Below are 57,671 nucleotides of genomic sequence, written 5' to 3'. Positions count from 1 at the left end.
AGCACACCGCTATTTAAAGACCAAATAACCGTTTCGATCACCATTAAAAATGAAGGTAAAATAGCTGGTAAAGAAGTAGTTGAATTATACCTTTCGGCTCCCGAAAAATCTATTGATAAGCCGTCAGAAGAATTAAAAGCTTTTGCCAAAACAAAATTACTACAGCCTGGAGAAAGTCAACTACTTACAATGAAGATCAATAAGAAAGATTTAGCCTCGTTTGTTCCTGCTAAAAATGCGTGGATAGCTGATGCGGGTTCTTATACGGTTAAAGTTGGTTCCTCATCACTAGCGATTAAAAAGGAAGCCATCTTTTCAGTGCAAAACGAGATAGTTGTGGAAAAAACGCATCCCTCCTTTGAACCTAAAGTACTCTTTACGGATCTAAAGCATTAATTAGTGAAAGTAATTAAGCACTTTTTAAATGGGTTTGACGAAAGTCAAATCCATTTTTTAGGTTCATCCAAATTTGTTTTACTACTTTTACAGCTACAAAAGCTACAATTATGTCTACTGCGAAAAAAGATTACAAAAGAATTACGACCAAGTCCTTAATAGAGATGAAGGCTAATGGCGAAAAAATAGCGATGCTAACAGCATATGATTATACCATGGCCAAAATCGTAGATACCGCTGGTATTGATGTAATATTAGTGGGCGACTCCGCCAGTAATGTTATGGCAGGACATGAAACGACTTTACCTATTACGTTAGACCAGATGATCTACCATGCATCATCAGTAGTAAGAGCTATAGAACGCGCTTTAGTAGTAGTGGATTTACCTTTTGGTAGCTACCAGTCAGATCCTAAGGAAGCATTGCGATCAGCGATCCGAATCATGAAAGAAAGCGGTGGACATGCTGTCAAACTCGAAGGCGGAAAAGAAATCAAAGAATCAATAAAAAAAATACTAAATGCAGGTATTCCAGTAATGGGACATTTGGGTTTAACCCCACAATCCATCTATAAATTTGGCACGTATACAGTTCGTGCTAAAGAAGAGGAAGAAGCCGACAAACTGATCGAAGACGCTCAACTGTTAGAAAGATTAGGCTGTTTTGCACTTGTTTTGGAAAAAATACCAGCGCATTTAGCCGAAAAAGTTGCTAAAAGCATCTCAATACCTGTAATCGGAATTGGTGCTGGTGGTGGTGTAGACGGTCAAGTTTTAGTGATTCATGATATGTTAGGAATGAATAATGAATTTAGTCCTCGCTTTTTGAGAAGATATATGGACCTTTATCAAGGTATGACCACGGCCATTGGTGCATATGTTACTGATGTAAAATCGCGTGATTTCCCTAATGAAAAAGAACAATATTAACCTTTATTTAATCCTCTGTTAGATTGGAAGACCGTACATTTGTTTAAAACAAATTCCTATGACAACCACATTTTCGACTTGTATTGTTATTCCTTGTTATAACGAGGTTAAAGGAATTAGTATTGCGGAGTACAGCAACTTCTTAAACAACTACCCTACTGCCATGATTTGCTTTGTAAATGATGGCTCGACTGATAAGACTTTAGCTGTTTTAAACGAAATTAAGAATGATTTTTCAAGCCAAATTCATATTGTTTCCTTATTAAAAAACTCAGGTAAAGCAGAGGCAGTACGCCAAGGAATACATTATTGTAATCAAAATTTCTCCCATCAATTTATAGGGTATTTAGATGCTGACCTAGCGACTACCTTGGAAGAATTCATAGCCGTTAGCGACAATCTGACAAATGATGTTGTTTTTTGTTTTGGGTCCAGAATTACAAAGATAGGCTCTACGATTGAACGAGAAAACAGTAGGTTCTTGATCGGTCGAATCATAGCAACTTTCATCTCTCACATCTTGGACTTAAAAGTGTACGATACCCAATGTGGTTGTAAAGTCTTTACTAAAGAAATTGCAATTGCTATTTTTAAAAAAGAATTTATATCGAAATGGCTTTTTGATGTGGAACTTTTTTTTAGAATGAAGCTGCTTTATGGTAAACAAAAGGCGCTAAGTAAAATGAATGAAGTACCACTTAAATCTTGGATCGAAAAAGGAAACTCAAAAGTAAAACCAACGTATTTTTTCAAATTGTGGTTGGATTTGTACAACATAAGTAAGCAGTACAATAAGCAAAAAAACAGCCAATTTGTTTAATAAAAAATCGTCTTTCATGATTCCTGAAAAATTAAAAAACAATTCCTACGTACTTTACATTGCCGTTATAACGCTTGTTCTTTTTAGATTGCTGCTAATCGCAAAAATTCCTCTGTTAGATAAAACAGAAGCTCGTTATGCTGAAATAGCCCGAATCATGTGGGAAACTAATAAATGGATTGTCCCTCAGATAGATTACGGGATTCCATTTTGGGCTAAACCTCCATTATCCACTTGGCTATCCGCGGGGAGTTATATTGCTTTTGGAGTCAACGAATTTGCATCGAGACTACCTTCCTTCCTTCTAAATATTGCCTTAATTGTTTTAGCGGGAAAAATGGTTAAAAAAAGTGGAGTGTCTTTTTACTTACCAGGATTTATTTTGCTTACAATGCCTGAGTTTTTAATTCATACCGGCGTTGTTTCCACAGATACTGCCTTGCTCTTTTGTGTAACCATCATGATGCTTTCATTTTGGAAAACGATGTATGATGATAAAAAAACCTACTGGAATTATTTGTTTTTTGTCGCGTTAGGACTCGGTTTACTTGCTAAAGGTCCATTGATTATGGTCCTTACTTTTCCACCGCTATTTATTTGGTGCTGTCTTGAACCCGGACGATTTAAAGCGCTTTTTTCTAAATTTTCAATCATATTTGGTTTCCTTATTACTGTTGTAATTGCTATTCCGTGGTACTATTTAGCTGAAAAAGAGACGCCTGGTTTTCTAGACTATTTTATAATTGGCGAGCATTACAAGCGATTTGTAGTTTCAGGTTGGAATGGTGATTTATATGGCAAACCAAAGACACAACCGCTGGGAATGATCTGGGCTTTTATGTTTGCTTTTGGTTTTCCATGGGTCCAAATTGTTTTTTATAAAATTTGGAAAAACAGAAAGCTTATTTTGAAAGATAGCTGGATTTCCTTCTTAGTTTTATGGCTACTTTGGACACCGGTATTTTTTACCATTTCTAAAAACATTTTACATACCTACATGCTTCCTGTGACTATTCCTATCATGTTTTTAATGGTACATTGGTGGGAAGATTTCGCAACTAAAAAAACACTTATACGTATCGCCTTATTTTTTCCCGCCGTTGTTTTTATCGCTTATTTTGCTGTTTTTGCAACCGGAAAAATAGATTTTTATATGAATTCCGATAAATATATTTTGGAACAGACTATGGAAAAGAAAGAGAATACAACTCTACCAATTTACTATTGGAAAGAAAAAAATTATTCGGGACAATTTTATACTAATGGTAAGGCACAATTAATCAAAGAAGCATCGCAACTTGACTCGGTTTTTAAACTAAATAAAAAGTTGATTTTAATCACTTTGACACAGCGGGACGAAGCAGTTCCTAAGCAGTATCTTGACCAAATGATTTTAACCGAAAGCAATTACAAAACGGCTATTTATATTCGTAAATAAGAGCTGAAAATACACAAATGAAAGAAATATCAAATAAGACAAATCTCCAAGTACTTCACGAAGACAATCATCTGATTATTGTCAATAAACGTGTTGGCGATATTGTGCAAGGGGACAAAACGGGAGACAAGCCCTTAAGTGAAGTTGTAAAAGAATACATCAAGGATAAATACAACAAACCCGGCGAAGTATTTTTAGGAGTCGTGCATCGATTAGATAGACCGACTACCGGCATCGTCGTATTCGCAAGAACTTCTAAAGCGCTGACCCGATTAAATGAGTTATTTAAAAATAGAGAAACACAAAAGACCTATTGGGCGATCGTAAAGAACAAACCAGAACTTGCGCAGTCTAAATTAGTACATTACATTAAACGCAACGAAAAAAACAACAGCTCGAAAGCACACACCAAAGAAGTGCCTGATAGTAAATTAGCTAGTTTAGAGTATACCGTTTTTAAAGAATTGACCAATTATTTTGCTTTGGAAATTAACCTTCATACGGGAAGACATCACCAAATTAGAGCACAACTTGCTGCAATAAATTCTCCCATTAAAGGGGATTTAAAGTATGGTTTTGACCGCTCTAATCCTGATGGAGGTATTCATTTACATGCTCGAAAACTTGTTTTTATACATCCGGTGAGTAAAGAATTGGTAACAATCGTAGCGCCAGTACCCAATGAAGTACTTTGGAAAGCACTATAAATAATGAAAATAAAAATATATAATTGAATTTTTAAATTAACTTGCGGTAGAAACAAGTAAGCTACTTTTAAAATGAATTATAAAACAAATATTAGCTACCGCAAAGAAACCTTAGTAAAACTGCTCCACAATCTGATTACACATGAAGATGAAATAGTAGCCGCACTGCATAAAGATTTCAAAAAACCGGCTTTTGAGTCGGTTATTACGGAAACGAATTATGTTATTACCGAACTAAAACACACTATAAAGAACATAAAATCGTGGTCAAAACCAATTAAAGTTTTGCCTTCAATTATAAACTTTCCCTCACGAGATTATATATACAAAGAACCCTACGGCAAAGTTTTAATTATTGCGCCATGGAATTACCCCTTTCAATTGGCCTTATGTCCACTTGTATCAGCAGTTGCTGCGGGTAATCAGGTGGTCATCAAACCGTCGGAATTAACGCCATATACATCAGCAATTATTGCTAAAGTGATCAGCAAAACTTTCGATAAAGAGCATGTGACTGTTGTTGAAGGTGGTGTTGAAGTCGCTCAAGACTTACTATCTGCCCGTTGGGATTATATCTTTTTTACTGGTAGTATACCTGTTGGAAAAATAGTTGCCAAAGCAGCAGCCCAGCACCTTACTCCTACTACTTTGGAGTTAGGCGGTAAAAGCCCTTGCATTGTTGACGAGACAGCCAACTTAAAATTGGCCGCCAAAAGGATTGTTTGGGGTAAATTTATAAATGCAGGACAAACCTGTGTAGCTCCCGACTATATTTTAGTGCACGCGACAGTAAAAGCCAAATTAATCGATTACCTGAAAGAAGAGATCACTTTAGCTTACAGCGCTAATCCAGAGACTTCTCCAGATTTTGCCCGAATTGTTAATCATAAAAATTGGGAACGCGTAAAAGCTTTAATCGAGCCTAGCAAAGTTGTTTTTGGTGGAAAAACAGCTGCTGAAACATTTTATATTGCTCCTACTCTAATAGAAGAGTTTGACATCGATTCTGCCATCATGCAAGAAGAAATCTTTGGTCCACTTTTACCAATTGTAACGTACACCAATGAAGCGGATATTAAGATTTTGTTTTCAAAATATGAAAAACCACTAGCGCTTTATGTTTTTACTGAAAACAGTAATTTTGCTGATGAAATTATCCAAAAATATTCGTTTGGAGGTGGTTGTGTAAATGATACAGTAGTGCACCTTTCTAACAGTAGATTACCTTTTGGAGGTGTGGGACATAGTGGATCAGGCGCCTACCATGGTAAATTTAGTTTTGATACTTTTTCGCATAAAAAAAGCATTGTGAAAAAAGCAACTTGGCTCGACTTACCGTTACGCTACGCTCCTTATAAAGACAAACTAGAATTAGTTAAAAAATTATTGAAATGGACCTAAGAGTCCTTTTATACTTTACATTAAAATAAACCTATCATTGCATACCTATGGACAACAAAAAATCTAAAATTGAAGCTTTAAAAGCAAATGGATATCAGCTAGAATTTGAAAACGTTTTCAATCTAGCTTTCGAGAATTACAAAAAAATTGCTCTTTATGCTGGGCTAATGATTTTTGTTTTTTCAATTTTAATAAGTATCCTCTTAGTCACAGGATTAATATCCTATTTTGGAGTTACAGGCTTTGTTGAAGCAATGAAACCAGAGAATTTAAATGGTTCGACTATATCCGAAAGTAATAATATAGTTATAATGATTGGAACAGTCATTGCTGTTTGTTTACTTAGTCCATTTCCTGCAGGTCTTATTAAAATGGCACACGCAGCACAAAGAGACGAAGAATTTCATGTTTCAACAGTATTTACTTATTATGCAGCACCCTACTTTAAGGAGCTGGTACTTTCCTCGTTACTAATCGGAATTTTCAATACTGCTTTGAGTACAGCAATAACCTATTTAGATCTTCCCTACCTGGAAATCCTAACCTCTACTGCAGTCACTTTTATAACGATGCTAACGATACCTTTAATTATTTTTAGCGACTTAAAAGCTACTGATGCTATTACATCAAGCATTGTTTTGATTCTCAAACAACCGTTAACATTAGTTGGTTTATTTGTAGTTTCCTACATTACTTCACTAATTGGGATTTTTGGTTGTTGCATTGGTATATTTTTCACCATACCTTTTATGTATTCCCTCTATTTTGCCGTGTACAGTCAAATCGTAGGTTTTGACACCGCTGAAGATGAAATACTATAAGTACAAAATGAAACTAATAGTGGTTAAAGGCAAAGAACTTTAACCAATATTGTTTTTTTTAACGATTTTTTTTTACATTTAGCTAGTATTGAAAATTAGTAACTACTTAGTCAAATCCTAATCAATGGAATTATATTTTATTATTTTTAATAATTATATAGCTATCAGCTTAGGATTTGACAATGAATATTTGCCAACAATAGTAAATTCAGACCAACTGATCAATACCCTTTCTCTTAGCAAAAATGTTTTTAGAGCGGTACTGCCACTAATATATGTCTTTATCTTTTTATTGCTATTTAAGTTTCATAAGATTAATAAAGATCTAAAAAACAATTTTAGTGTTAACTATTCCAAAGAGAAATCTATCTCGAAAGAGTTCCAACTTTATTTTTTATTTATTGGTCTCATTGTTTTAACACTTGAAATCACATTCGAGGTTTTTAAACTACGACCTAAAAGCCTTTTTATATACAATGCTTCGATAGCAGCATTTTTATTGCTCATTTATTTTGTTAGTTTAAAATCAAAGCTAGTTTTTGCCAATATTCAAATTATTTTTAAAACGATCTTTTTACTAGCCTTTGTTTATGTTTGCAGCAATTTAATCTTTTTGACTACAGATGGGATTCCTGTAATTACCTTTTTGATTTTTATTTTCTTTTCTTACAATGTCCTAAAACCTGCAAAATACTATAAACTATTTATTGCTTGTATTGTTTTATTTTTAATCGCTTTACTTTCCTTCACAACAATACCCATAGAGACAAGTATTATACTGCTTAACTATACTCTAATTGTTATTTGCATCAATTATATCAGACATATTTCAATTTCAGGAATTAACGATAAGTTCCTTTTTAATAATCAAATTATAAATAAAGGAAACTCGCTGATTATTGCCAAGAATAGTAAAAACGAAATTGTCTTTTGCAGTGAAACTATAAAACCTATTCTTGGCTATACTGTCGAAGAAGTTTTAGGTCAAGGTTATTGGCAATTAGTTGAAAATATAGAAACACATAGCGCCACTGATATCACAGACAAAAAGGGAGATGCACTAAAGATCAAAAAACTAACTTGTAAAAACGGTACTTTTAAATTTATTCAATGGAACGACAAAAGATTTTCAGATGATTTGACTATTAGTATCGGTCAGGAAGTTACGGATCATATTCAAACTCAAAAACGATATGAAAATTTAGTAGAAAGTGCCTATGATATGATCTACGAGCTAAGCATTGAGGGTAATTTCACTTTTATTAATAAAAATTCAGAAATCATAACAGGATTTACTTTGTCTGAATTATATTCGATGAAATACTATCAACTAATTCCCGATCTTTACTTACCTACTTTTGATGAATTTTACAACCAAATTAAAAAGGGTATAGACAACTTGCCTTTATTGGAATTCCCTATTAAAAAGAAAGATGGAGACGAAATTTGGCTATCTCAAAAAGTCAACATTCTTAGGGGAGAAAATCAAGAAATAATAGGGTATTCAATCATAGCAAGAGATATAACATTCTTAAAAAACATAGAAAGTGAGAAAGCTCAAAGGCAGCTTAAAAATTTAAAATTCAGTGAAGCTTTAAAAAGTTTTACAGAGAAAAGCTATTCGAACTCGGAAAGTATTGAAGATAAACTAAAAGTAATACTAGAAATAACCACTAAAACAATTGGCGTTTGTAGGGCCAGCTACTGGGAATACCACCCTGATTACATTGAGTGCACTTACCTATATGAGCGTACCCACGAAAGATTTAGTTTCTCTAGAGGGTATCAGCTGAGTAAAGCAGCTTATCCAAATTATTTTAATGCAATCGAAGATAAGGTCCAAGTAGTAGCTTCTAATGTATATAATAATGTGATTTGTTCAGAATTGTGCAAAGACTATATCCCAGATAATCATATTACTTCCCTGATAGACACGCCGGTATTTATAAACGGAATCCTTAAAGGTATTGTATGTTTTGAAGCTATTGAGGACTTGAAACATTGGGATAATGAAGACGTGAATTTTGCTAGATCAGTATCTGATATTATTGCGATTGGATTTGAATCTAAAATGAGACTTGAAATTCAAGAAAAGCTAACGTATAAAAGCGAATTATTAGCTGCCATGACTAAATGCACTGAAAAATTCTTGAACAATAAAGATATCGGAGATATGTTTGCTGATGTATTGATTATAATGGGAAATGCCACAAAGTCGCACCGAGCTTACTACTACGAAAATAATGCAAAGGAACAAACAATTAGCCAAAAATACCGCTGGATAAAGGATGAAATAAGTTTATCTCAAAATAATCCAGAGCTGCAAAACATGCCATATCCTTTCTTTGAGGACCTTTTACTTCCATTACAAGAGAATAAAATTTTTAGTGCTTACGTTCCTAATTTGGAAAACAAATCTTTGAAGAATAAACTTAAACATGTTGGCGTTAAGTCTTTGATATTGTTTCCCATATTTGTAAAAGAAAAATTTCATGGCTTTCTGGGGTTTGATGACACTAATGAAGAAAGAATTTGGAATGACGATGAATTAAACATATTACAAACATTAGCACGAAACATAGCTTCTGCAATTGAACAGATTGATACTGAAACCGCTATTTATGAAAGTGAGGAGAAATTTAAATTATTAGCCAACAATATTCCTGGTACCGTTTACCTAGCTGAAAATGATACCGCTTACACCAAAATTTATCTTAATGACGAAATAGAAAAACTAACGGGCTATGATCGAACTAAATTCTTAAATAAAGAAATCCTCTTCACTGACTTGATTCATCCTGATGATGCAGATCAAACCATGCAGAAAATAAAAGCAAAATTAGCCAAAAACCAAGGCTTTCATTTAGTTTTTAGAATCATCAGGGCAGATCAAAAAATTGTATGGGTAGAGGAATTTGCAGATGTCATCCTAAAAAACGGAAAAATAGCCTATATCGAAGGAATCATGATCGATATCACACAGCGAAAGGAAGCAGATGAAGCTATAAAAGGTCGGGAATATGCCGAAGCTGCCAATCGAGCCAAATCAGAGTTTTTAGCGAATATGAGTCATGAAATCAGAACGCCACTAAACGGAATAATTGGATTTACTGACTTGCTGATGAAAACCCAACTGGAGGAAATTCAGCAAAAGCACATGAATACCGTCAACCAGTCGGCTCATACCTTGCTAGAGATTGTAAATGACATATTAGACTTTTCGAAAATAGAAGCAGGAAAACTTGACTTGTTTATCGAAAAAGACAATATCAGAGAATTATTAAAAGAAATTGTAGATTTAATTTTATTCGAATCCAATCAGAAAAACCTAAAGCTAGAGCTTACTATCGATCCTGAAGTCCCAACGTATTTCTATGCAGATACAGTTCGCTTAAAGCAGATCTTGATCAATTTATTAGCCAATGCGGTAAAGTTTACTGAAAAAGGAACGATCAAACTTAATGTTTCAGTGCTAAAAAACATCAGTGCAAGTAAAACGAGAATACGCTTTGCTGTAATTGACTCCGGTATTGGAATTCACGAGAAAAATAAAAGTAAAATTTTCAAAGCCTTTTCACAGGAAGACAATTCAACAACTAAAAAGTTTGGTGGTACTGGATTAGGTCTCACCATCTCAAACAAATTACTAGGGTTGATGAAAAGCAGATTGCAATTAGAAAGTGAACTTAATGTAGGTAGTACCTTCTATTTTGATCTAGATTTAAAAACGACAAATGAGACTGATCTGAATTTAAATCTTCTCGAAGTCAATAATGAAGCCGACAGTATTGCTATTTTCCAAACTAACGAGCAACTTCATAATCTTAGAGTGATGTTAGTAGAGGACAATAAAATTAATATGTTATTACTGAAAACAATTATAAAAAACATCTTAGTTGATCCAATTATTTATGAAATCTCTGATGGGTCAAAGGCAATCGATCAATTTGAAGAAATTAATCCAGCAATTATATTTATGGATATTCAAATGCCAATAATGAACGGATATGAAGCTACGACAGCAATCAGAAAAACTACTTTAGGGGAACAAATTCCAATAATTGCAATTACCGCAGGAACTGAAAAAGAAGAAAAAAATAAATGTTTGAAAGTAGGAATGAATGATTACATATCCAAACCAATTATAAAAGGCGCTATCGAACAAACACTTTTAAAATGGTTAATAAAATAAAACTGAAACGAATAAAAACAATAAATAGTACAATATGAAATGGCAAGGCAGACGTAAAAGCGGTAATTTAGAAGACAGACGAGGAATGTCATCCGGTGGTAAAACCATCGTGGGTGGTGGACTTATTGGAATAGTGATTTTACTTTTAAATGCTTTTGGTGGTGAGAACGGACAAATGGTCGGTAACATACTAGAACAAACACAGGGCAAGCAAAGCGCTCCAACAGAGCAAAGAGATTTAACAGCAAAAGAACTCGAGGAACAAGCCTTTATCAATGCTATTCTAGTAGATAATGAAGACGTTTGGACTAAAATTTTCCAAGAAAACAACATGACGTACAAAGAGCCTAATTTGGTTTTGTTTTCAGGCGCTGTAAACACGAAATGTGGAAATGCAACCTCAGCATCAGGACCGTTTTATTGTCCAGCGGATCAAAAGGTTTATATGGACTTAACTTTTTTTGAAGAGCTAAAAACACGTTTTGGTGCAAAAGGAGGGGATTTTGCTACTGCTTATGTGATTGCTCATGAGATCGGACATCATGTACAAACGTTACTAGGTACCTCATCAAAAATGCGACAAATGCAACAAGGTAAATCCAAAGCTGAGGCTAATAAATTGTCCGTAGCCCTAGAACTACAAGCTGACTTCTATGCTGGAGTTTGGACACATTACAACCAACAAATGAATAACTTCCTTGAAGATGGAGATATTGATGAAGCTTTGAGCGCAGCCCACGCAGTAGGCGATGATGCCATTCAATCTAAAATGCAAGGTCATATCGTTCCAGAATCTTTTACCCACGGTACTTCTGAACAGCGTAAATATTGGTTTATGAAAGGATACAAAACGGGAGATATCAAGCAAGGAAATACTTTCGCTGAAATCCGATAAAAATATAAGTAATAGAAAATGGGACAATGTCCCATTTTTTTTGCTCTTTAAAATTAGCTCTTTCATTCATATTAGAGCTCCAATACAAAACAATAAGTCGGCAAGATTCAATTACTCTATTTGTACAATTCTACTATAATTAGCATTTTCAAAAACAAAACTAGAATCAAAACCACATCAAAAAAATTAGCAGTACCTTTGCAGCTACTTAAAGAAGCATATTAAAAAATACAAAATGCTTCATAAACACCATTTATGTCATTCAACTCATTAGGTTTATCTGATGCGCTACTAAAAGCCATCAGCAAAAAAGGATACACAAATCCTTCTCCAATACAACAAAAAGCAATACCACCCATTTTAGAAGGTAAAGATGTATTAGCATCAGCACAGACAGGAACAGGAAAAACAGCTGGTTTTACACTACCTATTTTGCAAATATTATCACAAGGAAAACACTTAAGCAACAGACCCGTTCGTGCTTTAATCCTTACTCCTACTAGAGAATTAGCAGCGCAAATTCTAGCCAATATCAAAGAATACAGTGAATTTCTAGATTTAAGAACTACCGTATTATTTGGTGGTGTAAACCAGAAACCACAAGTAGCACAATTGCGTCAAGGAATCGACATCTTGGTTGCAACACCCGGTCGTTTACTAGATTTACACAATCAAGGCCTATTATCACTTGCCAAAGTCGAAATATTAGTACTAGATGAGGCTGATCGTATGTTAGACATGGGATTTGTTAGAGATATCGAGAAAGTTATAAAACTAGTTCCTGTCAAAAGGCAAAACTTGATGTTCTCAGCCACTTTCTCAAAAGACATTAAAAAACTAGCTACAGGAATCTTAAACAATCCCGTGCACGTTGAGGCTACCCCTGAGAACACAACCGTGGATGCGATTACTCAAAAAGTATATCCAACGGCAAAGGAGAAGAAAACCGAACTAATTATAAAATTAATCACCGACGGAAACTGGAAACAAATTTTGGTTTTTACCCGCACCAAACAAGGCGCTAACAAACTAACCGAAAGTATGCTTGCCGCAGGTATCAAAGCTGCAGCTATTCATGGAAACAAAGGACAAGGCGCGCGTACAAAGGCCTTAGCTGGTTTTAAAGACGGTTCACTTACCGCTTTGGTAGCTACTGACATTGCCGCTCGTGGACTGGATATTCCTTTATTGCCGCATGTTGTCAATTTTGAATTGCCTAACATCCCTGAGGATTATGTGCACCGCATTGGTCGTACCGGTAGAGCTGGTGCAAATGGAGAGGCTATCTCTTTATTCAGCCCTGACGAAACCGTGTTTTTGCGTGACATCGAAAAGTTAATCGGAATGAAGTTACCAACCGAAAATATCGCTGGTTTCGAGCCTGACCCTAACGCATCTACCGCGCCTATAAAACAAGGACAAGGCAGACAACAACGTAATTCTGCTCCAAGGAAACCAAAAGCGGACACTACTACCAGAAGTTCAAATAATAGCTTTGGACCAAGACGTCCCAACGCTAACAATGACCGAAGATCTAGATAATTTTTTTTCAAGGAGCAGAAAACTTCTTTTTCAAAAGTCGATCTCTCCCGCTATACATTACAATCCCCGTATAGGCTAAACACTAGCCCATACGGGGATTTTCATTGCTATCGGGGCTATACCAGACGATTTATTTTCAGAAGAATAATAGATACCCTTTCTCTTAAAGGTTAAAAACAACTTGCAGCTTTTTACAAAAATCTGGAACGGAAGCTGTTCTGAAATCGAAATAACCTAACCACGTTAACAAACAATACCTATGATTCTTTAGAAAATAAAACGTGATTTCTAGCCCCGATTGCAGTGGCATCCTCTTGTATTGCGGTAGCAAATACAAGAGATAAAACGAAAAGCGGGAGATGCAGTTGTTATGAAAACCTATAGTCGTGCTCCTAAAAACAGTTAACGCAATAAAGAGATTCCAAATTATCCTAAAGTGCATTGATTTAAACAAAATAGTCTAACCACGTTAACAAACAATACCTAGGGTTGTTTCGAAAACAAAAGGTCATTATTAGCCCCGATTGCAGTGGCATCCTCTTGTATTGCGGTAGCAAATACAAGAGATAAAACGTAAAGCGGGAAATCAAGTTGTTATGGAAACCAATTGTTGTGCTCCTAAAAACAGTTATCGCAATAAAGAGATTCCTCATTCTTCGGAATGACAAAATAGTAAGTACTCAAAGTTAACTCCAAATTACCCCAACCAACCATCTCTGTCCAAACTGCGATACTGAATTGCCTCAGCGATGTGCGAAGAAACAACTGTAGGCGCTGCTTCAAGATCAGCAATCGTTCTGGCTACTTTCAAAATCCGATCGTAAGCACGAGCGGATAAATTCAAGCGTTCCATCGCGGTTTTCAGTAATTGTTTGGAGGTATCGTCAAGCGAGCAGTATTCCCTGATGTGTTTCGTATTCATTTGTGCGTTGTAATGAATGTTGTTCATCTCCTCAAACCGTGCCGACTGGATTTCGCGAGCCGCTGTGACTCTCTTGCGGATGTCAACACTACTTTCGGCTTTGCGATCATCGGACAATTTATCAAAAGGTACAGGGGTTACTTCGATGTGAATATCGATTCGGTCCAACAATGGACCCGATATTTTACTTAAATACCGCTGCATTTCATGTGGTGAGGATGTTTGTGGCGCATCAGGATCGTTAAAAAACCCACTCGGACTCGGGTTCATACTCGCCACCAACATAAACGACGACGGATAGGTGACCGTAAACTTGGCTCTTGAAATCGTGACTTCGCGATCCTCAAGCGGCTGACGCATGACTTCAAGCACGTCGCGCTTGAATTCAGGTAGCTCATCCAGAAACAAAACCCCATTATGTGCCATCGAAATTTCGCCTGGCTGCGGGTAGCTCCCTCCTCCTACTAGCGCCACGTTAGAAATCGTATGATGCGGACTCCTAAAAGGTCTTTGATTCATCAATCCAACTTCCTTTAGTTTACCAGCTACACTGTGAATTTTAGTCGTTTCGAGCGCTTCACGTAACGTCATAGGAGGTAAAATACTAGGCAATCGTTTAGCAAGCATGGTTTTTCCGGCTCCGGGTGGTCCAATCAAAATAATATTATGACCGCCGGCAGCCGCTATTTCCATACATCGCTTAATAGACTCCTGCCCTTTGACATCGCTAAAATCAAATTCTGGAAAGTCTAAATCTTTGTAAAATTCGGCTCTCGTGTCTATTGTCGTTGGTTCTAGATTGCCTTTTCCCTCTAGAAAATCAATTACTTCTTGCACATTTTCCACGCCGTACACATCCAGTCCAGCAACGATTGCGGCTTCTTTTACATTTTGCTTTGGCAGAAAAAATCCTTTAAAACCCTCTTCCTTCGCTTTAATGGCAATAGGCAAGGCACCACGAATGGGTTGTAAACTTCCGTCGAGAGATAGCTCGCCCATGATAATGTATTTGTCAACATCTACGGCAGTAATTTGCTGTGAAGCAACCAAGATGCCAATGGTTAAAGTAAGGTCATATGCTGATCCTTCTTTGCGCAAATCAGCCGGAGCCATATTGATGGTAATCTTTTTGCCCGGCATCGCGTACCCATTATTCTTGAGAGCAGCGGCAATTCGATAGCTACTTTCTTTAATGGCATTGTCAGGTAAGCCAACTAAATGATAACCAATTCCTTTATCAATATTTACTTCTACAGTAATTGTTGTGGCTTCCACTCCAAAAACAGCGCTTCCAAAAACTTTAACGAGCATGTGAGATAATTTTTATTAAAAATAATAAATTTTAATATACCAAAAACACACGAACACAAATTTATTACTATTCTAAAAATAAGACGTTTAGCAGCATTTCAAAAATTAAAGTCAGCTTGAAGATCAACACCTCTCAAATAGTGTAAAATCAGCTTAAAGGCCTTTTTACTGATTTTTTGATAATTTTTAGCTACATTTGCACTCAATTACAGGATTTTTATATCAAAAATGATTTTTTCAATCGTTTCATATAAACCTGACTTGGATTACAAAATCTTGCAATCCTACTAACAGTTACCGTATTTGTAGTTCGCTGCATCTTTGCCTTTTGGAAAAATTCCACATACAGGCTACTAATATTCAATAATGAAATAAAAATGCACTGGATAGATTATCTAATCTTTGTTGTTTATATGCTTGCTATGCTTGGCGTAGGGCTATATTTCTTTAATAAAAACAAAACTGCCGAGGACTTTTATGTAAGCGGTCGGAACATGAGCAGCTGGCACATCGGGCTATCGGTAGTAGCTACTGACGTTGGTGGTGGTTTTTCTATCGGTCTCGGTGGCCTTGGTTTTACGATGGGCCTATCGGGTTCATGGATGCTATTTACAGGGCTTTTGGGTGCTTGGTTGAGTGCCGTTTTTTTAATTCCTAAAGTAAGTCACTTAGGACACAAGTATAAGTTTTTTACATTTCCGCAAATATTCAATCATTTTTACAATCCTAAAGTGGCATTGCTTGCCGGAATTATTTCTGCGATCGGATATGTAGGATTCACTAGCTCGCAAGTTTTGGCTGGAGCCAAATTAGCGTCGGCTACTATCGACGGCTTGAATTTACAGACTGCATTAATTGTTATGGGACTTATTGCGGTGGTTTATACCGCTATTGGTGGATTAAAAGCCGTTATTTACACCGATACTATACAATGGCTCATCCTTATAGGCGGTTTAGTATTTATAGGAATTCCTATGGCCTATCATGCTGTAGGTGGTTATGAGGCAATCAAAGCAACGCTGGACCCAAAATACCTTTCCTTAACTAATGTGCATTGGTATCAAATCTTTAATTGGTCAGTGACTATAATTCCAATTTGGTTTGTTGGAATGACATTATATCAAAGAATCTACGCTAGTAAAGGAGAAAAAGAAGCTAAAAAAGCCTGGCTAATCGCAGGTGTTTTTGAATGGCCCATCATGGCATTTATGGGAGTAATTTTAGGAATGCTAGCTAAAGTTGCAGCCTCTCAAGGTATGTTTACGGGTATAACAGACGCCAATACGATGGACAGCGAAATGGGTTTACCAGTACTTTTAGCAACCATACTTCCTGTTGGGCTATTGGGTTTAATGCTATCTTCTTACTTCTCAGCAATTTTATCCACTGCTGATAGCTGCTTGATGGCTGCCTCTGGAAATATTGTTACGGATATCATCTCTAAGTTTTCTAAAAAAGAATTTACACACAAAAAAGAATTACAACTATCACAAATAGTAACACTAGCTGTAGGTTTATTTGCCATCTTGTTAGCCTCGCAAATGCAAAATGTATTAGAGTTAATGCTCTACTCTTATGCTTTTATGGTTTCAGGACTTTTTGTCCCCGTAATAGGTGCTCTCTTTTGGAAAAAAAGCCATCCAATTGCCGCTTTTTGGAGCATGCTAATTGGAGGAAGTACTACAATTTTTTTAATACTTACTAAAAATAAATTACCTTTAGGAATAAAATTGCCCGAACATTTAGACGCTAATATTTACGGCCTAAGTGTTTCTTTAATTTTATTCTTGACAATTTCGATCTATCATCATAACAAAAAAGTAAAACAAAATGGAATTCAAAATAATTAATCAAACAACAGGTGCTGATCCAATATACACAAGCGGAGTTATTGCTCAATTTTTATTCACACACCTAGAGGAATACGGCGATAAAATTGCAGATATTTTAAAATGTATCGATTATGTAATGCATCCTGACAAAGGAGGAAATATTGTCGTAGGAATAGATGAAAATGAAATTGTTGGTATCGTGATCCTGAATAATACAGGGATGAAAGATTTTATTCCCGAGAACATTTTAGTATACATTGCTGTAGACAATAGCCATCGTGGTAAAGGTTATGGTAAACAATTAATGCAAAAAGCCATTTCGATTGCGGAAGGAAATATTGCATTGCACGTTGAACCAGATAATCCTGCGAAGAAACTATACGAAAAACTAGGCTTTACTAACAAATACCTAGAAATGCGTCTTATCAAATAATCCAAAATGGAAAATTTAAACCAACGCATAGCCACTCTGACGCTCTTACGAAAGGAATTACATCAATATCCAGAAGTTTCAGGAAAAGAAATCGAAACTGCAAAAAGAATTATTTCTTTTCTTGAAAACTATCGTCCTGACGAGCTAATAACAAACATTGGAACAACAGGAATTGTAGCAATTTATAACGGAAAGGAAGCAGGTAAAACTATTCTATTTCGGTGCGAGCTCGACGCCTTACCTATTGACGAAGTCAATACATTTGAATACAAATCTGTAAACCAAGGCGTGTCTCATAAATGTGGTCACGACGGACACATGGCAATACTATGTGGTTTAGCGATGGAACTGCATGAAAACAGACCCGATACAGGAACAGTAATTTTGCTTTTTCAACCAGCAGAAGAAGACGGTAGTGGAGCGCAAAAAGTCCTTTCTGACCCTAAATTTAGTTACAAACCGGATTTTGCCTTTGCCTTGCACAATATTCCCGGTTATCCAAAAAATCAAATTGTAGCTAAAGAAAAAACCTTTAGCTGCGCCGTCAACAGTTTCATCATAAAACTAGATGGAATTACGTCACATGCAGCTGAGCCTCATATGGGAATTAATCCTGCTTTGGCTTTAGCCGAAATAACCACTAAATTAAACAGCCTAATTCAAGCGGATCTTACTAAAGAAAATTACTGCTTGATCACTCCTATTTATTCCAAAATGGGCAAAAAAGCATACGGCGTATCTGCGGGTGCTGCCGAAATTCATTTTACCGTGCGGAGTGATAGCAATGAACGAATGAAAATAATCGAACAAGATCTAGAAAAAGAGGCGAAAAAGATAGCCGCGCAATTTGAGTTGAAATGCCGGACTTCATGGACCCAAAAGTTCTATGCAAACGAAAACAATGCTAAGGCAGTAGATCATATAAAAAAGGCGGCTGCAACACATCAATTTAATTATATAGAAAAAGAGACTCCCTTTACTTGGGGAGAAGATTTTGGATTATTTACCCACCAATTTTCAGGCGCTATGTTTGGTTTAGGATCAGGAACGGACTCCCCTGCCCTGCACAATCCTGATTATGATTTCCCAGACGAGATTATTCCCACCGGCGTTGCCTTATTTCATCAAATTAGTAAACAAATTTTAAATGCACACTAATTCAACAATAGAACTTAACAAAACAGCTTACCGTAATAACATCCAATTTTTGAGAAAGACTTTTGGCAAAAAAGTCACTCTTTCTTCGGTTGTAAAAGGAAATGCCTATGGACACGGACTGCATGAATTTGTTACTATGGCAAATGATTGTGGTGTCAACCATTTTTCTGCTTTTGACGTAGAGGAGGCTAAAATAATAAGGGAAGCATTGTCTGACAAAGTGACTATTATGATTATGGGTTTCGTTCCTGATGAAGATATGGAATGGGTAATTACTAATGGTGTAGAGTTTTATATTTTTGATAAAAGTAGGCTTTCCACAGCTGTAAAGACAGCTAAAAAATTAAGTACAAAGGCCATTGTCCATATCGAAGTAGAAACGGGAATGAACCGTACAGGTTTTGATAAACAAGAACTAACGCAGGTTATTGCTACTTTAAAAAAAGAAACAGAGCATTTAGTTTTCAAAGGCTTGTGCACGCACTATGCAGGTGCCGAAAGCATTACCAATTACTATCGAGTAGAAAAGCAAATAAAAAAATATCAGGAAATCTATGACTATATTTGTAGTACGGGCATCCAACCTGAAATAAAACATACCGCTTGCTCTGCGGCATCAATGATGTATCCAGAAACAAGAATGGACCTTGTCCGCATTGGAATTATGCAATACGGTCTGTGGTCAAGTCCGGAGGTATTTGTGAAATTTTTAAATTCGTACAAAAACAAAATTGATCCTTTGCAACGCATCATCGCTTGGAAAAGCAAAATTATGTCGACTAAGAAAGTAAACAGTGGTGAATTTATTGGTTATGGAACCAGCTTTTTAGCCGAGAGAAAAATGAAAATTGCGGTAGTACCCATAGGTTATGCTCATGGTTATAGCCGTTCCTTAAGCAATCAAGGGCGCGTCCTTATACAAGGACATCGATGTGCCGTTATCGGATCTGTAAATATGAACATGATGACCGTTGATGTAACAGATATCGATGCTGTAAAAAAAGAAGATGAAGTAGTATTAATTGGATCACAAAAAGACCTAACGGTATCCGTTGCCTCCTTTAGTGATTTAAGCAATCAACTTAATTATGAATTATTAACTAGAATAGCAAAAACGATCCCTCGTAAAATTATCTAATAATGGCTTTTATAAAACTATACAGAAAAAAATTAGAAGAAAACTACACCTTTCTGAACGAGATTTTTACCAGTCGAAACATAGAATGGGGCGTGGTAACCAAACTCCTTTGCGGAAATGAGCTGTACTTAAAAGAAATCATGTCTTTAGGAGTTCGAGAAATGCATGATTCCCGAATTAGTAATTTACGTAAAATAAAAAAGCTGGATCCTACTATCCAAACGGTTTACATCAAGCCTCCTGCAAAAAGAAGCATTGATAAAATCGTTCGCTATGCCGATGTTAGTTTCAATACCGAAATTTATACCATTCAGGAATTATCTAAAGAAGCACAAAAGCAGAACAAAATTCATAAAATCATTATCATGATTGAAATGGGTGATTTGCGTGAAGGTGTTATGGGTGAAGAGTTAATTGAATTTTATGGCAAAATTCTGAGTTTGCCTAATATCGAAATCAGAGGAATTGGAACAAACTTAAACTGCCTAAGCGGTATTATGCCAACACAAGACAAGCTAATTCAATTGAGCTTGTATAAACAGCTAATTGAAGCCAAGTTCAATATCGAAATTCCATGGGTTTCTGGTGGCACCTCCGTTGCGATTCCGCTTATATTGAAAAATGCACGTCCTATGGCAGTTAATCATTTTAGGATTGGCGAAGCTTTATTCTTTGGTAAAGATCTTTTTACGGGTGAAACTATAAAAGGAATGCATAATGATGTCTTTAAATTGTACAGTGAAATAATTGAAATCACCGAAAAACCAGACACTCCAATTGGGGAATTGGGAGAAAGTGGTGTTGGAAATACCTTCATAAAAGACGATAATGCTGATTTAAGTCATACCTCATTGCGAGCAATTCTTGATATTGGACTTTTAGACATGCAACCACAATATTTAGAAGCTGAGGACGACGCTATTACCATAGTAGATGCTAGTTCAGATATGCTAGTTATAGATATTAGTAGGTCTGAAAAAAAATATAACATTGGCGACTTGATTTCATTTAAAATCAAATACATGGGAGCCCTTTATCTTTTGAATTCAGATTATATTGAAAAGAAAATAGGATAGTTACTATTTAGCAACAAATACATTATATAAAGGAAAATGCTTCAAAGGTATTTTCCTTTTTTTAGATATAATTCAATTTTACACATTAATTTTTAAATTAAAATTATACACCGAATTAAAAAAATAAATTAACTATTGCATAAGTGTTAATTTGTATTCTTAACCATTTTTAAATAAAGAGTTTTAGTATTTTTATGAAAAATTAACTAAAACCATATGAAAAAAACTATTTACCTCCTCTTTTTATTAGTTTTTATACCAAAAATTAATGCGCAGGAGTACTTTCCAAATAATGAAAGTATCCAAAACAAAAATAACAACTATACGGCCTTCACTAATGCTAAAATATTTGTTACTCCCACACAAGTAATTGAAAAAGGGACATTACTAATCCAAAACGGAAAAGTAGTAAGCGCCGGAAAAACAGTTACACTTCCAAAAAACACGATCGTTGTAAATCTTGAAGGAAAATCTATTTATCCTTCTTTTATCGATATGTACACCACTTTTGGAATAGAAAAAACAAAAAGAGCCGAAGGCGGAGGACGTCAGAATCCTTTATATGACACCAAAAAAGAAGGCTACTATTGGAACGAGCACATCAAGCCAGAAACAGAAGCTTTTGCTAACTTTAAATATGACAATTCAAAAGCTGAAGAGCTTTTAAAAGCAGGTTTTGGTGTTATTGGAACGCATGTTGCTGACGGAATTGCACAAGGAAGTGGTTCATTAATTGCACTAAATAATGAAGACAATAGCAAACGTTTATTAGCTAATAAAATCACCAATCATTTCAGTTTTACTAAAAGTGCAGGTTCGATTCAGTCATACCCAAGCTCACTTATGGGAATGATGGCATTATTGCGTCAGATGTATTTAGACCTTGACTGGTATAAAAACGGAAATTCATCTACCACTGATTTGTCTTTGGAAGCAATGAATAACAACCAAAAACTAGTTCAAATATTTGCTTCTGAAGACAAATTAAATAGTTTAAGAGCAGCTAAATTGGCCAAAGAATTTGGATTAAACTATATCCTGAAAGGTAGCGGTAATGAATTCGAAAGAATTGAAGAAATTAAAAAGACAAATGCATCCTTCATCATTCCAATTAATTTTCCGGAAGCGTATGATGTTACCAATCCGTACCTAGCGAGTCAATTGGACTTTAATGACCTAAGATTGTGGAACCAAGCTCCAACCAACTTGAAAGTTTTAGCTGATAACGGAGTTGTTTTTGCACTTACAACTGACAAACTTAAAAAAATGGAAGACTTTAGAACAAATCTTCTAAAGGCGATACAATATGGTTTTGATAAAACGAAAGCATTAGAAGCTTTGACAACTGTACCAGCATCTTTACTTGGAAGAAGTAACCAAATAGGAACACTTAAAGACGGTAATCTTGCTAACTTTTTGATCACGTCGGGTGAAGTATTTGACAAAAAAACTACTATTTATGAAAACTGGGTTGAAGGAACTAAATATGTAATTAAAGACATGACAGCGAAAGATATTCGCGGTAGTTACGACTTAACTGTTGATAATACAACCTTCAAATTACTGATTAAAGGCGAAATTGCTTCTCCTGAAGCCGAAATTAAAAATATTGATTCGACTAAGGTAAATTCTAAACTCACCATTGCTAATAATTGGATGTCTTTGATTATGAAATCCAAAGATTCTGTGAAAACTAATTTTAACAGATTAACGGCCTACATCGAGAACACGCCTAATCTTAGTGGAAAGGTAATTACCTATGACGGAAGAGAATCAACTTGGTCTGCTTTAAAAACTGCTCCTTTCGAAAAAGAAAAAGACAAGAAAAACGAGACTAAATTAAATACGATCGTTCCTGTTAGCTATCCAAATATCGCTTTTGGAAATAGTACTAAATTAAGCCAAGAGACCTTACTTTTCAAAAATGCAACCGTTTGGACCAATGAAAAAGACGGAATTTTGAAAGAAACGGATGTGTTAGTTAAAAATGGTAAAATTGCTGCTATTGGTAATAACTTAAGTGACGCATCAGCGACTGTAATAGACGCAAAAGGAAAGCACCTTACTAGTGGAATTATTGACGAACACTCTCATATTGCCATTTCTAGTGGTGTGAATGAAGGTGGACACAACTCAAGCGCCGAAGTAACGATACAAGATGTTGTGAACTCTGATGATGTGAACATCTACAGAGAATTGGCGGGTGGTGTAACTACTTCACAATTACTTCATGGATCTGCAAACCCTATAGGTGGTAGATCAGCCATTGTAAAATGGAAATGGGGAGCTGCTCCTGACGAAATGCTATACAAAAATGCACCCGGTTTCATCAAATTTGCTTTAGGAGAAAATGTAAAACAATCGAACTGGGGAACTAATAACCCTACTCGTTTTCCACAAACCAGAATGGGAGTTGAACAAGTTTTTACAGACTACTTTCAGCGTGCTAGAGAATACGAAGCAACTTGGAAATTATACAATGCTTCCTCTAAGAAAAACAAAGGGAAAGCACCAAGAGTGGATGTAGAAATGCAAACCCTTTTGGAAATACTGAACAAAGAACGTTTTATTTCTTGCCACTCTTATGTTGCATCAGAAATTTTGATGTTGATGAATGTAGCTGATAAATTCAATTTTAAAGTAAACACTTTTACACATATTTTAGAAGGTTACAAAGTAGCCGATAAAATGAAAGAACATGGTGTAGGAGCATCTACATTTGCCGATTGGTGGGCTTACAAATTTGAAGTAAACGATGCGATTCCTTATAATGGTCCAATCATGCACAATGCTGGACTTGTAGTAGCATACAACTCAGATGATGCTGAAATGTCAAGACGTTTGAATCAAGAAGCAGCAAAAGCTGTAAAATATGGTAATATTTCAGAAGAAGAAGCTTGGAAATTTGTTACTCTAAATCCAGCTAAATTATTACGCATTGATGATAAAGTAGGAAGTATCAAAGTAGGAAAAGATGCTGATATCGTTTTATGGAGCACTAACCCTTTATCAATCTATGCGCAAGCAGAGAAAACAATTATTGAAGGAACGGTTTATTATGATGCGAAAAAAGACGAAGCTAAAAGAGTTGCTGTAAGTCAAGAAAGAAACTTAATCATAGGTCAAATGCTTGATGAAAAGAACAAAGGTATGAATACACAAGAACCTAAGAAGAAAACTAAAGTAGAGTACCACTGTGATACTATGGAACAATAAGCCGACTCAATAATTGAAAAAACATATAATATGATACTTAAAAAACGATATATATTACTTTTAGCAATGAGTTTGTCTATGACCGCTCAGCATGCTCCTGCAGATAAGCAAACAAAATCTATTTTGATTATGAATGCTACGGCACACCTTGGAAATGGACAAGTAATCCAAAATAGTGCTATTGGCTTTAAAGATGGAAAACTAACTCTAGTCGCTGATGCTACCCAAATACGATTAGCGCAGGGTGCCTACGATACAACAATCGATGCTACAGGAAAACATGTTTATCCGGGATTTATTGCTCCTAATTCGACTTTAGGATTAGTCGAAATTGACGCTGTTAAATCCTCAGACGATGAGAGCGAAATAGGCGATTTTAATCCTAATGTAAGAAGTATTATTGCTTACAATGCGGAATCAAAGGTAATTGAAACAGTGCGTCCAAACGGAATATTAATTGCACAAATAACACCTCGCGGCGGGAGAATTTCTGGAGCTTCTTCAATTGTACAATTGGATTCTTGGAATTGGCAAGATGCAATTATGAAAGAGAACGATGGAATTCATATGAATTTTCCTTCCTCTTTTAATAGAAACGGTTGGTGGGCTGAACCTGCAGCTTCAAACCTTAATAAAAACTACAGTAAACAAGTAGATGAAACCAGAGCATTTCTTGTCAATGCTAAATCTTATATCGCAGAACCAGGTAAAGAAAGGAATCTAATTTTTGAATCAACCAAAGGCTTATTTGATGGAACACAAACTTTATTCATCCATGCTACAAATGAACTTCAAATAGTAGATGCCATAAATTTAGCGAAAGAAAGCGGAATCAAAAAAATAGTTATCGTTGGCGGTTTTGAAGCTTACAAAGTTGCAGACATGCTAAAAAAGAATGATGTTGGAGTTTTATTACAGCGCGTTCACGAGATGCCTGAAAACGATGATGACGATGTTAATTTACCGTATAAAATGGCAAAAATCTTAGTCGATAAAGGAATTGTTGTTGGATTAGAAAACAGTGGTGAAATGGAAAGAATGAACACTAGAAATCTACCTTTTCTTGCCGGTACTTGCGCCGCTTACGGTTTAGATAAAGAACAAGCATTGCAGTTAATCACTTCTAACACAGCCAAATTATTGAGTATTGACAGCGTTTGCGGAACGCTAGAAGAAGGCAAAGACGCTACTTTATTTGTATCAGAAGGCGATGCACTTGACATGAGAACCAATAAGTTAACACAAGCTTTTATTCAAGGCAAATTGCTAAACTTAGATAATCACCAATCCAAGTTAAATGAAATTTACAAGAAAAAATACAACCAATAATCATGGGAATATTTAATGCCATTTTAGGAAATGCGTCAGAAGTTACTATTGAAAAAGTAACTAAAGAATTTGAACCGATTCTAATCGATGGGGAACAAATCGAAAAAGCGTATAAGGTAATTCGTGATATGTTTATCTTTACAAATAAGCGATTAATTCTTGTCGAAAAACAGGGCGTTACTGGTTCTAAGGTAGATTATCAATCGATACCCTACACTAGTATCAAGAAATTCTCCAAAGAAAGTGGTGGAATAGTTGACCTTGATGCCGAATTAAAAATATGGATTACAGGGGAAACAGTTCCTATTAAAAAGCAATTTGGAAAAGACAATAACATAAACGAGGTGTACAAAATTTTAAGTACACATATTTTAAGTTAACCAAATTTCATAGGTACTTAGTACTTTTTAAAAATCAGACCCATAACTACTAGTTAACGGTCTGATTTTTTTTTTAGAATGGCTTTAAAAAACTTCAAAAAAACTTTAAATACGCTCAAAAACACGAATCGCAATTACAAAAATTTATTTTTATCCTATACAAAATATCAATACCCTCAAAATTTAGGGGTGCAAAATACGTAATTGATAAAAATAAGCAACATACCCATACTTTTTCAAGGGATAAATAATGATTTAATATATTTGTTTAAACTTAAACCAAAACAAAATGAGAAAAATTATTTTAAGTGTGACCTTAATCTCACTGTTACTCCTAACCCTGTTTTCCAGTTTTATCTTAAACATCAACCCTGCACCTAAGGTAGCAGCGGTCTTTGATACCGGTGATACCGCTTGGATGATTGTTGCAACAGCCTTAGTTTTAATTATGACTCCAGGACTAGGTTTCTTTTACGGTGGCATGGTAGGTAAAAAAAATGTTATCAGTACGATGCTTCAAAGTTTTATGGCAATGATCATTGTCACCTTACTATGGGTGGTAGTAGGATTTAGTCTTTCTTTTGGAACATCAATAGGAGGTTTCATAGGTGACCCAACCGAATATTTCATGTTTCAAAATGTAAATATCAATACCGCTTGGGGAACAATACCTTTTATGCTTTTTGCCTTATTTCAAGCCAAATTTGCAATTATCACACCCGCATTAATTACAGGTGCTTTTGCTGAAAGAATTCGTTTTTGGGCCTATATGCTATTCATGTTACTTTTTATCCTTTTTGTCTATACTCCACTTTGTCATATGACATGGCACGCAGATGGATTTTTCTTTAAAATGGGCGTTCTTGATTTTGCAGGAGGAACTGTAGTTCACATGAGCGCAGGTTGGGCTGCTTTGGCTGGAGCTATGTTTTTAGGAAAACGTAAAACACAAAAATCAAACCCAGCTCGTATTACTTATGTTTTACTTGGAACTGGACTATTATGGTTTGGATGGTTTGGATTTAATGCAGGATCGGCTTTAGCCGCAAATGGTTTAGCTGTACAAGCATTAGGAACAACTACTGTTGCAGCTGCCGCAGCTGGAATGGCATGGATTTTTTATGATAAAATCCTCGGACATAAAGTCTCTGCTATGGGAGCTTGTATTGGAGCAGTTGTCGGGTTAGTAGCTATTACACCAGCTGCAGGATTTGTAACAATTCCTCATGCTATTTTCATTGGTGCTTTCGCTGCAATTGTTAGTAATGTTGTGGTTAGTAAATTCCCTAAAGGTAAAATCGATGATGCGTTAGATGTGTTTGCTTGTCATGGTGTTGGTGGTATGGTAGGAATGTTGCTAACTGGTGTTTTTGCTTCTTCTGCAGTAAACCCAGGTGTAACTGATCAAGGATTAATCTTTGGAGAAACTACCTTATTTACACACCAATTAATTGCATTAGTGATTGTATCTGTTTTTGCATTTGCAGTTTCTTACTTCTTGTTCTTTATCGTAAACAAAATAACACCGCTACGTGTTACAGAAGATAAGGAAGAAATGGGATTAGATATATCTCAACACGGAGAATTCTTGTAGTTCAACACAATCCACATAAAAAAGTCCTTGAAGTAAATTTCAAGGACTTTTTTGTTTTAGAATTGGTGACAAATGCACTTTCAAAAGTAATGCAGTTCTCTAATTGAAAATCACGGTACTATTTATTTCTTGAAATTAGCGATACCTGTTTTAAGCCAGTTTTCATACTCAGCTACTCCAACGTAGCTAATAGTAGGTTTAGCAGTATTTAAACTGTTCCCTTCTAAATCTGTTAAAACATACAAAGGTTGGGTATTCGTTTTATAAGTCGAAATCATAAAGTCGGTCCACTTGTCCCCTACTGTTTCAATTTCAGCTCCTGTTGTTTTTGACACAAACTGCTCTTCTTTAGGTAAAGCGCGTTTATCATCGACATACAAAGAAATCAAAACGATTTGATTCGAAAGAATAGGTAAAACGTTCCCATCAGACCATACATTGTTTTCCATTTTCCGACAATTCACGCAAGCATAGCCTGTAAAATCAATCATAATGGGTTTATTGACCGTTTTGGCGTAAGCCAATCCTTTGTCATAATCTTCAAAAACCATGATACCATGCGGACCCAACTTGGCACCCTCAGGTAAAACTTCGGTCGAAGCCACTGATGCTCCACCTAGTCCTCTTGGGCTTTCGCTGTATTCTATGGTTGGAGGAAAAGCACTTATTAATTTTAAGGGTGCACCCCACAATCCTGGAATCATATAAACAGTAAAGGTTAATACTAATAATCCCATCATTAATCGTCCTACTGAAATATGCGTTAACGGACTATCATGAGGTAAAGTGATTTTTCCGAATAGGTAGAAGGCTAATGTTCCAAAAATCGCTATCCAAATCGCTAAAAACACTTCTCGTTCTAGCAAATGTAATTGTAATACCAAGTCGGCATTGGATAAGAATTTAAAAGCTAATGCCAATTCTAAAAATCCTAGAACAACCTTAACCGTATTCAACCAACCGCCTGATTTAGGTAAGGAATTTAACCATCCTGGAAACATAGCAAAAAGCATAAAGGGCAAGGCTAATGCCAATGAAAAACCTAACATTCCGATTATTGGAGCAATTCCGCCTTTAGATGCAGCTTCCACAAGCAACGTACCGACGATAGGTCCTGTACAAGAGAAAGATACAATTGCCAGGGCTAATGCCATAAATAAAATACCTACAATACCACCTCTATCCGCCTGGCTATCGACTTTGTTTGCCCATGAATTAGGCAACATAATCTCGAATGCTCCCAGAAATGAAGAAGCAAAAACAACCAATAGCACAAAGAAAATAATATTAAACCAAACATTAGTAGACAACGCATTCAATGCTCCCGCACCAAAAATCCAAGTTACTAAGAAGCCCAATATAACATAAATAACAATTATGGAAACCCCATAAATAATAGCATTTCTGATTCCGGCAGCTCTCGTTTTACTTTGTTTGGTAAAAAAACTAACCGTCATTGGGATCATAGGGAAAACGCAAGGCGTTAAAAGAGCGGCGAATCCAGAAAGAAAGGCTATAAAAAATATAGACCATAATCCACGGGTTGTAGTAGTATCTTCTGGAGCAATAGCAACTACTTCTTTAGTACGATCACTGGCGTCGTAGACATTGCTTTCGCCTAAACTTGGCGTTAAGGAATCAACGGCAACCGAATCCGAAGCTACTGCTGCAGTTGGGATTTCAGTACTTGCAGTCGTTGGCGCAGCAGCCACCGAAGCCATTGCTGGAATAGCAAATGTGAATTTTTTCTCTTGATTGATACAAACTTCCTTACACACTTGGTAATTTAAAGTCGCATCAATTTTAGTCAGCTTTGGATTAGTAATTGTTACCTCTTGCCTTATTTGAGCTTTTCCTTCAAAGAAAGTCTCATTAACCTCAAAGATATCGTTGTAGGCTGTTCTCGTTTTACTTTCTTTGGCCTTACCAACTAAAGTAAAATTCCCTTTTTGATTTTTAAAAGCAACTTCTAATTGTAGCGGTCCACCATCAGGCGTAAACTGAGAATACATATGCCAATCTTTCTCCAGTACAGCATCAAAAACAAGAACAAAGGTATTCTCTGATTTCTTCTCTATTTTGGTTGTCCATTTTACAGGGTCTAACATTTGGGAATTTGCATTGGCAAAAGCCAAGAAAGAGATGAGTATAAATAGTATTTTCTTCATTATTATATTTCTAATTTCAGGATATTTTCTGTGTTATTTTCTATTTTAAATCGTTCATCTTGGCGCAAGCCTACAACCCATACAATGGCATTTGCAGACCATAAAATCCAAATATTTTCTTTAGCAACGACGGATAATTTTTCGTCCTTGAAAAACTTACTGAGTTTTTTCGTTTTTCCATTCATCCCAAAAGGTTGAAAAGAATCTCCTTCATTCCACTTTTGTAAAACCAATGGATAGACCAATTTACTCTCGTCAACAAAGATAGTAGTATTCGATGAAGTGGATAAATCCTCTACCTTGGTAATGGATAACTTTAAGGGAATCTTAACGTCTTGCTCTCCTTTCTCGATGTAATACACTTCCCCATTCGAATTGGATTGCAACGGAACAAGTAGTAAATGGTCGCGATCTTTGATCAATCTATACTCCACACTGTGGACTTGTTTTCCGGATTGACTTTCGACTAAATCATAGATATCATCCCAAGCGGTGAAACCAAATTCTTTAAGCCAATGGTACAAATACGATTTGTAATTCGCTAAGCGCTTGAGTTGTGCAAGATCAAACTGAATCGTATCGCCGTTTTGCTCCGCAACTTGTTGATAGACCATAATAGCGGCATCCTCAACCATGGCTTGTGCTTGCTGCAAATACGTTTGTGTATTTTGAAAACTATCAATAAAATGCGGATTCATTGCCTTAAACAAAGGAACAAGATCGTGTCTAATTTTATTTCGTAAGTATTTATTGGAAGCATTACTGCTGTCTTCGCGCCATTGCAAATGTGTTTCAGTTGCATAATTTTCGATTTCCTCCCGAGAAAAAAGTAAAAGTGGTCTAATGATTTTGTCGTTCTGAGCTGGAATTCCCACTAAACCATCTAAGCCGGTTCCTCTGCTTAAATTAATCAAAAATGTTTCGATGTTGTCGTCGGCATGGTGCGCTGTCAAGACATAATCAAATTGCTCCTCCTCCAATAATTCATAAAACCAATTGTATCGCAGTTCACGCGCCGCTACTTGTGTAGAAAGCTTATAATCTTTGGCGAAAGCCGTCGTATCAAACTGCGTTGCAAAAAGTGGGATATTATTTTTCTCCGCATAATCCTCTACAAATTTTTGATCCTCAAAACTCTCGACGCCTCTCAACTGAAAATTGCAATGTGCCAGTGCTATTTGATAGGGTAATTGACAAAATAATTGAGCCATCACCATGCTATCTAAACCACCGCTAGTGGCAAGAAGCAGTTTTTTATTTTGTAAAAACGGAAAGTTTTGGGTGATATGAGCTTGTAGTTTTTCTAGCATTCTTCAAAATTAAAGATTATTAATCTATCTACAAATTATAGTCTGCTTATTCTAACACCTCGCGCATGGCTTTTGCTTTTAAAAGGCATTCTTCGTATTCGTTTTCGGGCACAGACAAAGACGTAATAGCACTTCCAACTGAAAAAGAAACATATTGATTTTCTTGATTATACAAGATGCTACGAATAACCACATTGAAGTCAAAATCGCCATCGGGTGTAAAATAACCAACGGAACCGCTGTACAATCCGCGTTTGGTCTCTTCTAATTCCTCGATAATTTTCATAGCCGAAATTTTGGGTGCTCCAGTCATACTTCCCATCGGAAATGATTTTTTGATGGCTTCAATTGCCGAATATTGTGGATCTAATTTTGAGGTGACCGTCGAAATCATTTGGTGTACCTGCAGGAAAGAATACACTTTACACAACTCAGGTACTTGTACGGAACCACGCTGGGCTGTGTGTGATAAATCGTTTCGCACTAAATCTGTAATCATGATGTTTTCCGATCGCTCCTTAGGGTCTTGTGCTAATGATTTTTTAATAGACTCATCTTCTTCAGTAACCAAAGATCGTTTTGCTGTCCCTTTTATAGGTTGCGAAATCAAGTCTTGTCCTTGTTTTTTCAGGTAGCGTTCAGGCGATGCCGAAAGCAGAAACTGTTTATTATTCTTAAAAAAGACAGCAAAAGGCGGCTGTGAAATTTTGTTTAGTTTAAAAAATTTATCAAGAGGATTCAGTATGGCATTTTGAGCATAGAACTCCATGCAAAAATTAGCTTCGTAAATGTCACCACGCTGAATTCGTTCCAACAAATTGCCGACTTTTTCAATGTACTTATTTGGGGTGATTCGCTGCTTGATTTCAAATGTTTTCTCTTGAATATCCTCATGTAAAATTTGGGATACTATCTCCTCAAAATCAAGTTCTAACTCATCATCACACATGCCTAAATATTGAATTTCGACCGCATCTCCATTAATTAAAAATAGTTTTTTAGGTTGAAAAAAGAATAAATCAGGAAAATGTAAGCCGTCAAAATTAGCAGATTGTAATGGTTCTAAATCATTTTTAAGATCGTAGGATAGGTAACCAAAAAGCCAATCTCTAGTAGTTTGCTGGTATTGTGCTAAATCGTCAAATGCATTATAAAAATCAGTTTTTAAGGAGGTAAATGCATCTACGGCTAACACGCAATCATAACTAGAATAGCCATGATCGTACTCATTACTATCTAAATAAACGAGCTCGCGAAATTGTTGCGACCAAGTTAACAGCTGTTTTTTAAACAATTTAGGGTCTGAAATAGGCTTACTAACGGATACTCTCAAGGTGATAATTTGCTTTAAAACTCAAAATTACGATAAAAAAAATCCTTTAATATGACATAATCTTAAAAATCAGTTCTTTTTTTTCGTAAATTTACTAAAAGGCACTGAAAGTAAAATACTTGTAATTTTGAATTCAACCTGTTTTTATACTTTAGAGGCCAATGGTAATACGATGATGAAAGAGAATTAAAGCGCCCCAGACTTGCAGCAATTTTACTCATGTAACCAATAAAACCTATATATTATGAAAATTGCAACGATTATTATTCGAATTATGCTAGGTCTTTTATTTTTGTACACTTCAATTAGCTATTTTTTTCACCTAACACCCGAGCCAGCATCAACTGGCGAATTTAAAGCATTTCAAGTAGGGTTAGTTGCTTCCATGTATTTGTTGCCACTCGCAAAGGCAGTAGAATTACTGTGCGGACTCTCTTTTCTTACCGGCAAATACATGACATTAGCTAATATTATGATCTTTCCTGTAACCTTAAACATCTTACTAATCAACTATTTTTTGACTCCTGAAAACTTGCCTATTGCTATTTTTGTTTTCGTTGGAAACATCTTTTTGATTTTCACCCATTGGGATAATTACAAAAGTTTATTTCGAGCTGATTAATAGCTCTAAAATAAAAAAGCCCGTATTGTTCACACAAGACGGGCTTACTTTAAAAACTATTTTTATTAAACGTGCAATGCTCTATTATCAGTAGCTGCTAATGCTGCTTCTTTGATTGCTTCCGCAAAAGTAGGGTGTGCGTGTGACATTCTTGAAATATCTTCAGCAGATGCTTTGAATTCCATTGCAACCACTGCTTCAGCGATTAAATCAGCCGTTCTAGCTCCAATCATGTGAACTCCTAATACCTCATCAGTAGTAGCGTCAGCTAAGATTTTTACGAATCCGTCTAAATCAGCACTTGCTCTCGCACGACCTAATGCCTTGAAAGGAAAACTTCCTGATTTGTATGCAATTCCCGCTTCTTTTAATTGTTCTTCGGTTTGACCAACGGCAGCTACTTCTGGCCAAGTGTAAACAACGCCCGGAATCAAGTTGTAATCGATATGTGGTTTTTGACCAGCTATTAATTCAGCAACCATCGTTCCTTCTTCTTCCGCTTTATGAGCTAACATGGCTCCCCGAACTACATCACCAATTGCATAGATATTAGGTACATTAGTTTGTAAATGATCGTTTACTTCTACTTGTCCTCTATCCGAAATTTTCACTCCCGCTTTATCCGCATTCAATCCATCTGTGTACGGACGACGACCTACTGAAACTAATGCGTAATCACCTTCAAGAGTGATGATTTCTCCTTTTGCATTTTCGGCTTGAACAGTTACGGCATCGCCAGCTCTTTCTACCGATTTTACTTTATGAGAAACATAGAATTTCATTCCTTGTTTCTTTAATACTTTTGTCAATTCTTTAGATAATGAACTATCCATTCCTGGAATGATTCGGTCCATATATTCAACAACTGAAACTTGCGCTCCTAGACGTAAATACACTTGACCTAGCTCGATACCAATTACTCCACCACCAATAATTACTAAATGTTTAGGAACTTCTGGTAATTTTAATGCTTCAGTCGATGTAATGATTCTTTCTTTATCGATTGTGATAAAAGGCAAATTAGATGGTTTAGAACCTGTAGCAATTATGATGTTTTTTGCTTCAACAGTTTCTGATGTTCCATCCGCTTTTGCAACTGCAACATGAGTTGCATCTACAAAAGATCCTAATCCTTCAAGTACTGTAATATTATTTTTGTCCATTAAATATTTCACTCCACCTGAAGTTTGGTCAACGACTGCTTGCTTGCGAGCCACCATTTTTGCCAAGTTTACTTTTACTTCACCAGTAAGTTCGATTCCGTGATCTTCGAAATGCTTGATTTCAGCATAATGATGAGAAGAAGCTAACATGGCTTTAGAAGGAATACATCCTACGTTAAGACAAGTACCTCCAAGAGTTGAATATTTTTCGATAATGGCTGTTTTGAAACCCAGTTGTGCACAACGAATCGCTGATACATATCCTCCAGGTCCAGAACCTATAATGACTACGTCAAATGAATTCATAGTATATTGTTTTATATATTATTTTAATAAAAAGTGCTACAAAATTAAGGAATTAAGTTTTGTTTGAAGATCTAAAAACCAGATTTTTTGTGAAGTAATTGCATTCTAATTTGTCTAGAAGCGATTTTTGCACTTGAAAACACTACAACGCTATAGTTGTTGTGTTTTTTACTTCACTAATCATAAAGGTGCTTTGTGTGCTCCCAATATGTTTGAGCGTAGTCAATTTAGTTACCAAAAACTCCCGATACGCTTCCATATCCTTTACCACAATTTTCAAGATGTAATCGTAATCACCACTTACATGATGGCACTCCAGCACTTCGTTGAGTTTGACTACTTCGCTTTCAAAATGAGTGAGGAATTCATGTGAATGTTGAATTAATTTTAAATGACAAAAAACGACAAATCCTTTCTCGACTTTTGATTTATCGAGTACTACCACATATTTATCAATGATTCCTTCGCGCTCTAACTTTTTGATACGCTCATAAACAGCAGTAACAGACAGATTGAGTTTTAAGGATAATTCTTTATTGGTTCTTTTACTATCGGTTTGCAGTAAAAGAAGTAGTTTTTTATCGACAGCGTCAAGATTCATAGTACAGGTTTTTACAGTTTGAAATAAAATCTACTAATTTTAATTTATTGATCAAAAAACCAAAAATTAAACTGTAAAAATACAAATTAGTAGTTTAAAAATCTATATTTAAAACAGATACTTGATTAATAAACTGTAATACTGTTAATTTGATTTAGGTTTGGACTACTCCACGCCTTTAGCCCAGATAGTAGCGGCATCTCCCGATTTAGAAAAACAAAGCTTTTTTCAAGCTGTAGTTTTTATTGATTGGGAATATAGCGAATAGCTGGAATAAGCTCCTAAAAAAAACTAAAAAACATAGCATATGAAAAATTTCAATCCTGCAGACAACATTCAAGATTTACAGTACTTTGGTGAATTTGGTGGAGTAAATCCGTCCATTTCTGATTCGTCGACCTATACCTTTTTATCAGCAAAAACCATGTTTGATACTTTTGAAGGGAATATGGAAGGTTGTTACCTGTATTCGCGTCACTCCTCGCCTAGTAACTTATACTTAGACCAAGCGCTTGCTGCGATGGAAGGAACAGAATCAGCTAATGTTTCGGCCTCAGGAATGGGTGCTATTACCCCTACACTATTACAATTGTGTGGCACTGGTGATCATATTGTATCGAGCCGCACGATTTACGGTGGTACCTATGCGTTCTTGAAAAACTTCACACCAAGATTGGGTATACAAACTACTTTTATTGATATCACTAAATTGGATAGTGTCGAAGCAGCTATTACGCCAAATACCAAGGTTTTGTATTGCGAAACAGTAAGTAATCCTTTGCTTGAAGTAGCAGATATTGCTGGATTGTCTAAAATTGCAAAGAAACATAATTTGACGTTGGTGGTTGATAATACGTTTTCGCCACTATCCGTATCGCCTGCTAAATTAGGAGCTGATATTGTGATTCACAGTTTAACGAAATACATTAACGGTAGTAGCGATACTGTGGGTGGTGTAACTTGTGCTTCGCAGGAGTTTATTAACAAACTTAAGGATGTAAATAGTGGAGCAAGTATGCTTTTAGGTCCAACAATGGATAGTTTACGATCAGCGAGTGTAATGAAAAACATGCGTACGCTACACATTCGTATGAAGCAACACAGTCATAATGCGGCTTACCTAGCGGAGCGTTTTGAAAAAGACGGTTTAAAAACGGTTTACCCTGGATTAGCGAGTCACCCGAGTCATGCAATTTATTCCGGGATGATCAATCCTGAGTACGGTTATGGAGGAATGATGACTATAGACGTGGGTTCTTTGGCTCAAGCCAATGCTTTAATGGAGTTAATGCAGTCTAAAAATCTTGGGTACTTAGCAGTGAGTTTAGGATTTTATAAAACATTGTTTAGCGCACCTGGAACCTCAACATCAAGCGAAATCCCGATGGAAGAACAAGCAGAAATGGGCTTGACCGATGGATTAATTCGTTTCTCGATAGGATTAGATAATGATATTGAAAGAACATATCAAATGATGAAGGCTTGCATGAAAGAACTTTCTATTTTGTAATAAAATAAACTAGTACATTTAAAATCCGTTGTAGAATAAGCTACAACGGATTTTTTTTTTGTTTGGTAGGTCTAAAACCATCTAGCGATTAGTTCTCATTTGGAGTTGGAACATCGTTGCTATCGCCACCATTTTCAACAAGAGTTTCTTCTGCCCTTTCGTGATCGTCTTGATCGGCTTCGATTCCTTCTTGAACAACTCCTTCTTGAAGTGTAAAAGCAAGCGAAGTATATAACGGAAAGTGATCAGAGCTAATCGATGGCAATCGTTGGATCGAACACAAGGTAAAATGGTTACTATGAAATAAATGATCCATTGGCCAGCGCGCAATGGGAACTTGAACATGAAACGTATTTAACATTCCGCGTCCTATTCTAGGATCTAACAAACCGCTAATTTTACGAAAAAGTCGTGTTGTCGACGACCACGCCACATCATTAAGGTCGCCAGCAACAAGTACGGGCTGATCACTTTCGGCAATACTTTTGGCTACTGCAATTAGTTCGGCATCGCGCTGGGAGGATTCGACATTTTCGGTGGGACTTGGCGGCGCAGGATGTAAGAAATGGGCTCTCACTAAATCACCTGAACGCAATTCGATCGCTACATGTATCGAAGGAATATCATCTTCAATTAAAAACGAAATCTCTGCATCATGCAAAGGCAATTTGGAGTACACATGCATCCCATAAAGGTTATCCAAGGGACATTTAACGGTGTATGGCATGGAAACTTCTAAAACTGAAAGTTGTTGCTCCCACCACAAATCAGACTCTAAAGTCACCAAGATATCTGGTTGATACGCATCGACTAATTGCAACAAGGCCGCAACATTCCTATTAGGTGTGAGTACATTAGAGCTTATAATACTCAGTTTTCGATCAGGATTAGCATCCTTGCAAGACGCCACCTCCTTCGACCATAGCACTGTATAAGGTAAAACCCACCATAATTGATATAACAAACAAATGAGAACTACTACAAAAATCCCTATCGTTAAAGACTTTTTAAAATCAAGGGACAAAACAGCCGCTACCAAAATAGCGATTGCGAAAACCGAAATTTGTGCACGAGGAAAATCCATGCTCCTCACAATCCAATGCTTATTGCGTGACAGAGGCAAAACCGTACATAAAACGATTAAAAAAGCACAAATACTAATAACTATGAACATATAAATACTGTTTAAATCGCGATTAATTTTCTTTTAGAATGAACTGTAATTAAACAATAATCCTATTTATTAGATTTCCTCTTTATTGTAGTATGACATCCAGTTTTTAATTCTGCCCGTATACATTTTGAGATAATTTTCGGTAAAAAAAATATTGGACCAATCATATCGCTGCGCTTGTATTCCTATATAAAAAATAAATATAGCGGCTCCAGCTTCAGGAATCAGTTCAAGTTCATCAGCTGCTAAAGGTCTCTTTTTACGATAATCTTCTATAAAACTTCGCACTTTATCTTCATACAAGTTCTTGTCTTGTTCGATAAAAAACAATTGTTTACAAAAGTAGCCTACATCTAATATAAGCCGACCCGTGCCATAATTATCAAAATCAAATATAGTAATTTCATTCTCTTGGTCGACACTAAAATTATCATACCACATATCGAGATGTACGATTCCGCTCTTACCGCTATCAGAATCTTTGAAGGATAAAGCTTCTCCTATCTGTAGACCTGTTCTTTTCAGGAAAATCATTTCTTCTAGATCCTCAGAGAAAAAATTTTTCGGATAAAGTGGACGCGCTTACTGGAAATACCGACATAATTTAATGTAAAACAGTTTAAAAATTTGGTTACAAGCAATTTTAATAGGTTCACTATCAAAATCATAAATATTATTTTGCTTCCTTAGTTCGGATGCTTTTATTAATAAAATAAACTCCAATGATTATAAATGGAATACTCAATATTTGACCCATGTTTAAAAGCATTCCATTTTCAAACTCAACTTGGTTGATCTTTACAAATTCAATTAGAATTCTCATTACAAAAATTAATGTGATCGCATATCCAAAATAAAAGCCTTTGCCAATTTTTATCTTTTTAGATCTGTAAATAGCGTAAATCGTGATAAAAATCATCAAATAAGCAATTGCTTCATATAGCTGTGCAGGATGCCTAGGTATATTATCTATCCTGCTAAAGACAAAGGCCCAAGGCATATTAGTTGGATTTCCTATCATCTCTGAATTCATCAAATTAGCCAATCTAATAAAAGTTGCGCCCAAAGGAGCAACTACAGCAATCAGATCGAGAATCATCATGTATTTTATTTGATACTTTTTAGCATATAAATAAAGGGCAAGCAATAAACCCAAAGTACCACCATGACTAGCTAGACCCGCATAACCAATGAAGTGATAAGACCCATTAGCTGTTTTTTGAATAGGTAAGATAATTTCAAGCAAGTGTTGCGAATAGTAGTCAAAATCATAGAAAAAACAATGTCCTAATCTTGCGCCTACAAATATCCCAATAATACCATACATGAATAAAGCTTCATGCGCTTCACTCGAAAGCTTTTCTGCTTTAAAAATGCCTTTTAGAATATACATGCACAGCAACAATCCTGATGCAAATAAGAGTCCGTAATATTTTAATGGGAAACCAAAAATAGAAATAATTTGATCGTTAAAATCCCAATTTATATACAATGCAGTCATACAATTTATTAGTTATTAGAATTAAATGCGTGGTGCATTATGGTTTCGTTTTTTTTATTTTTAGTTATTATCAACATAAGATTTAGTCGATTTCAGCAATTATCCAACCCTTACTCTTCCTGATTAAAATTTATAACTATACCCAACACGAATTACCTGAGTTTCGTAGTAATCATTGCTAGTATAATCAAAACCTTGACCTGTAATTTCTTTTCTGGTAATCATGGTATTAAATAAATCGGTGGCGTTCATAAACAGCTCTCCTTTTCCTTTTTGAATTGCTTTTTTTACCCCTAGATCAATTGAAAATCGCGACTTAATTTTTCCTTGCGGAATAATATCTGGTGCCAAATAAATCGCTGTTAATTGCGCACTAAAATCCTTGCGGAAGTTAAAGGTATTATTCAATTTTACATTTCCAGAAATAATTTGCTGCTGGTCTGCAGAAAAGGTGTTTAAAACGGGATATTTATTTTCAACAGTAAATGCATCGATTTGATTCCTGTACCCATTCAAATTAATATTGAACGAATACAATTTTGACACTTCTTGGCTTAAAACGACCTCTAAACCGCTATTGAAACTTTTTTTCACATTTTGAAAAATGGCATAAATAATAGGACTTCCCGCAACAGTACTCGAGATTCTAGTTATGGTACCATCAGCAAAACGATGGTAGGCAGCAGTATACAAACTTCCTTTTTCCCAATTGTTTTTAAAACCAAGTTCTACTGAATTAGTGAATTGTGGTCGCAAGGCTGGGTTTCCTACTTTAATAATTTCGGCATCGTCATATTTCGGAAAAATACGAATATCGACTTCATTCGGTCGGTCTACTCTTCGATTGTAAAAAGCCGACAGTTTGTTGTTATCATTGATTTTATAGGCTAAACGAAAATTAGGAAAGGGCTGCGTATAATTGTATCTATCAGTTGTATAAACAGGATGATCTTCGTTTACATCATATTCTATTTTCACATACTCTATTCTTAAGCCAACCTCTGCTTCCCATTTATTGTTTTCAAAAATATAATTCCCATAAAGGGCAGGAATTAATTCTTTGTAAGTTGCCGCTCCACCTGCACTAGCATCTAAAACCGAATTTGCGCCTGGCATAAATTGCATATTAGTTGGAATACTTCGGTTACGAAGTTTTAAACCTGTTTCAAGTCGACCGTACTTTAATGGTTTGATGTAATCCAAATTAAAATCATACACTTGCTCATCTGACAAAAGCTTAAACGCATCATTACCTGTTGAAGAAGGTAAAAAATTATCATAGAAATATTTCTCGTCCTCCCTGTGAAAGGTATAATTAAAACCAATGTTTAATAAACGACCCGCTTCTTTAAACTTATGTTGGTAGGCTGCAGTTGCCATCCAAGTCGTTTTCAATTCATCTTCAAGAAATTGCCAAAATCTGCGGCGCTGTGAATAATCTGCATTAAAAAACGGTTGATCTCCGCGATCAATGATTTTCTCTGAACCAAAAAGTCCCGAAATAGTCAATGAATTTTGGTCGTTAATAGCATAATCAACTCCCGTTTTCAAAGTAGTAAAATGGGTGTTCCTATTTCTTTTTAGTTGCGAATTAATAATAGCACCATCGTCATACGTTCGCGTCACAAATTCATTTTTATTCAACGTTTCGGTGTACAAATAATCACCTTGGAAAAACACATTTACTTTGTCCTTCTTATAATTTAAGGAAACAGTAGGATTAATTTTGGGGGTAAAAGTATATTGTGGTCGAATGGTTGGCAAGTTCTCTTTTCGAATCCATAATGATCCTAAACCGGTGGTATAACCTAGCTTCCCATTAAAACCGTTTTTTCTGTTCTTTTTGTAAATTATATTAATGATTCCCGCATTTCCATTCGCGTCGTATTTCGATGAGGGATTATTGATGATTTCTATCTTTTCTATGGCCGATGCTGGAATATTATCCAAGCCTGATTGGCCACCAAAACCCGTAATCGCTGTTTGTTTCCCATCAATAAGCACAGTCACTTTATCATTTCCTCTTAGCTGAACTTTACCATCTTGAACTGTGACACTGGGTAAATTTTGCATAGCTTGAAGCACTGAACCACCCGTTTGACTGATATTATCTTGAAGTGAAAAAGTCTTTTTATCCATCTTGTCACTAATTTCACTTGCTTTGGAGGTAATTACGACTTCATTAAGTTGGTTTAGATTCTCAACTAGTTCAATCGCATTAAGGTCCAAAAATTCAGAAAGCGTTCCTACATATAACTCTTGCCTTTTAGTGCTGTAACCCAAATAAGAAATTTCTAAAAAGTATTTCCCCGATTTTGTGTTGGATAAAGTAAACCGACCTTCTTCATTTGTAATTGCGCCACTTACGAAAGCATTGTCCTTTTCTGTTTTTAAAACTACATTCACGTACGGTAAAACGATCTGGCTCTTACTATCTTTAATTAGACCCGATATTGTGACATTTTTTTGTGAATGGATAACCGAAATAAAAATTAGTTGTAACAGTAAAGTCAGTATTATTTTTAATCGCATAACAGCAGTATCTTTTAGAAATTGAATGTAAAAGTAAGTGATTTTAAGTTATGCCGTTGGTCAATATTTAGTTAATAAAGCACCAAAATCGATATGATCTAACCCGTATTTACTGCAATCAGTAGTACGTCAGCTTTAATTTTCTAGTTACGATCTCAAAAAAAAAAAAAACCGTCCTGAAATACTCAGAACGGTTTTTTTGCTTTCAAGCCTATACTTTAAGCATCTTTCCAATTCAACTTACTGTTTTTTCGGCTAAAGCCAAAGTAAATCGTAAGTCCGATTAGTAACCAAATGGTAAAGTAAATCCAATTCCAAACGCTTAACTCCGCCATCATGTACAAACAGCTCACCAAACCTAATAAAGGAATCAATGAAAGGTTTTCACGGAATGACCAAAATGTTAATCCTACCAATACAAATAAGAAAATCCACATTGGAATTTTATGTTTGAACAAAGCAAAACCACTTTCATATTTTAAGTCATTGTCAATTGGCAAATTGCCTACAACCTCTGCATATTTGGCATCGTCTTGCTGATATTGGCTCAATAAATTTTCTAAATCTAATTTTTCAGTTGTAGATTTTGCTTCAAGACCTATTAAATAATCGTATACTTTTTGAGAATCTTCTTTGTTTAGCGAAGTGATAATATCAGTTGCATTTACAATTTTAGCTTCATTAGTAATAAAGCCCATTGTCGCTTTGTTATTATAATTAAAAGCATAAATCAGTCCAGCAGCTAGCATAAAAGGAACGACATACTTTGAATTCACGTAGGGTGTTTTGAATTTCCCACGCGGAATATCTTTTTTATTTTGAAGTACTAAAACTCCAGCACAAACCAATACAAAAGCAAACAAAGTACCTATACTACAAAGATCCGTTACCATTGTTAAGTTTAAAAACAAGGCCGGAACTGCAACTACAAAACCGGTTACAACAGTAGCGTACGAAGGCGTTTTGAATTTTGGATGTACTCTAGAAAATTTCTTTGGCAACAAACCGTCACGACTCATACTCATCCAAATACGAGGTTGTCCCATTTGGAAAACCAACAGTACACTTGCCATAGCAATTACAGCACTTACTGCAATAATTCCCGACATCCATTTTAAATCTAATTTAGCAAATACAAACGCTAAAGGATCACCTACATCAAGTAAGCTATAGTTGACCATTCCGGTTAAAACTAAGGCGATGATCACGTACAACACAGTACAAATAATAATGGCCCACATCATCCCTCTCGGTAAATCGCGTTGTGGATCTTTACATTCCTCAGCTGTTGTTGAAATCGCATCAAAACCAATGTAAGCAAAAAACACTGCCGACACTCCTTTTAACACTCCGCTGACACCATTTGGTGCGAAGGGAGTCCAATTATCAGTATCTACATAAAAAACACCCACTGCAATTACGAGTAAAATGATACACAGTTTTACAACTACCATCATATTACTGGCATTACGAGATTCCTTCATTCCACGATAGACTAAAGCTGTAATTAAGACAATAATAAATAAGGCAGGTAAATCAGCTACAAAGTGAAAAGATCCTATTGTAGGCGAAGTTGTCCAAGCCATATAAGACGCTTTTAGTCCTTCGCTTAAGTTTTCGTATGATTTTCCGCTTTGCATTAATGCCGTTGCGTCTTTAAAGCCGTTTGATGCTGTTAGGTAATCCATTTGTATCCACTGCGGGAGATGAATGCCACCACTTTCGAGTAAGCCCGTGAAATAATCACTCCAAGAAATAGCAACGGTAATATTACCAATAGCATACTCCATAATCAGTGCCCATCCTATAATCCAGGCAATTAATTCTCCAAAAGCTACGTACGAATAGGTGTAGGCACTTCCAGAAACGGGAACCATCGATGCAAATTCAGCGTAGGCAAAGGCAGCAAAACTACAAGCTAATGCCGTAAAAATAAATAAGAAAATAACCGCAGGACCTCCATCAGCACTCGCCTTTCCGATCGTACTAAAGATACCTGCACCAATGATAGCGGCGATACCAAAAGCAGCTAAATCTCTGGCTGTCAAATGCCTTCCTAATGCATTATGCCCATCGGATTCATTTTGCTCTACTTGCTTTAAAATATCTTGAACTGTTTTTTTTCTAAATAAACTCGAACCCTTCATATGTTGCTTTTTCTCATTAAAACTTACTATCTTCTTCATAAAATTTAATTATTTCTAAAATAATCCTCATTTTATTCGAAATCCAAATGTATAAAACTAATTTAATTTTTACTGATTTAACGCCTTGTTTTTTGGTATTTCAAAATTAAAAACCAGATTAGCATGCCACAAGACCATCAAAACATTCAAAATAATAAACGATATGATAGGTACCTTTTTGCTTCATTTTAAATTTATTTGAGACAATTTCTCAAAATTGAAACGGGATGCTGCGCCTTGCGGTTAGTTCCATCAAATATTTGATGACGGCAACTTGTTCCTGCGGCCGCAATGGCCACCGTTGCCTCGGTTGCTCTTACTTTCGGGAATAAGGTGTCTTCCCCCATTTGCATGCTAATGTCATAATGCTCTTTTTCGTACCCAAAGGACCCCGCCATACCACAACAGCCCGAATTGTATATCGTCACCGCTGCATTTTTAGGGAGGTTTAGCATAGCAAAAGTGGCTTCAATCGAACTTAACGCTTTTTGATGGCAGTGGCCATGAATTTTTATTTGCTTCGCTTCTTCCGTAAATAGATCAGCGTGTATTTTTCCCTTTGTGATTTCGTTCTTGAAAAACTCCTCAATGGTCAAAACATTCTTAGCCAATTGGTTGGCATCTGTTTTATTTTCTGCTAAACGCAAATACTCGTCTCTAAAAGTCAATATCGCCGAAGGTTCTAACCCTACAAGCGGACAATCATCGGTAATAAGTGGTGCAAAAGTCGAAACATTTTTAATCGCAATTAGCTTCGCCTCTTCTAAAAATCCTTTGGAAATTAAGGCTCTTCCACTCTCTTCGTGATTTACTATTAAAACCTGATATCCTAACTGTGTTAAAAGCTCAAAAGCGTCAATTCCTACTTGCACATCATAGTAATTGGTAAACTCGTCAATAAATAAGTACAATTTCCCTTTTAGAAATTCTGATTGAGTTCTTTCCTGTTTATCAATCCATTTTCGAAGCGTTTGCGGCGCTAATAATGGAACTTGGCGTTCAGGAGCAATTCCCATTCCTTTTTTAACAAATGATAAATTAGCAACAAAATTGGTGAATGAGGGAAACAAACTTCCCATGGCGTTCATCTTAGCATTATTAGCAAAAATTTTATTTCGGAATGTAAAGCCATTCGCTTTTTGATATTGGTATAAAAATTCGGCTTTAAGCGATGCAACATCTACATTCGATGGACATTCGCTAGCACAGGCTTTACAGCTCACACAAAGATCAAACACTTCGTATAGTTCTTTATGATCGAATTTATTCTCTTTTTCAGATTGGGTTAAATATTCTCGTAGTGCATTGGCGCGGGCACGAGTCGTATCCTTTTCATTTCGAGTGGCGCGGTAACTTGGGCACATGGCTCCTCCGGCCGATGGTAACTTACGGCAATCTCCTGAGCCGTTGCATTTTTCAGCAGCTCTTAAAATCCCCATGCTATCTGAGAAATCTTGGAGGGTTTGCACCTCTGGCTCTACCCTGCCCGTTTCAAAACGGAAATTCTCGTCCATTTTCAAGGCATTTACAATCTTCCCCATATTCAAAACTGAATTCGGGTCGAAAGCCAATTTAACACGCTTTAATAATTCATAGTTTTTTTCACCAATCATAAACGGTAAAAATTCACCACGTACAATTCCGTCACCATGTTCACCACTTAACGAGCCTCGGTATTTTTTTACCAAAACAGCCACTTCTGTAGCAATATTTCTGAATTGATGCACCCCTTCTGCCGTTTTTAAATTCAAAACAGGTCTAAGGTGTAATTCGCCCGCTCCAGCATGCGCATAGTAAATTGCACTTTGACCGTGGCGCTCCATCATTGCCGCAAAATCAGCGATATAGGCAGGCAAATCACTTAGTTCAACTGCAGTATCCTCAATAGAATCCGCTGCTTTATCGTCACCCACTATACTTCCAAGTAAACCAAGACCCGCTTTTCTTAGTTCATTTACCTTATCAATATCAGCTCCGTATAACTTTGGTGAAGCATATCCAAAATGATGCGCTTCTAAATCTTTAATTAATGCATTTGCCTGATTTTCGGCATCTTCCATACTCACATGAGAAGCGACTTCAAAGAGCATAATCGCTTTGGGTTCACCCTGAATAAAAAACCTGTTTTTGCTTTGCTCTTTATTTGTTTTGGTACAATCTAAAATGGTGTCATCAATCATTTCGCAAGTGTACAAATGGTGTTTCATAGCGATCATCACCGCTTCTAAACTTTCTTGAATACTCGTGAAATGCGCCACTACCATTATATTATTGGTTGGCGGTAGATCATCCAGTTGTAAAGTTACTTCAGTTGTAAAAGCAAGAGTTCCCTCGCTTCCGCACAGTAATTTCCCAACATTTATAGTTGATTGGCTTCCGCCAAAGAGGTCTGATTGCAACAAAATATCGACAGCATAACCCGTATTTCGTCGGTGAATTTCGGGCTTTGGAAACTCTTTTATTATTTCATTTTGGATTTCCTTATTCGAAAGTTCTTCGTACAATAATTTGTAAATAGCACTTTCAAGTGTATCGCCTTGCTTTTTTGAAAGAAATTCACTTGAAGTCAACTCTTTGAATGTCGCCTGCGAACCATCACTTAAAATCGTTTTGATCTCAACAATCTTATCGCGAGTTACACCATACCGAATCGAAGTTGTTCCAGAAGAATTATTACCAACCATACCTCCTACCATACATCGATTGGAAGTAGAAGTATTGGGTCCAAAAAACAATCCGTGTGGTTTTAAATATAAATTAAGCTCATCCCTAATTACTCCAGGTTGAACAGTAACTGTTTTTTTAATTGGATCGAAAGATAAAATCTTAGTAAAATACTTAGACACGTCTACAACGATTCCGTTTCCTATCGTTTGACCGGCAAGCGACGTACCTGCAGTGCGTGGAATAAGAAAAACACCATGCTCGTTTGCAAAATGAATTAACTTTACAATATCGGCATCCGTCTTGGGTAAGGCCACGGCCAAAGGCATAATACGGTAAGCCGAAGCATCTGTGGCATACAACGTTTTATGAAGATCATCGAATAAAAGCGTGCCATCTAATGATACTGCTAATTGTTGAAACTGATGTGTAGTAAGCATTTTGAATTGGGTATTGCTTTTGTTTTTACAAATATAATTTATAGTTTGATAATTATAGTACCAGCAAACTACTAAAATATCATTAAAAAATAACTTTCAATTTTACGGAGCATGTAGAACAATTACTTTAATATTTAATAATCAAAGCGTTTAAAGGCTTCGATTGCCTCATACTCAGCAAGCCCTAAATCATCATATATTTTAGCCGTATTTTTATTTCTATCCTCAGCTCTTACCCAAAATTCTCTTGAATCAGAACCTTGAAACATTACCCTATCCTTTTGAGACTGATGATACAAAATAGCATGCCTTTTCAATAAAACCTCATCCGGACTTAATGGTACCGCCATGTCAATCTCGTCGATGTCCCATTCATGCCAAGCACCACGGTATAGCCACAGCCAACAATTAGTCATGTCTATTTTTGTTTTTAATTTTCCCATTGCTTCAAAAATAGCGTTCAAACACACTTCATGAGTTCCATGCGGATCAGCTAAATCTCCCGCAGCGAAAACTTGATGCGGTTTGATTTTTTCTATAATCTCCGTAACTATAGCTACATCCTCTACTCCTAAAGGATTTTTTTTAATTTGTCCCGTTTCGTAAAAAGGAAGATCTAGGAAATGAATATTTTCATCCTTTAATCCTATGTAACGTGTCGCTGCATATGACTCTCTACGTCGAATAAGCCCTTTTAACTTTCGAACTTCAATTGAATCAATTTGATTTTCGGTTTTACTTTTTAGAAACTCAATTGCTGACTTAAAATTAATTTCATTTTGGTCGCTTCCTATGAAGTCATTAGCTACTTCAGCAAACTTTAGTGCTTCGTCATCGGTTACAGCAATATTGCCCGAAGTTTGGTATACGACATGAACGTTGTGTCCTTGTTTGATTAGCTTAGAAAAAGTTCCTCCCATGGAGATAACATCGTCATCTGGATGCGGACTAAATAGGATAATGTTTTTCACCGAAGGATTTGCTCTTTCTGGTCTATTCCTATCATTAGTGTTCGGTTTACCTCCGGGCCACCCCGTTATAGTATGTTGCAATTTATTAAACATATTTATGTTCATATCGTAAGCAGAACCTTCTTGCGCTAATAAGTCGGACATACCATTATTGTTATAGTCCCTGTCAGTAAGCTTGAGAATAGACTGCTTGGTTTTTAAACAAAGCCAAACTATCGCTTTGCTTTTCAGTTCCTGAGTCCAAACGCATTCGTCAACTAGCCAAGGAGTGTCAAGTCGTGTTAAATGGGATGCTGCTGATTGATCTAAAACAAAGGTAGTATTAGAATGATTTTGTAAAAAAGTAGCAGGGATTTCAGGACTAATATCACCTTGTATTGTTCGCTTTACAATTGCTGCTTTATTTTGTCCCCAAGCAAGTAGAACAATTCTTTTAGATCTTAAAATGGTAGAAACTCCCATAGTAATAGCTCTTTTGGGAACGTTACTTATCCCATTAAAGTCTGAAGAAGCGTCTACCTTAGTAATATGATCAAGCGTAATTAGTCGTGTTGCCGAATTTGTGTGGGATCCAGGCTCATTAAAACCAACATGACCCGTACGTCCAATTCCTAACAGTTGAAAATCGAGACCGCCAACATTCTTTATTTTTGCTTCATAATTTGCGCAATATTGATTTAAGTCTTCCATCAACACTGTACCATCCGGTATGTGCACATTCTCAGCTTTAATGTCAATATGATTAAAAAGATGTTCGTGCATGAAGTAATGGTAACTTTGATTATTCTCCTTCTTCATTGGGTAATATTCATCCAAATTAAAGGTAATAACACTATCAAAACTCAAACCTTCTTCGCGATGCATTCGAACCAATTCTGCATAGACAAGTATTGGTGAAGATCCAGTTGCAAGCCCTAAAATGCACTTTTCTCCTCTTGCTTGTTTTGCCCGAATCAAATCCGCTATTTCCAAAGCAACAATCTTAGATGCTTCTTGAGAGTTTTTAAAAATCTCACTATGAATTTTCTCAAAACGAGTGGTTTCGTATTTACCAGGAGCTACATAATTGAGGTTGCGAATAGCTGTCATATTTGATGTTTTAGTATAGTTAATTCAACAAATATAAAAAATTAAAGCATTCAATATGCAATAAAATGCATTATTTACCTAATTTTAATTTAAATACCGCAAAATACCGCATATTATAGAATTGTTACACCAGCATCTTTATAACTTTGAAGGACATTATCATTTGGATTTAAGTCAGTTACAATAGTATTTAAACGATTAATGCCACACACCACATGTGGTGTTTTACTATTAAGTTTGTCAGCAGTAAACATGGAAACAACTTTGTCTGAAGCTTCTAGCATCGCTTTTTTCACAATAGAAACCTCATACCCAACTTCAGTTAATCCCTGCTCTATGTTAATACTACTAGCACCCATAAAACAGATATCAGCTTTAATCTTTGACAAAACTTGCAGCACATCTATACCTATAGTAACCATTGCATTTTTTTGCATCTTACCTCCAATAAATATCAAATCAATATTTTGATATTGTGATAATTGCATCGCTATTGGCAGGCTATACGTGTAAACCGTGGCACTTAATAAAGGAGGAATTAACTTTGAAAAAACTAAATTTGTAGTACCTCCGCTCATAATTATTACCTGTCCGTCGTGCAACAAGGAAAGCGCTTTAAGGCCAATTGCTTTTTTCTTTTTTTCATTAGAAATAGTGATATCAAACACGCTTTTCTCCTTATTTACGATAGGAATCGCCCCACCATAGACTTTTTCGAGTAAGCCTTTTTCGTGCAGTTTCAAAAGATCTCTTCTTATCGTATCTTCTGACAAACCTAAAACCTCTGCAAGCTCAATAGTATTAACACGTTGTTCTTCAGCTAATTTAGCCATTATAAAGTTACGCCTTTCTGCTTTTAACATATTTATTCAATAAATTTATGATGTACAAATGTATTAAAATAAATGATTCCAAATTAAGCTATGCCAAACGAAACAAGATTAAAAAAGAACTACCACAAAACAAAATTTGCGTTTTGTTGCGTTTTTTGACTTAAAAATAAAAATAATTCGAAAAACATTGCAATTATTTAAAGTAAATAGATACATTTGTTTACTAACCATTAACATAAACCAAATAATTATGAAAAAATTATTCCTGATTTCATTGTTGTTTTTTTTAGTTCAATCCTCTTTTGCACAAACAAAAACAATTTCTGGAACTGTAAAAAACAAAGCCGATGGAATACCAATTCCGGGCGTTACAGTCCTAATTAAAGGCTCCACCAAGAGTTCAATAACTGATTTAGATGGTAACTATACCATTAGCGGTACAAGTGGAGATATACTAATCTTTAGTTACATTGGATTTGAAACTAAGCAGCTAAAATTAGCTGATAAAAACAACAATTATAATATTGTTCTATCTGAGGAACTAAATACTTTGAATGAAGTAGTTGTTCTTGGTTCTACTGTCAGAGTAACTAGGAAAGAGCTTGGAAATGCAGTTACAAGCTTAAAAGCAGAGGGGCTTAATAAAGCCAAACCTGTAGACATATCATCCGCTTTGCAAGGTAAAATTGCAGGAGCTCAAGTGTCTCAAAACTCTGGAGATCCCGCTGGTGGTTTTTCTATTAAACTTAGAGGTACTTCATCAATATTAGGTTCATCAGATCCTTTATATGTTATAGACGGAGTTGTTTTGAATAACGCGACGACCAACTTAACAAATCTAAATGTAAGTAAAGGAAATTCAAACCTTCAAATAGGTCAAAATAGATCTTCAGATATTAACCCTAATGATATTGAAAGTATCGAAATATTGAACGGTGGTGCTGCGGCTGCAATTTATGGTTCCCGCGCTGCGAACGGTGTAATTTTAATATCTACTAAAAAAGGTAAAGCTGGAGACACTAAATATACATTCTCTACAAGTCTCACCTCTAGTAGTTTACGAAAAAAATTAGATGTAAATATGTCTGACAAACAATTCGTAAACTCCTCTACTGCTTTATTTCCTATTCAAGGTCAAGCAGCTAGTCCAACAACCGTGCTAGTAGCAGGTAGAAACCTTGAAACACAAACCATTTCAGGAATTAAAAGATACGATTACCAAGATGATATTTTTACAACTGGAATCGGAACGGATACTTACTTCTCTCTACGAGGAGGAGATGAGAAAACAAAGTACTTTTCTTCTATTGGTTATTTGAAAAATGAAGGAATTGTAAAAAATACCGATTTTTCTCGTTTAGGAGCAAAAATAAGATTGCAACACGAATTTAGTGATAAATTATCTGCATCTATTGGATTAAATTACATAACCTCTAATTCAAATGAAAAGCCTGATGGAAATGTTTTTTGGAGCCCTATTAACTCCATAACAATAACTAATAACATCTATGATATTAATCAGCGTAATTCAAATGGCGATTTATTAGCAGTCGATCCAAATAGAGTCAATCCGTTATCCGTAATTGAAACTTTTAAGATTACACAAAAAACTGACCGTATGGTTTCAGACGTTCAATTAAACTTTAAACCATTTAAAAATTTTAATGCTGATTTCATCTTTGGTTTAGACAATTACAATCAAAAAGGAAAAGTATTTATTCCAAGATATCCTTACTCGCCTGTTAACGGAACTTATTTTAATGATGGATACGTTTCTGAAGCGACAAATAGAGTAGTTCAATTTAACAATGACCTTAACCTTAGGTATTTATGGAACATCAATAAAGATTTAAAACTTACTTCATTCGCTGGATACAACGTCCAAACTTACAGAGATCAGCTGTTTGCTATTGAAGGTAGAGATTTAAAGCCATTTGTTGAAACCATCAATGCATTTAACACCTTATTACCTGGATCTCCAAATGCTGGAGAATCAAAATACAATTTATGGGGTTATTACGTTCAAGAAACGTTTGGTTTTAAAGACAAACTTTTCTTAACTGTAGCGGGAAGACAAGACGCTTCTACGGTTTTTTCTAAAGAAAATCGCTCTCAATTTTATCCTAAAGTGAGTGCTAGTTACGTACTATCTGATGAGAAATTCATGCAAGATTCACCAGTAAGCTCTGCTCGATTACGTGCATCATGGGGAGAGTCTGGAAGTTTAACTGCGATTACTCCTTATGCTAGATTCACTAATTATGCCACGGGTAATCTAATTGGAAACACCTCATTTACTCTTGAAGGCTTTAAAAAAGGTAACCTAGATTTACGTCCCGAAAAAAGTTCTACCTATGAAATAGGTGCTGACTTAGGATTTTTAAATGATCGCATAAACCTATCATTTAGCTATTACAATGCTGACATCAAGGACTTATTGTTACCAGTGCAGTTAGCTAGCTCTACAGGTTCAACTAATACTATCCAAAATATTGGAGAAATGAATAATAAAGGTTTGGAAATTGGTTTACGTTATGATGTTATTAAAAAACAAGATTTGAATCTTGATGTCTATGTGAACTATAGCCAAAACAGAAACAAGGTTACTGGCTTGCCGCAGCAAAGATTTAAATTAGATAGTAATCCATCTGGAGCGCCTGTTTTTGTTGAAAGAGGACAGCCGATAGGAATCTATTATGGAACATACTATGCTCGCAATAATGATGGTAGTTTTTTATTAACACCTGAAGGGTATCCTCAGGTAGAAAAAGGTAACGCAACAACCGGAGTTGCAACTAGAGATGCATCAGGTCAACCAACTGGTACGATTCTAAATAAACAAATAGGAAATCCTAATCCAGATTATATTATCTCATTTGGTTTGAATTTGAATTACAAAAAGTTTGGAATGTCTGTTTTATTTGATGGTGTTCAAGGTGTAGATGTATTTGATGCAGATTACAGAACTCGTCAAGGAGTGGGTAGTGGAACATTAGTTGAACAAGAACTTAATGGCGAATTACCTAGAGGTTATATTTGGTCAATTTACGGAATCGAAGAGTTTAGAGTTGTTGATGGAAGTTACATTAAATTAAGAGAAGTTTCGTTTAACTATTCTTTTGGAAAATTGAATTCCTTTTTTGATGATTTAACGATCAGTGCAAGTGGACGAAACTTGTATTCATGGGATAAATTCACAAGTTTTGATCCAGAGACCAATTCAGGAGGTCAGTCATCAGTAGCCAAATATAATTTTGGAACTGTGCCAATTCCAAGATCATTCTCTCTTGCATTAAAATTTCAATTCTAATTTTAAAACAAACAAAATGAAAAAAATATTTATTTCAATGTTAGCTATGGGTTTATTATTCACGTCGTGTAATGATGAATTCCTAGACCCTACTCTACCCTCTCAAGAAGCTGTTTTAAGTACTCGAGGCGGACTTATAGGAGCAGCAAACGGTTTGCAGCAATTATGGTCGACTACAAGGCTAAGTCCAGTATACACTATAATTACCGCAAATGGATTTACTACAAATGAACTAAGACTAATTAACGCCGGTAATGCAGATGAAGGCGAACTATCTATTGGTGGTGTGTCCTTAACCTCAAAAAATGCACTTACAAACAATCTCTGGTCTCAATGTTTAGTGATAAATTCTGAATCACAAAAAATAATAGATAATATAAATGTGATGACTGTTGAAAGTGAAAAAGCAAGTATCTACGTGCATGCATCAATTTTCAAAGCTTTGGCGCTGGGTACATTGATTCAGTTTTATGAAAGAGTACCAATACAAACAATGTCAAACTCACCATTTAATTCTAGAGCCGAAGTATTAGCAGAAACAATTGCAACATTAAAAGCAACAGAGCCTTACCTTACTAATGCCAATGGTTTTACAGGATTAATTTCGAGTATAAAATACAAGAATACCGTAAACGCTCTTTTAGCTCGCTTTTATATGATGGCAGGTGAATTAGATAATGCTTTAACGTTCGCCAATTTAGTCGACTTGTCATCAAAATCAACCTTTACTTATGATGCTGTAAGCAATAACCCAATTGCTTTTAATTCGATATTAACGAACAACGTATACCAACCTTTAGATCGCACCTTTGGTTTGCCAAGTAGTTTAGCTCCTGTCACTAATGATGGACGTATTAACTTTTATATCACTACAGGCTCAAATCCTACAACAGCTGCTGGTTTTTTTAATTCAAACACTATTGCAATTCCAGTATATCTACCAGGTGAGATAACTTTGATCAAAGCCGAAGTTTATGCACGAAAAACACCAAACATGTTAACTGATTCAAAAACAGAATTAGATAAAGTTTTGACAAAAACAGCATCAAATGATGCTTTTGGAATTGGGGCAAACTTACCAGCGTATACAGGTACAATGAATCAAGCAAGCTTATTGACAGAAATATACAGAAATAGATGCATTGAGTTATTTATGTCTGGTTTAAAGTTAGAAGACAGTAGACGATTTAGTCGTCCAGCAAGTGAAAGAAACAGAACGTATTACCCATACCCTGATTCTGAAAGGTTTAACAATACAAATACACCTGCAGACCCTGCTAATTAAAAATAAAAACAAACGAGGTATCTATCCCAATTATTTACCTCGTTTTTATTAAAATCAAAGATGGAAGAAAAAAGACCCGATACTGAACAAAACTCTCATTACTCTAATTTAGAAAAAATGAGCGTTAAAGAAATTTTAATTGGTATTAATGCAGAGGATAAAAAAGTTGCCGAAATAATTGATGAGCAAATTCCTCAAATTGAAAAAATAACGAAGGCTATTGTTTCAAAAATGAAATTAGGTGGTCGATTATTTTACATTGGTGCTGGTACTTCAGGAAGGATAGGTGTTTTAGACGCCTCTGAATGTCCTCCCACATTTGGTGTCTCTCATGAATTAGTTATCGGAATTATCGCTGGTGGAGATTCAGCTATTCGTAAAGCAGTAGAAAATGCCGAAGATGATTTTAATCAGGCTTGGATAGATTTACAAAAACACAGCATAACTAGTGCTGATTTTATAATTGGAATTGCAGCATCTGGAAACACTCCATATGTAATTGGTGGCTTGAAAAAAGCACGAGAAAATAATATTGCAACAGGAAGTATATCGTGTAACAACGACAGTTTAATCTCAAAAGAAGCTGACTTTCCTATTGAAATTGTTGTAGGCCCCGAGTTTTTAACTGGTAGTACACGAATGAAAGCAGGAACCTCACAAAAATTAGTTTTAAATATGATCTCTACAGCCGTTATGATTCAACTAGGAAAAGTACACGGAAATAAAATGGTAGACATGCAACTGTCTAATAAAAAACTTGTAGAAAGAGGAATTAAAATGGTGATGGACGAATTAAATATTGATAAATCTATTGCCGAAAAATTATTATTAGAACACAAAAGTGTGAGAGCAGCAATACTTGCCTATAAATAATTTTCAAAATTGTAAAAAAAATATAAATGACTCCATCGATAATTCTAATTCTTTTCATTTCCTATTTCGCAATTTTATTCTTTATTTCTCATGCTGTCAGTAAAAATGACGGAGGAAATGACGCTTTTTTCAAAGCTAATAAAGATTCTAAATGGTACTTGGTCGCTTTTGGAATGATCGGCACAGCGCTTTCTGGCGTTACTTTCATATCCGTTCCGGGAGAAGTTGGTTCACCAAATGGAGAACAATTTAAGTACTTTCAATTTATTGTAGGTAATGCAATTGGTTTTATAATTGTCGCAAAGCTCCTTCTACCACTTTATTATCGAATGAATTTGACTTCGATATACGGGTATATTGAAAAAAGAATGGGGGTTTACAGTTACAAAACAGCTACATCAATTTTTTTAGTTAGTCGAACTATTTCTTCTGCTTTCAGGTTATATCTCGTGGTAATCGTACTGCAACGCTACGTTTTCGATTATTATAATATTCCATTTGCTGTTACTGTTCTTATCTCTTTACTCTTGATTTTTTCCTATACCTACAGAGGCGGATTGAAAACAATAATAATTACAGATACTTTACAAACATTTTTCCTAGTAACATCCGTTTTCCTAACTATTTTTTTCATTTGTGATAGCCTTAATTTAAATGGAATTCAAGCTTTCAATGAAATAAAAGATAGCAATTATTCGAAGATATTCTTCTTTGAGGACTTTCTTACCAGTAAATACCACTTTGCTAAGCAAGTCCTTGGAGGAATATTTGTAACCTTAGCTATGGTGGGACTTGATCAAGACTTAATGCAAAAAAACCTTAGCTGCAAAAATATTGGTGAGGCGCAAAAAAACATGTTCACCTTTACAGGTATTTTTGTAATTATCAACATATTTTTTCTCAGCGTAGGTGCATTGCTTTACATTTATGCTTCTAAAAACAATATCGCGATTCCGCTAGATTTTGTAACAAACAAACCAAGAACTGACTTGCTTTTCCCTGAGATAGCTTTAAATAATCTTACCATAATACCTGCCGTCATTTTTTTACTAGGACTAATCGCAGCAACATTTGCTACGACTGATTCTGCATTAACGGCATTAACTACTTCGTTTTGCGTTGATTTTCTTGGAATGGATAAAATAGAAAATAGTAATAAAAAAAACATGGTAAGAACAAGACATTTTATACACTTGGGTTTTTCAGCTCTTATTTTCTTGGTTATTATTGTATTTAATTCTTTGAATGACAGCTCCGTTGTAGGTATGATTTTTAAAGTAGCTTCCTATACTTATGGTCCTTTATTAGGATTGTACACTTTTGGTCTATTTTTAAAATCAAAAAAAGTGAATGATAAATTAGTCCCATTTGTATGTTTACTAGCACCATTATTCACTTATATCATCAATGAAAACTCACAAACTTTATTGTTTGGGTATGTATTTGATAATGAATTAATAATTCTAAACACCTTGATCACCTTTCTTGGTCTATATGCCATAAGTAAAAGCACAACTGAAAATTACCAGTTTTAGCTTCACATATATTGCCACTGTAGTTCTTGCAACGTTTAAAATGAACTTATGAATACAAACATAGAATCCCTATACGCTATTGCCAATAAACCTGTTCGCAAAATTATAGGTTTAATGTCTGGAACCTCGTTAGATGGTCTCGATATTGCCTTGTGTGAAATCTCAGGCTCGGGAAGCAAGACTCAACTTGTGGTGACTCATTTTGAAACAATTGATTACTCCGAAGACATTAAACTTGAAATACGAGCTGTTTTTGCAAAAAAAAACATTGACTTTCAACATTTAGCATTGCTGAATGAATGGATTGGATTAATACATGCCGAAAAAATAAATTACGCCCTTCAAAAATGGAAAGTAAATTGTGAAGAAGTAGATATCGTAGCATCTCATGGTCAAACTGTTATGCATATACCTAAAACACTTCATGGACTCAATAAATTCCCAAACGCTACTTTACAAATTGGAGATGGAGATCATCTTGCAGTAAAAACAGGAATTATAACAATATCCGATTTTAGACAAAAACATTTGGCTGCCGGAGGAGAGGGCGCTCCTTTAGCAGTTTATGGTGATTATTTTCTTTTTGGAAAGAAAGGAGAAGAGAGAATAATGCTGAATTTAGGAGGTATTGCAAACTTTACATATTTACCCGCTACCATGAATACAGCAGATGTTTTTGTAACAGACACTGGGACAGGAAACACTCTTATTGACGCTTTTACAAGACTATATTTT

The 57,671-nt window shown here is 35.6% G+C and carries 40 protein-coding genes (2 of these 40 running past the window's edge); 26 read left to right on the top strand and 14 right to left on the bottom strand.

Annotated features, from left to right (window positions below; genetic code table 11):
- From ACZ2G0_RS09425 to ACZ2G0_RS09380, 10 genes are all read left to right on the top strand, one after another.
- On the top strand, positions 1–396 hold the end of the coding sequence (locus ACZ2G0_RS09425) for a glycoside hydrolase family 3 N-terminal domain-containing protein (RefSeq protein ID WP_470307409.1). The gene continues 2,073 nt to the left of window position 1, outside the view; only the last 396 of its 2,469 coding nucleotides appear in the window; the start codon falls outside the window, past its left edge; the stop codon is at positions 394–396.
- A gap of 110 nt (positions 397–506) precedes the next feature.
- A complete protein-coding gene (gene panB / locus ACZ2G0_RS09420; RefSeq protein WP_470307408.1) occupies positions 507–1,325 on the top strand; it encodes a 3-methyl-2-oxobutanoate hydroxymethyltransferase in 819 nt (272 codons plus the stop codon).
- Between the two features lie 58 nt (positions 1,326–1,383).
- The gene (locus tag ACZ2G0_RS09415) at positions 1,384–2,145 is read left to right on the top strand and encodes a glycosyltransferase (RefSeq protein ID WP_470307407.1); all 762 of its coding nucleotides are present in this window, start codon (positions 1,384–1,386) and stop codon (positions 2,143–2,145) included.
- Between the two features lie 16 nt (positions 2,146–2,161).
- Positions 2,162–3,583 (top strand): ArnT family glycosyltransferase, encoded by a 1,422-nt coding sequence (locus tag ACZ2G0_RS09410; RefSeq protein ID WP_470307406.1) that lies wholly within the window; start codon positions 2,162–2,164, stop codon positions 3,581–3,583.
- 17 nt (positions 3,584–3,600) lie between these two features.
- Positions 3,601–4,290 carry an RluA family pseudouridine synthase gene (locus ACZ2G0_RS09405; protein WP_470307405.1) on the top strand — a complete coding sequence of 230 codons (690 nt, stop codon included), beginning with the start codon at positions 3,601–3,603 and terminating at the stop codon, positions 4,288–4,290.
- 72 nt (positions 4,291–4,362) lie between these two features.
- Positions 4,363–5,691, top strand: coding sequence for an aldehyde dehydrogenase (locus ACZ2G0_RS09400; protein ID WP_470307404.1), 1,329 nt, complete (start codon positions 4,363–4,365; stop codon positions 5,689–5,691).
- A gap of 47 nt (positions 5,692–5,738) precedes the next feature.
- Positions 5,739–6,512 (top strand): hypothetical protein, encoded by a 774-nt coding sequence (locus tag ACZ2G0_RS09395; protein ID WP_470307403.1) that lies wholly within the window; start codon positions 5,739–5,741, stop codon positions 6,510–6,512.
- Between the two features lie 124 nt (positions 6,513–6,636).
- Positions 6,637–10,704, top strand: coding sequence for a PAS domain S-box protein (locus tag ACZ2G0_RS09390; protein WP_470307402.1), 4,068 nt, complete (start codon positions 6,637–6,639; stop codon positions 10,702–10,704).
- A gap of 34 nt (positions 10,705–10,738) precedes the next feature.
- The gene (ypfJ, locus tag ACZ2G0_RS09385) at positions 10,739–11,599 is read left to right on the top strand and encodes a KPN_02809 family neutral zinc metallopeptidase (protein ID WP_470307401.1); all 861 of its coding nucleotides are present in this window, start codon (positions 10,739–10,741) and stop codon (positions 11,597–11,599) included.
- Between the two features lie 255 nt (positions 11,600–11,854).
- Positions 11,855–13,141: a DEAD/DEAH box helicase gene (locus tag ACZ2G0_RS09380; protein ID WP_470307400.1), complete on the top strand. Its 1,287-nt coding sequence runs from the start codon at positions 11,855–11,857 to the stop codon at positions 13,139–13,141.
- Between the two features lie 697 nt (positions 13,142–13,838).
- Here ACZ2G0_RS09380 and ACZ2G0_RS09375 read toward each other — a convergent pair.
- A complete protein-coding gene (locus tag ACZ2G0_RS09375) occupies positions 13,839–15,374 on the bottom strand; it encodes a YifB family Mg chelatase-like AAA ATPase (RefSeq protein WP_470307399.1) in 1,536 nt (511 codons plus the stop codon).
- A 377-nt stretch (positions 15,375–15,751) separates the two neighbouring features.
- Between ACZ2G0_RS09375 and ACZ2G0_RS09370 the strand changes: the two genes are divergently transcribed.
- From ACZ2G0_RS09370 to ACZ2G0_RS09330, 9 genes are all read left to right on the top strand, one after another.
- A complete protein-coding gene (locus ACZ2G0_RS09370) occupies positions 15,752–17,224 on the top strand; it encodes a sodium:solute symporter family protein (protein WP_470307398.1) in 1,473 nt (490 codons plus the stop codon).
- Positions 17,205–17,639, top strand: a complete 435-nt coding sequence (locus ACZ2G0_RS09365) for a GNAT family N-acetyltransferase (protein WP_300285633.1) — start codon at positions 17,205–17,207, stop codon at positions 17,637–17,639. Before ACZ2G0_RS09370 ends, ACZ2G0_RS09365 begins: the two co-directional genes overlap by 20 nt.
- 6 nt (positions 17,640–17,645) lie before the next feature.
- Positions 17,646–18,797 (top strand): amidohydrolase, encoded by a 1,152-nt coding sequence (locus tag ACZ2G0_RS09360; protein WP_470307397.1) that lies wholly within the window; start codon positions 17,646–17,648, stop codon positions 18,795–18,797.
- Positions 18,787–19,935, top strand: a complete 1,149-nt coding sequence (gene alr / locus ACZ2G0_RS09355) for an alanine racemase (protein ID WP_470307396.1) — start codon at positions 18,787–18,789, stop codon at positions 19,933–19,935. The genes ACZ2G0_RS09360 and alr overlap by 11 nt, the downstream gene beginning before the upstream one ends.
- A gap of 2 nt (positions 19,936–19,937) precedes the next feature.
- Complete coding sequence (locus ACZ2G0_RS09350; protein WP_470307395.1) at positions 19,938–21,011, top strand: alanine/ornithine racemase family PLP-dependent enzyme; 1,074 nt, start codon at positions 19,938–19,940, stop codon at positions 21,009–21,011.
- Positions 21,012–21,227: 216 nt separating this feature from the next.
- A complete protein-coding gene (locus ACZ2G0_RS09345) occupies positions 21,228–24,227 on the top strand; it encodes an amidohydrolase family protein (protein ID WP_470307394.1) in 3,000 nt (999 codons plus the stop codon).
- 30 nt (positions 24,228–24,257) lie between these two features.
- Positions 24,258–25,556, top strand: a complete 1,299-nt coding sequence (locus ACZ2G0_RS09340; RefSeq protein WP_470307393.1) for an amidohydrolase family protein — start codon at positions 24,258–24,260, stop codon at positions 25,554–25,556.
- 2 nt (positions 25,557–25,558) lie between these two features.
- Positions 25,559–25,936 (top strand): PH domain-containing protein, encoded by a 378-nt coding sequence (locus ACZ2G0_RS09335; RefSeq protein WP_470307392.1) that lies wholly within the window; start codon positions 25,559–25,561, stop codon positions 25,934–25,936.
- A gap of 289 nt (positions 25,937–26,225) precedes the next feature.
- Entirely contained in the window at positions 26,226–27,530 is a 1,305-nt protein-coding gene (locus ACZ2G0_RS09330) for an ammonium transporter (protein ID WP_300286146.1), read from the top strand.
- A gap of 122 nt (positions 27,531–27,652) precedes the next feature.
- Here ACZ2G0_RS09330 and ACZ2G0_RS09325 read toward each other — a convergent pair whose 3' ends face one another.
- The 3 genes from ACZ2G0_RS09325 to ACZ2G0_RS09315 are packed head-to-tail and all read right to left on the bottom strand — an operon-like array spanning position 27,653 to position 32,341.
- Entirely contained in the window at positions 27,653–29,698 is a 2,046-nt protein-coding gene (locus tag ACZ2G0_RS09325) for a protein-disulfide reductase DsbD family protein (protein WP_470307391.1), read from the bottom strand.
- Positions 29,699–29,700: 2 nt separating this feature from the next.
- The gene (gene tilS / locus ACZ2G0_RS09320; protein WP_470307390.1) at positions 29,701–31,008 is read right to left on the bottom strand and encodes a tRNA lysidine(34) synthetase TilS; all 1,308 of its coding nucleotides are present in this window, start codon (positions 31,006–31,008) and stop codon (positions 29,701–29,703) included.
- A 46-nt stretch (positions 31,009–31,054) separates the two neighbouring features.
- Complete coding sequence (locus ACZ2G0_RS09315; protein WP_470307389.1) at positions 31,055–32,341, bottom strand: anthranilate synthase component I family protein; 1,287 nt, start codon at positions 32,339–32,341, stop codon at positions 31,055–31,057.
- A gap of 244 nt (positions 32,342–32,585) precedes the next feature.
- Here ACZ2G0_RS09315 and ACZ2G0_RS09310 point away from each other — a divergent pair, with 244 nt between their 5' ends.
- Positions 32,586–32,963, top strand: coding sequence for a DoxX family membrane protein (locus ACZ2G0_RS09310; protein WP_300288475.1), 378 nt, complete (start codon positions 32,586–32,588; stop codon positions 32,961–32,963).
- 65 nt (positions 32,964–33,028) lie between these two features.
- Here the strand turns inward: ACZ2G0_RS09310 and lpdA are convergent, their stop codons facing one another.
- Together lpdA and ACZ2G0_RS09300 are read right to left on the bottom strand one after the other, a co-directional pair.
- A complete protein-coding gene (gene lpdA, locus ACZ2G0_RS09305) occupies positions 33,029–34,432 on the bottom strand; it encodes a dihydrolipoyl dehydrogenase (RefSeq protein ID WP_470307388.1) in 1,404 nt (467 codons plus the stop codon).
- A 142-nt stretch (positions 34,433–34,574) separates the two neighbouring features.
- Positions 34,575–35,033: an Lrp/AsnC family transcriptional regulator gene (locus tag ACZ2G0_RS09300; RefSeq protein WP_300288476.1), complete on the bottom strand. Its 459-nt coding sequence runs from the start codon at positions 35,031–35,033 to the stop codon at positions 34,575–34,577.
- Between the two features lie 307 nt (positions 35,034–35,340).
- Between ACZ2G0_RS09300 and ACZ2G0_RS09295 the strand changes: the two genes are divergently transcribed.
- Complete coding sequence (locus tag ACZ2G0_RS09295) at positions 35,341–36,543, top strand: aminotransferase class I/II-fold pyridoxal phosphate-dependent enzyme (RefSeq protein WP_470307387.1); 1,203 nt, start codon at positions 35,341–35,343, stop codon at positions 36,541–36,543.
- An 88-nt stretch (positions 36,544–36,631) separates the two neighbouring features.
- On the opposite strand, the gene ACZ2G0_RS09290 is transcribed toward ACZ2G0_RS09295, so the two are convergent.
- The 8 genes from ACZ2G0_RS09290 to ACZ2G0_RS09255 form a co-directional block, all read right to left on the bottom strand.
- Positions 36,632–37,717, bottom strand: a complete 1,086-nt coding sequence (locus ACZ2G0_RS09290; protein ID WP_470307386.1) for an endonuclease/exonuclease/phosphatase family protein — start codon at positions 37,715–37,717, stop codon at positions 36,632–36,634.
- Between the two features lie 69 nt (positions 37,718–37,786).
- Positions 37,787–38,251, bottom strand: coding sequence for a phosphotransferase (locus tag ACZ2G0_RS09285; RefSeq protein WP_470307385.1), 465 nt, complete (start codon positions 38,249–38,251; stop codon positions 37,787–37,789).
- Positions 38,252–38,390: 139 nt separating this feature from the next.
- The gene (lgt, locus tag ACZ2G0_RS09280; protein ID WP_470307384.1) at positions 38,391–39,218 is read right to left on the bottom strand and encodes a prolipoprotein diacylglyceryl transferase; all 828 of its coding nucleotides are present in this window, start codon (positions 39,216–39,218) and stop codon (positions 38,391–38,393) included.
- A gap of 123 nt (positions 39,219–39,341) precedes the next feature.
- The gene (locus ACZ2G0_RS09275; RefSeq protein WP_470307383.1) at positions 39,342–41,750 is read right to left on the bottom strand and encodes a TonB-dependent receptor; all 2,409 of its coding nucleotides are present in this window, start codon (positions 41,748–41,750) and stop codon (positions 39,342–39,344) included.
- Between the two features lie 218 nt (positions 41,751–41,968).
- Entirely contained in the window at positions 41,969–43,897 is a 1,929-nt protein-coding gene (locus ACZ2G0_RS09270) for an amino acid permease (RefSeq protein WP_470309840.1), read from the bottom strand.
- A 233-nt stretch (positions 43,898–44,130) separates the two neighbouring features.
- Positions 44,131–47,040: an FAD-binding and (Fe-S)-binding domain-containing protein gene (locus ACZ2G0_RS09265; RefSeq protein WP_470307382.1), complete on the bottom strand. Its 2,910-nt coding sequence runs from the start codon at positions 47,038–47,040 to the stop codon at positions 44,131–44,133.
- Positions 47,041–47,174: 134 nt separating this feature from the next.
- Positions 47,175–49,100 carry a glucosamine-6-phosphate deaminase gene (gene nagB / locus ACZ2G0_RS09260; protein ID WP_470307381.1) on the bottom strand — a complete coding sequence of 642 codons (1,926 nt, stop codon included), beginning with the start codon at positions 49,098–49,100 and terminating at the stop codon, positions 47,175–47,177.
- A gap of 113 nt (positions 49,101–49,213) precedes the next feature.
- A complete protein-coding gene (locus tag ACZ2G0_RS09255; protein ID WP_470307380.1) occupies positions 49,214–49,963 on the bottom strand; it encodes a DeoR/GlpR family DNA-binding transcription regulator in 750 nt (249 codons plus the stop codon).
- Between the two features lie 220 nt (positions 49,964–50,183).
- Here ACZ2G0_RS09255 and ACZ2G0_RS09250 point away from each other — a divergent pair, with 220 nt between their 5' ends.
- The 5 genes in view from ACZ2G0_RS09250 to ACZ2G0_RS09230 are tightly spaced (at most 60 nt apart) and all read left to right on the top strand, a layout consistent with a single transcriptional unit that may run on beyond the window.
- Entirely contained in the window at positions 50,184–53,243 is a 3,060-nt protein-coding gene (locus tag ACZ2G0_RS09250) for a SusC/RagA family TonB-linked outer membrane protein (RefSeq protein WP_470307379.1), read from the top strand.
- 16 nt (positions 53,244–53,259) lie between these two features.
- Positions 53,260–54,528: a RagB/SusD family nutrient uptake outer membrane protein gene (locus ACZ2G0_RS09245; RefSeq protein WP_470307378.1), complete on the top strand. Its 1,269-nt coding sequence runs from the start codon at positions 53,260–53,262 to the stop codon at positions 54,526–54,528.
- A 60-nt stretch (positions 54,529–54,588) separates the two neighbouring features.
- Positions 54,589–55,401, top strand: a complete 813-nt coding sequence (gene murQ, locus ACZ2G0_RS09240) for an N-acetylmuramic acid 6-phosphate etherase (protein ID WP_470307377.1) — start codon at positions 54,589–54,591, stop codon at positions 55,399–55,401.
- A gap of 26 nt (positions 55,402–55,427) precedes the next feature.
- Entirely contained in the window at positions 55,428–56,936 is a 1,509-nt protein-coding gene (locus ACZ2G0_RS09235; protein ID WP_470307376.1) for a sodium:solute symporter, read from the top strand.
- Positions 56,937–56,984: 48 nt separating this feature from the next.
- On the top strand, positions 56,985–57,671 hold the 5' portion of the coding sequence (locus ACZ2G0_RS09230; protein WP_470307375.1) for an anhydro-N-acetylmuramic acid kinase. It continues 522 nt past the right edge of the window; 687 of the gene's 1,209 nt are visible here — the first part of the coding sequence; it begins with the start codon at positions 56,985–56,987; the stop codon falls past the right edge of the window.

This window comes from Flavobacterium sp. KKT103 (assembly GCF_055640565.1).
Note: the sequence above shows the minus strand (reverse complement) of the source record. Positions and strands in the feature narration are given on the sequence as shown.

Excerpts from the sequence above, each read along its gene's own strand:
- panB (WP_470307408.1), top strand. The coding sequence starts at position 507 with ATGTCTACTGCGAAAAAAGATTACAAAAGAATTACGACCAAGTCCTTA.
- ACZ2G0_RS09415 (WP_470307407.1), top strand. The coding sequence starts at position 1,384 with ATGACAACCACATTTTCGACTTGTATTGTTATTCCTTGTTATAACGAG.
- ACZ2G0_RS09410 (WP_470307406.1), top strand. The coding sequence starts at position 2,162 with ATGATTCCTGAAAAATTAAAAAACAATTCCTACGTACTTTACATTGCC.
- ACZ2G0_RS09405 (WP_470307405.1), top strand. The coding sequence starts at position 3,601 with ATGAAAGAAATATCAAATAAGACAAATCTCCAAGTACTTCACGAAGAC.
- ACZ2G0_RS09400 (WP_470307404.1), top strand. The coding sequence starts at position 4,363 with ATGAATTATAAAACAAATATTAGCTACCGCAAAGAAACCTTAGTAAAA.
- ACZ2G0_RS09395 (WP_470307403.1), top strand. The coding sequence starts at position 5,739 with ATGGACAACAAAAAATCTAAAATTGAAGCTTTAAAAGCAAATGGATAT.
- ACZ2G0_RS09390 (WP_470307402.1), top strand. The coding sequence starts at position 6,637 with ATGGAATTATATTTTATTATTTTTAATAATTATATAGCTATCAGCTTA.
- ypfJ (WP_470307401.1), top strand. The coding sequence starts at position 10,739 with ATGAAATGGCAAGGCAGACGTAAAAGCGGTAATTTAGAAGACAGACGA.
- ACZ2G0_RS09380 (WP_470307400.1), top strand. The coding sequence starts at position 11,855 with ATGTCATTCAACTCATTAGGTTTATCTGATGCGCTACTAAAAGCCATC.
- ACZ2G0_RS09375 (WP_470307399.1), bottom strand. The coding sequence starts at position 15,374 with ATGCTCGTTAAAGTTTTTGGAAGCGCTGTTTTTGGAGTGGAAGCCACA.
- ACZ2G0_RS09370 (WP_470307398.1), top strand. The coding sequence starts at position 15,752 with ATGCACTGGATAGATTATCTAATCTTTGTTGTTTATATGCTTGCTATG.
- ACZ2G0_RS09365 (WP_300285633.1), top strand. The coding sequence starts at position 17,205 with ATGGAATTCAAAATAATTAATCAAACAACAGGTGCTGATCCAATATAC.
- ACZ2G0_RS09360 (WP_470307397.1), top strand. The coding sequence starts at position 17,646 with ATGGAAAATTTAAACCAACGCATAGCCACTCTGACGCTCTTACGAAAG.
- alr (WP_470307396.1), top strand. The coding sequence starts at position 18,787 with ATGCACACTAATTCAACAATAGAACTTAACAAAACAGCTTACCGTAAT.
- ACZ2G0_RS09350 (WP_470307395.1), top strand. The coding sequence starts at position 19,938 with ATGGCTTTTATAAAACTATACAGAAAAAAATTAGAAGAAAACTACACC.
- ACZ2G0_RS09345 (WP_470307394.1), top strand. The coding sequence starts at position 21,228 with ATGAAAAAAACTATTTACCTCCTCTTTTTATTAGTTTTTATACCAAAA.
- ACZ2G0_RS09340 (WP_470307393.1), top strand. The coding sequence starts at position 24,258 with ATGATACTTAAAAAACGATATATATTACTTTTAGCAATGAGTTTGTCT.
- ACZ2G0_RS09335 (WP_470307392.1), top strand. The coding sequence starts at position 25,559 with ATGGGAATATTTAATGCCATTTTAGGAAATGCGTCAGAAGTTACTATT.
- ACZ2G0_RS09330 (WP_300286146.1), top strand. The coding sequence starts at position 26,226 with ATGAGAAAAATTATTTTAAGTGTGACCTTAATCTCACTGTTACTCCTA.
- ACZ2G0_RS09325 (WP_470307391.1), bottom strand. The coding sequence starts at position 29,698 with ATGAAGAAAATACTATTTATACTCATCTCTTTCTTGGCTTTTGCCAAT.
- tilS (WP_470307390.1), bottom strand. The coding sequence starts at position 31,008 with ATGCTAGAAAAACTACAAGCTCATATCACCCAAAACTTTCCGTTTTTA.
- ACZ2G0_RS09310 (WP_300288475.1), top strand. The coding sequence starts at position 32,586 with ATGAAAATTGCAACGATTATTATTCGAATTATGCTAGGTCTTTTATTT.
- lpdA (WP_470307388.1), bottom strand. The coding sequence starts at position 34,432 with ATGAATTCATTTGACGTAGTCATTATAGGTTCTGGACCTGGAGGATAT.
- ACZ2G0_RS09300 (WP_300288476.1), bottom strand. The coding sequence starts at position 35,033 with ATGAATCTTGACGCTGTCGATAAAAAACTACTTCTTTTACTGCAAACC.
- ACZ2G0_RS09295 (WP_470307387.1), top strand. The coding sequence starts at position 35,341 with ATGAAAAATTTCAATCCTGCAGACAACATTCAAGATTTACAGTACTTT.
- ACZ2G0_RS09290 (WP_470307386.1), bottom strand. The coding sequence starts at position 37,717 with ATGTTCATAGTTATTAGTATTTGTGCTTTTTTAATCGTTTTATGTACG.
- ACZ2G0_RS09285 (WP_470307385.1), bottom strand. The coding sequence starts at position 38,251 with ATGATTTTCCTGAAAAGAACAGGTCTACAGATAGGAGAAGCTTTATCC.
- lgt (WP_470307384.1), bottom strand. The coding sequence starts at position 39,218 with ATGACTGCATTGTATATAAATTGGGATTTTAACGATCAAATTATTTCT.
- ACZ2G0_RS09275 (WP_470307383.1), bottom strand. The coding sequence starts at position 41,750 with ATGCGATTAAAAATAATACTGACTTTACTGTTACAACTAATTTTTATT.
- ACZ2G0_RS09270 (WP_470309840.1), bottom strand. The coding sequence starts at position 43,897 with ATGAAGGGTTCGAGTTTATTTAGAAAAAAAACAGTTCAAGATATTTTA.
- ACZ2G0_RS09265 (WP_470307382.1), bottom strand. The coding sequence starts at position 47,040 with ATGCTTACTACACATCAGTTTCAACAATTAGCAGTATCATTAGATGGC.
- nagB (WP_470307381.1), bottom strand. The coding sequence starts at position 49,100 with ATGACAGCTATTCGCAACCTCAATTATGTAGCTCCTGGTAAATACGAA.
- ACZ2G0_RS09255 (WP_470307380.1), bottom strand. The coding sequence starts at position 49,963 with ATGTTAAAAGCAGAAAGGCGTAACTTTATAATGGCTAAATTAGCTGAA.
- ACZ2G0_RS09250 (WP_470307379.1), top strand. The coding sequence starts at position 50,184 with ATGAAAAAATTATTCCTGATTTCATTGTTGTTTTTTTTAGTTCAATCC.
- ACZ2G0_RS09245 (WP_470307378.1), top strand. The coding sequence starts at position 53,260 with ATGAAAAAAATATTTATTTCAATGTTAGCTATGGGTTTATTATTCACG.
- murQ (WP_470307377.1), top strand. The coding sequence starts at position 54,589 with ATGGAAGAAAAAAGACCCGATACTGAACAAAACTCTCATTACTCTAAT.
- ACZ2G0_RS09235 (WP_470307376.1), top strand. The coding sequence starts at position 55,428 with ATGACTCCATCGATAATTCTAATTCTTTTCATTTCCTATTTCGCAATT.